This is a genomic window from Arundinibacter roseus, from assembly GCF_004348825.1.
GTDB classification, from domain to species: domain Bacteria; phylum Bacteroidota; class Bacteroidia; order Cytophagales; family Spirosomataceae; genus Arundinibacter; species Arundinibacter roseus.
On record NZ_SMJU01000005.1, the window covers coordinates 57672 to 115342 of the forward strand.

The window sequence follows — 57671 nt, forward strand, 5'->3', positions numbered from 1 at the left end:
ATTTACCTGATGATTTTAATACCGTACGTACTTACCCAAAAGCCATTCATTGGCTCACAATTGCCGAATTCTGGAACAACATTACGTGGAGCCAAAGCGTACCGCACCGCTTTCGGATTACGCTCGGCCTCGGCAAACCTACCCCACAAACGGGCGATCTACGCTTTATTCTTGATGCACAGGATTGTGAACTTTTTGCCGATAACAGCCAAAAATACACGACGATTTGGGCCGAAAGCAACCCCGAAGTAAAAGTACCAATCGGCAAATGGTTTACGATGAACTACTACTACAAGGAAGGCGACCGCAGCACCGGACGATTCTACATGAGCATTATTCCGGAGGGAGAAAAGGAAGTGGTGGTTTTTGATGTAACCAACATCACCCACAATACTCAGGACCCATCGCCCGATGGCGTTTCGGATTTTAATCCATTAAAACTTTACACGTCCAAAGATTTGATTCAGTACATGAAAAGTCAGGGGAAAACTTTACAGATTTATTGGGACGATTTTAAGCTGCAAAAGCATTGAAATTTTGGTTTCAAAAAAAGCCAACTAAACCTTCAAACGTATTTTTACGCAAAAAATAAGCCACGAAATAGGGTTAAACAAAATATGTGTTCTAATTTTAGACCGAAAATTTTTGTTCACGTTTTTACTATAATTTTATCATGAAAATAACCGTCGTAGGCGCAGGAGCCGTAGGAGCCACCACCGCCGACAACATTATTCGCCGGGAGTTGGCCGAAGAGGTAGTGCTTTTGGATATCAAAGAAGGAGTTGCCGAGGGAAAATCCCTGGATATGTACCAAACTGCCGCTTTGCTGGGCTTCAATACCCGGCCGATCGGCTCCACCAACGATTACGAAAAAACGAAAGGTTCTGACGTAGTCGTGATTACCTCCGGGCTGCCCCGCAAGCCCGGCATGACCCGCGAAGAACTGATCGGCATCAATGCTGGTATCGTGAAGTCGGTGACTGAGAATATCCTGAAATATTCGCCCAAAGCGATCATTCTGGTCGTTTCCAACCCTATGGACACGATGACCTATTTGGCATTGCGCGAGTCGGGTATTCCCAAAAAACGCATCATAGGTATGGGCGGCGCACTCGATAGCGCTCGTTTCAAAACCTACCTGGCGCTGGAAATGAACGTCTCTCCCAACGATATTCACGGCATGGTGATTGGCGGCCACGGCGATACAACAATGATTCCATTGACTCGCCTGGCAACGTATAATGGTATTCCGGTTAGCCGTTTCATAGCGGCTGACAAGCTCGAAAAAGTAGCTGCCGATACGATGGTTGGCGGTGCTACGCTTACCAAACTGATCGGTACGTCGGCCTGGTACGCACCCGGTGCAGCGAGCGCTATGATCGTGGAAAGCATTGTCCGCAACCAACGCCGCATTGTGCCTTGCAGTGTGATGCTGAATGGTGAATATGGTCAAAAAGATATTTGCATGGGCGTACCCGTGGTGATCGGTAAAGGCGGCTGGGAGAAAATCATTAACCTGCGTTTGAGCGATGCCGAGAAAGCAGCGTTCGCTAAGTCGGCAGACGCCGTGCGGTCGATGAATGCCGCGCTGGACGCTTGATTTGGACTTTGATTTTTAGTTTGATAAAAACGGGTGTAGCTACTAGTAGCTCTATACCCGTTTTTATTTTTACAGACAAAATGATTATTGAAAATATTTGGTAAAAATTTACAAAAAGTGTGAATAGCTATATTCAAACCCATTTAAACGATGACTTTTGAGAAATTGACACCTGAGGAATTAACAGATGGATTTATATTTCCTGCTGTTGCACTTTTGCCTTCTGAAAGAGCCGAAATGGCGCAGGAATTAGAAACAATCCGTCGGGAACGTAGTTCGAGGCGAACTGTTGAACAGCAACGAAATGATATACAAACCTACCTATCAAATCGAAATCTGATACTGCAAAATCCAGGCGCCCCGCCGACCGCTTGACGTAAGGTTCGTTGAGGTAGAATTTGCTTCAAAAATCGGGCGGTTTTCATAATTCAGGCTGAGCTTGGCCGTATGTCCTTTGATAAGCCAATTCAGGCCGACATTGTATAGATTCATAGTGCTGTTCAGTCGGTCGTAATTGGCAAACTGCCCCGAGGCAAACGGCTGAATTGTCCCCTGCGACCCCAGCAAATTGTCGGAAAATTTATAACCAACCTGTGCGTATATAACCAAACCGTTACCAAACATTGGATAGGCATTTCCCTGCGTTCCGCCCACGCCCGGCAGCGGCTGAGTGGTGCCCGTAGCAGGGTTCATCAGACCATTGTAGCGGAGGTATCCACGGCCATAATCCGTAGAAAAATAGCCTGCGTATGACGAAATCGCCGTTCCTTTTTCTTTATTCAAAGGCATATCCAAATAGGCCGCCACGGACCACAAATTCATGTGATTGTAAACCGTATCCTGCCCGTTTTTATGCCAGGTTGCATTTTTCTGAGAAATAATCCCTGCTTCCAGATTAAGCACTTTCCGTTTACCCAGGTACGTTCCCGTCATGTATCCGGGGGTGGTATTATCTTCTATGTCAAAGAAATTATAGATGAATAGTCCCTGAAATTGTTTTTTATGATTTCGCTGCGCAAACACCGCATTTGACCCAAGTGCGGGCGGAGTAGCCCCATTGGTTTCGATCGGAAACGGATCGCTTATGTCTATACGGTAATTGAATTTCCCTATTTGTCCGCGGCTGTATACGCTTAGTTTACGGGCAAACTGATCTGTTTGGTCAACGGTAGCCTGTGCAAAAACCGGCACATCCATCGTCAGAATTGTGCCGATGCCCGGCTGAGAAAAGCGTGAAAGTCCACCCACGATTGTAAGCCCGCCGCCCAATCGGATAAAGTTGGTTCCTTGTCGTTGCACTTCATATTCGCCGACCGCATCATGAAAAAACGCCGCAACTTTCCGGTTGCTCGGGGTTCCGGTGGTAGAATAGCCTGGAAACGCATTGTTTTTATTGAAGTTGTTCATGCCAAACTGCGTATATAAAAATACTCGGTCGGTGATTTGCCCAAACATTTGAATACGAGTTCGCCGCAGGCCGATGTCGAAGGTTTGGGCGGCGGCATCGCTCAGGACGGTAGTTCCGGGATTATTATTGTTGAGGCGGAGCCAGGTTTGGTTTAAAAAAGTTACTTTAAAGTAATGAGAACCGGACTCATTGAGCGCATAGCGGAGGTCCGTACGGGTATTGGGTTCTTCACTTTTTTTTGTTTGGGAAAAAGCCGGGAAAGTCAGAAGAATTAAGATCCAAAGGGTATGTTTCATGTTAAAATTAATGATTTATCCGTCAAATGAATGATTCAAAGGACGGACTACGGAGTTAATGAGTGATTAAATCGGTATTAAAAAGTGCTTAAAAAGGACTATAAACAGCGATTAGATTCACAAAAAAACAACTATAAAGTAGTTATAAAAAATTTAGCCCAAAACAAAAAGCCTGTCATGGATCTACCACAACAGGCTTTTTGGAACGTACCGTATTTTTATTCACCTCATCGCTGTTCCCAGGTACAGGCAGGTTCGAGCCATTCCTGACCGGGATCAATCGGCGCTCCGTCCGGAATCGCAACGGATTTTTCTCGGATTTCTGTTTCCAGTTCACCGTTCATAAAACGGTCGATTTGACGAAGTGCAAATTGGTAATGCGCCCGGTGCTGTTCATCAATACCATATTGCTTTTGATCTATCCAGTTTTTGAGTTCGGTTAGTTTAAACAGACCCATCGAACGAGCCGCTGCTGATGCTTCCGAAGCCGAAACCAACGAAAATAGCTGATGTAAAATCTGACTTTCGGTTTGTCTCCGAATAGCTGCCTGATAACTCTCACGTACCACGATTTTGTTTTTCCAGGTTTCTTCCAGCAGCGCATCAAGTACTTCCCCAAGGCCGGGCAAAGTGGAATCCAACGCTTTCTGACTTTCGAGCCGGCTTGCTCGTTGCGGATGCAAAAGCAAGCTCAACATCAGGTTTGTGGCCGCTTCGGCCGGCGCCATAGGATCGAATGTAAGACCGGTTTTTCCGGCAAACAACTCACGTGAGTTGCCGTTATACCCAAATGGACGCGGCGGCAGGAGCGCCACCACCGAACGCGGCAAAGCCAGAACATCCGGTTTTATGGAGTTCAGCAATGCACGAAGGGCACGCCGTTGTTCACCACCTTCTACGGATATCTGTGACACTTGTCCGTCGCCTCTGAGTGCATAAGTATAATCGACTCCGCCAAGCACCTTAGTTGCGGCCTCTACCTGATACCGATGAAACAAATACATAGGCACGAGCACTTCCTGCAAGGTAGCGAGAGGCATACCTGCCGGAATTTTCTTCTCAGAAAACTGGTTGAGCGCAATTTTACGCACCCGCATCACTCGTTCCAGTTCATCCACGGCATTTTCTCCTCCGTCCCACAGATGGGTTTTTGAGTGAGAACTTCCGGCGGGGCGGGCATCCTGATCGGTCAGAAACGCCTGCCCGCTTTTGAGGTACTCCTGAATAATGGCATTCAGCGAATCCGCCTCCTGACTGCCTTCCTCAAACTCCCTATAGGCATAATTGATCGCAATTTTATCCCACTCACCAATTCCGACAGCATAGGCTTCTGTCAAATCCAGAGTCGTATCGTTCTTGATTTCTACGTGCGGATGTGGGTAGTCCATCACCGACGCCCGGGTACGGGTGCTTGCAATGTAGTTGTGCGGTAGCCCAAGGGTATGCCCCACTTCATGAGCCGAGAGTTGCCTTAAACGGGCCAGAGAAAGCTCCATCATTTCGTCCGAAACGTCCTTTCCCTCTTCGTATTTAGCTACCAATCCCTGTGCAATCAGGAAGTCCTGACGCACGCGCAACGAACCCAACGTTACTTTTCCTTTCAGAATCTCTCCCGTGCGTGGATCCATGATGCTGCCTCCGTAGGACCAACCCCGCGTGGAGCGGTGCACCCACTGAATTAAATTATAGCGAATATCCATTGGATCGGCATCTGCTGGCAAAAGTTTTACCTGAAACGCATTGATAAAACCGGCAGCTTCAAACGCATCGTTCCACCAGGCAGCGCCCTCCATCAGTGCCGACCGAATGGGCTCAGGCGTACCGGGGTCCATATAATAGATAATGGGTTCTTCGGCCTCACTTCGGGCGGCTGTCGGATCCTTCTTTTTGAGTCGGTGGCGCACGGCATAGCTCTTGCTGAGCGGGTCGCCTACGGGTGATGAATAATCATAAAACTCAATGCCATTGACACCTGAACGAGGATCAAAAGCACGGGTCTTATAATTTGCATCGGGCAACTGTACAAACGAATGGTGCTGATGCATAGTTACAGCGGTAGGTGTAGGCACCACCGAACGCAGGTAACCTCCGGGATTATCGCCTGTCAAAGTAATTATGGTTTCAAACTCTGTATTTTGGGGAAAATTTTTGGTCCGATCCATGAAGAGTGCGGAGCGCGACCCATCCAGTTTGTAGCTTCCCTGCCGACTGCGACTGATGGCCTGTACAGCGCCTACGGCATCCTGCATCAGAAATGGTGTGAGTTCGACAAGCACCCGACCATCCGTTTCTGCGGCGATTTCAAATCCCCAATGCACCGAACGGGCGAAGGATTCTTCCACGGCTTTTTTTTCAAGCGGATCCTGACTCAGCGCCCGATACATGTAATTGGGCTCAACCATCAGGATTTTGGGACCGCTTCGCTGAAATTTTACAATGTGTTCGCTCCCAAGCCGCCCCCGATCCAGGCCAATATCATTGGAACCTACTCCTTGTGCAAGGGTTGGATAATACAGCAGTTCTGTGTCAAGCTGAGCAATTTCCAGCCAGATTTTGCCTTTCTTGGCATCCCAGTAAAAAGCCAAAAAACCTTCCTGCTTTTCCATTCCAGCGGTAAAGCTTTCGATGGTTGAGGACTGAGCCCAAATCCCTGGACTTAGTAACAACAAAGTAAATAAGATAAAGGAGAATTTTCGCATAGCATCATCAATTAGGCAAAGTTAAGGGGTTGAATATACTCTAATTTCACACACTTCGCCACCTATTGCTATACGTGAGGGGAGGTTTATAAAATTTATTGTAAAAAATATCGGGATTATGAAAATCAGGTTCAGAAAAACGCTCCTGTCAATGAAAGGGTAAAGAACTACGTTCACCTGATTTTTAGCACAAAACATCGATACCCTTTTATCGATACCTTCATTGAGTTGAAATTACATATGTATCTGGGTGGCATTTGCAACGCGCTTGGCTGTCAGGTAATTGTTGTTGGTGGCTACACAGATCATGTGCACATACTGTGTATGCTTTCAAAAAAGATCGCTTTGATGAAATTATTGGAGGAGGTAAAATCTCATTCTTCTAAATGGATTAAGACAAAAGGTGAGCGATTTCATGATTTTTATTGGCAGAATGGCTATGGTGCTTTTTCTGTAAGCCCTTCCGACATTGACCGGGTAATCGTGTATATCGCCAATCAACACATACACCATGGCAAAAAAACGTTTCAGGAAGAATATCGCGCCATACTCAAAAAATATAATGTGGCGTACGATGAAAGGTATGTGTGGGATTAATTATTTATCGACAACGCCGCTCACAAAACCGTCATACAACATGCCCAAAAATCATAGGGTTGCACCCTATGCTAATAGATTTCGCCCAGCCCTGAAAGGGCGATAGATGCCAGCGATGGGTGAAGCCCATCGGTAACAGCGTACGAAACCCATCGGAAACACCGAATGAAACCGTCATACATGCCCAAAAATCATAGGGTTGCACCCTATGCTAATAGATTTCGCTCAGCCCTGAAAGGGCGATAGATGCCAGCGATGGGTAAAGCCCATCGGTAACAGCGTACGAAACCCATCGGAAACACCGAATGAAACCGTCATACATGCCCAAAAATCATAGGGTTGCACCCTATGCTAATAGATTTCGCCCAGCCCTGAAAGGGCGATAGATGCCAGCGATGGGTAAAGCCCATCGGTAACAGCGTACGAAACCCATCGGAAACACCGAATGAAACCGTCATACATGCCCAAAAATCATAGGGCTGCACCCTATGCTAATAGATTTCGCCCAGCCCTGAAAGGGCGATAGATGCCAGCGATGGGTAAAGCCCATCGGTAACAGTGTATGAAACCCATCGGAAACACCGAATGTTTACCGAACCTCAATCACAATTTTCGTTGACATTCCTCATGTTTTCAATACCAACGGTCCTCTACATTTGCCATAGTTATTCACTTAATCAAACAATCAGTATGAAACGCCGCGAACCTATTTCCCATATCATGACCAACAACGTCCTAACGGTTTCTGTAACCGACGATTTACAGGAAGTTGTAGATTTGTTAAATCATAAAAAAATCAGGCATGTACCCGTAGTCGAAGGAGATTCAATTGTAGGGATGATTAGCCGGACCGACATGAATCGCCTTACGTTCAGTTCTTTATTTGAAGGACAGGAAGGTGCCGATGAAGCTATCCTGACGATGCTTTCGATATCGCAGGTAATGACCCACAAACCGCGGGTGGTAAAGGCCGATCAGATCATCCGGGATGTAGCCGAAATCTTCACTGAGGAAGAATTTCACGCCCTTCCGGTGCTAGATGAAAACGATAAACTTGTAGGAATCGTGACCACGACGGACCTAATCAAATATATGCTCGAACAATACTGAGCCATAAGTTGATAGATTGTCTGGCACCTGCTTTTTGAAACAATCCGACTTTTGTCAGGTTACGAATACTTAACCGTTTCGTAACCTTTTTTTATGTCTAAATCCCGCGTAGCTATTTTTTGGTTCCGTCGCGACCTGCGTTTACACGACAACGCTGGTTTGTATCATGCCTTGAAATCGGGCTTTCAGGTGTTGCCGCTATTTATTTTTGATCGGGCAATCCTCGATGAATTAGAAGAAAAACAGGATCGAAGGGTAGAGTTTATTGCAAACGCTTTATCCGATATGCAGCAACAGCTAAAGGGACTAAATTCTTCGCTGATGGTGAAGTACGGTTTCCCGGAAAACATCTGGCAGGAACTCAGTGAAGATTTTGATATTCAGGCTGTTTATACAAATCATGACTACGAACCTTATGCTCAGACAAGAGACAAAGCCGTAGCGAATTTATTGAAAGAAAAAGGCATACCGTTTCATTCCTTCAAGGATCAGGTTATTTTTGAAAAAGAAGAAATCCTTTCGGGACAAAACACGCCTTACACCGTTTTTACTCCGTACAGTCGAAAATGGAAAGAAAAGCTGAATCAGGCCTCAGAAACCGGATTTTACACCAAAGCCTACCCTACCGAAAAGTATTACGATTCCTTTTTTAAAAGTCCCGCTTTACCACTTCCATCTCTTGCCGAAATGGGTTTTGAAGCCGTAGGAGAAGCATTTCCTACCGCTGGCATTCGTAGGGAGTTGTTGGAAAAGTACCACGATCTTCGTGATTTCCCCGGCGTACCCGGCACCTCCCGGTTGAGTGTACATTTGCGCTTCGGCACGGTCAGTATACGGGAATTGGCCCGCAAAGGACTTGCGCACAGTCAAACCTGGCTCAACGAGCTCATTTGGCGCGATTTTTATCAGCAAATACTCTGGAACTTCCCACATGTAGGAGAAGGAAAGGCTTTTCGCCCTGAATATGACCGAATCGGCTGGCGTAAAGATGTGGCCGATTTTGACGCCTGGTGCGCGGGCAAAACGGGCTACCCGCTCGTAGATGCGGGCATGCGGGAACTCAACGCAACTGGATTCATGCACAACCGGGTTCGGATGGTCACAGCTAGTTTTTTGGTCAAACATTTGTTGATTGACTGGCGATGGGGAGAGGCTTATTTTGCCAAAAAACTCCTTGATTATGACCTTGCCTCCAACAACGGCGGCTGGCAATGGGCGGCTGGCTCCGGGACAGATGCCGCTCCCTATTTCCGGATTTTTAACCCTACGACTCAAGCTCAAAAATTTGACCCTCAGCGCCTATATCTCAAAAAGTGGATTCCTGAACTTAACAGTTTAAGCTATCCCAATCCTATGGTTGATCATGCGTTTGCACGTGAACGTTGCCTACGCGTGTACAAGCAGGGTTTAGGAAAAGAATAAATTCACTTTCTGTTACATTTCTATATTTACCTGGCTCGTCTGTGTTGATTATTACAAAGATGCATGGTAGATTAGCATTCTTTTTTCACCATTCTTTATTGAAAAATTTTTCAAAAGCAATCTGCTTTTCATTTTTTATTAACTTCTATATACTCTAAAATTCATTTTTAAGTATACATAAATCTTATTAATTAATACTTATTTAAAGAATCCCTACTCAAATCTTTATGATTCTGACCTATACATCTACTAAACTGTCTATCTTAGGCTTATTCTGATTATGAATTTACGAATGATCAGAATGTTGCTATTTTTGGTAGCTTTTTGTTTGCCCCAGTTCAGCTGGGCTAATGCCGTTTTGCGCGGAAAAGTGATTGACGAAGCCACGCAGCAACCTATTCAGGGAGTTTCGGTTATGATTCTGGAATCTAAAAAAGGAACAATTACCGATCAAAATGGCGAATATTCTATTACGCTTCCCCTCGGTGATTATACCATCCGATTCAGCGCTATTAGCCATTATAACCTGGCCAGGAATATTGAACTTACTGACAACCTGACGCTTAATATTTCCATGCGCCCACTGGTTAACAACCTGGACGAACTGCAAATCAGCGGCCGCCGCGACGATGCCAACGTCCGCAGCACTGAAATGAGCGTTGTACGGTTGAATATTGCCGCACTTAAAAAAATTCCGGTGGTTTTTGGCGAAGTCGACATCATCCGTGCCCTGATGTTACAACCGGGCATCAACAGCGTGGGCGAAGGCGCTGGCGGCTTCAACGTGCGCGGCGGGCGTGTAGATCAAAATCTGGTGCTGCTCGACGGTGCTCCGCTTTTCAATACGTCGCATTTACTGGGCTTTTTCTCAAATCTGAATCCTGATGTAACCCAGGACGCTACTTTATATAAGGGAAATATTCCGGCCCGTTACGGCGGACGGCTCTCCTCGGCACTTGTTCTGAACAGCAAAAGCGGCAACACCGACCGTTGGAATGTACAGGGCGGCGTTGGCACAATCAGCAGCCGGGTGGTGGTAGATGGCCCCCTGATCGGGCGAAAGCTGACGCTGATGGCGGGTGCGCGAGTGGCCTATCCGGGCGTCATAATCAAGCTGTTTCCAGATTTATTTGAGGGCAATAAAGCCAATTTTCATGATTTGAATGCCAAGCTGACGTTTCAACCCAACGACCGCCACCGCGTGACACTTTCGGGCTATCGCAGCTATGACCGTTTTAAATTCCCGGCGGACACCCTGTTTGGCTGGCAAAGCGGCACATTGGCCATGCATTGGAATACTTTTTTGAGCGACAAACTAACGACCTCCGTTTCGTTGCTTCAAAGTACCTACAACTTTCAGGTAGATAGTCCGAAACAATTCACTGACTTTACGCTTACCTCAACGATCCGGCAGCGGGAGGCCAACGCCGGGCTGGTTTTTTCGCCAACGGCCAACCATAAACTGGAAGTAGGAACTGGCTATATTCAGTACCGCATCAGCCCCGGCAACCTCGCTCCGCAAACTTCTGAATCGAGCATTCGTCCACTACAAATCGAAACCGAATATGGGGGCGAATTTAGCGCACATATCCAGGAAGAATGGACCATTAATTCGTCGTTGACACTCACCGCCGGGCTGCGCTACGTGCAGTTCAAAACATTGGGCCCGTACACGCAGTATGCCTACGAGGCGGGCGTACCGACAAGCCCCGAAACGGTGCAGGATTCGGTGGTTTTTGGCGATGGCCAAACGGTACAAACCTATGGTGGCTGGGAGCCACGGTTGGCCCTGAAGATTGGCCTCGGCAGTCGGCAATCGTTAAAGCTTAGCTACAACCGCTCGCGGCAATTTCTGCATCTGATTTCCAATACCACGGCGATGTCGCCGGTCGACTTCTGGAAATTAAGTGACCCATTCATTCCTCCACAACTGTCTGATCAATACGCAATTGGCATATTCAGAAACTGGGCTGACAACAGCATCGAAACCTCGGTAGAAGGCTATTACAAGGATATTTCGAATTTGGTAGAATACCGAAATGGTGCCGAACTACTCCTGAACCCCTACCTCGAAACATCGCTTTTGAGTGCTTTCGGGAAATCGTACGGAGTAGAATTTACGGTCAATAAAAACAAAGGCAGACTTACCGGATCGCTCAATTATACCTATTCGCGAGCGCTGATTTCTACCAAAACTGAATTTCCCGGCGAGGCCATCAATGAGGGGGAATGGTACCCGTCTCTTTTTGATCGTCCGCACGTGGCGAATTTAACCGGCGGCTATAACCTGGGAAAAGGCTGGACGTACTCGTTCAATTTTACGTACTCTACGGGCCGGCCCAATACGTACCCTGACGGGCAATATTTGATCAATACCTTGCCCGTGGTCAACTATTCCAGACGAAATGCGGATCGTTTGCCGGACTATCACCGGCTTGATATGTCGTTTAGCTACGACACCCGACGCAACCGCGAACAAACAAAATATAGCGTGTGGGTCTTTTCATTTTATAATTTTTACGGAAGAAAAAATCCCTACTCCATCTACTTTACCAATTATCGGTCAGCTCTACGCTCCTATCAGCTAACCGTTTTTGGCAGTATCATCCCTTCGCTAACCTGGAATTTTAAGTTTTGAATCAGCCCATGAAACCTACCATATCCCGACTTTTGCTAGTACTGAGTTTGCCTTTGGGTATTCTGATGAGCTGCATTGAGCAAATCAAGGTGCCCGTTCGTACCGAAGCACCCATTTTGGTAGTGGACGGTGGCATCACCAATTTGCCTGAGCCTTATCAGGTACGAATTACACAGACGGGTACATTTAACCTACCCAGCGAAGCCTACGAAAAACTTGCCGTACGTAATGCGCAGGTTCTGATTGAAGAAGTAGAAAGCGGGCGAATGGTGAGCCTTTTTCCGGTAGAAACCGAGCCGGGCCTTTACCGTACTGCGGACCCTGATTTTGTGGGAAAAATCGGAAATTCGTACCTGATTCATATTACAACCCAGGACAATAAAAGCTTTCAGTCTGTTCCTGAACGCATGTTGGCTGCGCCGCCCATCAAATCTCTAACGGCTCGGTTTTCTGACCAACGGGCTATCGTCAATGACACGCCGTTTGGCTATGAGATTTTTCTGGAAACGGACGACCCGGCGGAGCAGGAAAACTACTACCGTTGGACGGCTTTTGGCTATATACGCCGCGAGTCTGCTGGGGTTCTCACATTTGGGGGGAATCTTTGGTATAAATTCTGCTGGACACCCGTTTTTGACAATTCTATCACGATTAGTTCTGATGCATTTACCAATGGTGCGCCAATTCGGGAGCAGCAGGTTTATCGCTCGCCAATTTATACCGTAGGAAAACACTTTATCGAAGTCCGGCAACATGCCCTTAGCCGCGAGGCCTACCAATATTGGCGCAGATTTAACGATCAGCGCGAGCGCATAGGTACCATTTTCGATCCTTTGCCCTCTCCCATCATTGGCAATATTTTTAATGCTGAAAATCCTCAGGAACGTGCTCTTGGCTATTTTTCAGCCACCGGCATCAGCACCAAACGGCTCATCGTGCCGGGCGATACGCTGTCGACGCCCCTTTTAAACATCGAAACCAGTCGTTTCATCGCTCCGGGTGACTGCCGGCGGGCATTTTTTCAGGGTTCGGAAGAAAGGCCGGTTGGCTGGGAATAAACGTTTATTTTTTCAATGTATCCAGAATTTTCCTCATCCTTTCCGAAGGAATAATATGGTTAAAATTTGCCCAGTAAACCTCATCATATTTGGGAATGCGCTGTGGGGCAAACAGTGCGGTATCCATCAGTTGATCCGTTGGCGGAATGGCATTTCCATTACTTTTCATAAAATCATTCACGGCAAAATGCAGCTTGATGGTCCCCGAAAGCGTATCCTGTTTTTCTATAAAATCCGTTTGAATCAGCAGTTGTGAATCCTGTAAATACCATTTTCCATTCCAGGGCAGATAGTTGGTAAAACTACTCACCCGCCGGGCTTCCCGTTTATTTTTTCCCAGCATTTTGCCCAACGCATTTTTCATAGAACTTTTGAAAACCTCATCCATCCCCTCCGGAGTAAAGTCATAAGCTATCCGTACGATGGCTGAATCTGATTTATTGATACAAATCACCCCCGTACGGGCGCCTTTTACCTGCGGACCAACGGGCGAAAAATGGATTTGATACACATCCTGATTGTTGTAAAACGCAATGGAATCGTCAAGTTGAAAACGGTAGTCAGACAATGCACTTCCGGCCAGATAATCGGGCAGGCCTGTGTCTATGCTGCGGGTTACGATTGCGGCTCCATTCGGAAATTCGTATTCATCCAATAGCTTTTGGCGGCTTGTACTTTGGAACCGCCGCCCCCGCAGCAACCTGAACTTTTCGGGAATTTCAACTTTGGGTCTAGGATCCTTCTCTACTTTCAAAACTGCCTCCCGAATGTCTACGTATTCGTCATTTTGTTGTAGGGTTTCCTGATAAAAACCCGTCATGACTATCGGCGTTTCGGTGTAGTTTTTCTGTACTTTGCTCAGCGCTGCGCTCACCCAGCCCCGCGCATTGAAACTATTGATATACGCGCTATCCACTACGACGGGTTGAGCTACCTGCATTTCGAGTACTACATTTTTATCTCCCGAAACAAACTCAGCTCCTTTGCGCGCCAGGTTGCGGTAGCCCAAATGCGCCACCACGACATCTTCTGTGGAAGCAATTTTGGGAAATCGGTAGTAAAATTCTCCACGCTCATTAGCAATCGTACCCAGGCCTTTGGACATCACGCCGATGTGTGCATACGGAATCGGCTGCTGTGTAACTTTATCAATAATTTTCCCACTGATTATAACGTAGCCCTGCGCCTGCACATCAGGCAGCGACCAACCAAAAACCAGAAGCACAAACAAGGATTTAACCAGCGTTGACATAAAAAATAGAAAAAGGGTACGGACTCAAAAATAGCAGTTGGCAGCATACTATACCAACTAGCCCCAGGATTAAATCGATGAGGGGCATTCGGCAATACGCAAAATCAGGTTTGGATCGGGGCAATTGGCCAGCATGCGCTCACGGTTAGAGAGCGACGCCACACCGGGATAGTCGCTCTGATACCCGCCTAAATCCTGAATCAGTTGAAAATGCAGATGCGGCGGCCAATGACCGTTTTCGGGATAATTGCCGATGTGGGCCACGCAGCTTCCAGCCTCTATCTCCTGCCCTTCGTGCACCATCTGCAAAGAAGCCACTGACAGATGCCCGTACAGACTAAAAAATGTATGGCCGTTCAGCTCATGCTTCAAAATAAGAGTAGGCCCATAGTCGCCAAAGTTGTCGTTGTTTGCTACGCTGTGCACCACCGCCGCAAGGGGCGCATACACGGGCGTACCGGCTGCCGCCCACAGATCTACGCCCAAATGCACGAAGCGCGGCTCCTGATCGGGCGCGCCAAAATGCGGGCTGCGACGGTAAATTACCCGGGGTTCGTTGTAGCCTCCAATGCCTACAAAATGGCTGTTTTGTAGAAGATTAGAGAAAACATAGGTATCAAAAATAGCTGTATCGGTCAAATCCAGCGTATCTAAATCCGGATTCGATGCCGTAAAATCCAGAGCTCGAAAAGGTTTTTCAGTGGAAATTACCGGGGCAAAAGACGTTTGTAATTGCAGGGATTCTATAAGAGACATGCCTTTTCAGTAGGTTAAATACGTCGCTTTTTGGTCAGGAAAAGCGACGTTATCAGAAATACAAAGTAAGGCAAATGTAACAAAGGATGCATCGTTTGTTTGCATTTGTGGGCTATGTTCAGCTGATTTTTGATGAATTCTTCCGGCTTCATGAAATTTAGACAATTTTGGTATCTTGCAGCAATTACCTGATTCGTCAAACAGACTTTAACCTCTATTACCTATTCTATCGTACACTTTATGACTTCAACTACCGATACAGCCAAACACCCGCGTGGACTTTACGTGCTGTTCTTCACCGAAATGTGGGAACGATTCAGTTACTATGGCATGCGGGCCATTCTCTTTTTATTTCTTATCAAATCGGCCTCCGAAGGTGCTATGGGCCTTTCGGAGCAAACCGGCGGGGCCATTTACGGGCTTTACACCTCCTCCGTTTATTTACTGACGTTGCCCGGAGGGTGGATTGCGGACAATATTCTGGGGCAGAAAAAAGCCATTTGGTGGGGCGGAATCGTCATCATGATCGGGCACATTTTGCTCGCAATTCCGGGCAGCGAAGCAGTCTTTTTTCTCGGGCTTTCTACGGTGGCTATCGGTACGGGCCTTCTCAAACCAAACATCAGTTCTATTGTTGGCGAGCTATATCCCGAAGGAGGTGCGCGGCGTGATGCAGGTTTTTCTATTTTTTATATGGGAATCAACCTGGGTTCATTTTTAGGAATGTTCATCGTGGGGTATCTGGGCGAAAAAGTGGGTTGGCACTATGGATTTGGAGCCGCTGCCATTGCCATGTTTTTGGGGCTTGTCATGTTCCGGCTCAACGGACACCACCTCGACAGCCTGGGAGAGCCACCCGTCGAAAAAGGCAAATTTACATTTTTGTATGTAGTGGCTGCCGCTTTGGTGCTCATTGCGGTTTTGTTGGTCAGCGGTGTTTTGGATGCCATTTCCCTGGCCGAAGTCATGAAATACGTTATCAGCGGAATCACGATTCTATATTTTGCCTACATCGGTTTTTTTGACTCCTCGCTTAGTGTAGTAGAGCGCAAACGGGTAGGTGTATTGTTCATATTCTTCATTGCAGCCGCGCTTTTCTGGTCCGGTTTTGAGCAGGCCGGTTCCTCACTGACTATCTTTGCCGACCGTCATACTGACCGGGTTTTTGGAGGATGGGAAATGCCCGCCTCGTGGTTTCAAAACGCCAACTCCTTTTTTATACTCCTATTTTCGGCACCCATTGGTGCACTTTGGATTTATCTGAATCGTAAAAATCTGAACCCGACCATTCCTGTTAAGTTTGGTTTGGGGCTTGTACAAATGGGTTTTGGTTTCTTTATCATGTACTGGGCCGCTCAATATGCCGTAGAGGGCATTGCCGTAGGGGTAGGTTGGCTCACCTTTACGTACATGTTTCACACGCTCGGCGAATTATGCCTGAGTCCGGTAGGATTGAGTACGTATACCAAGTTGGCGCCAAAAAAATATTACAGCCAAATGATGGGTCTGTGGTTTGTGGCAGCCTCTTTGGGCAACCTCATTGCGGGTGTTTTTGCAGGTAATTTCAATGAAGAAAATGTAGCCGATATGCCGAGCCTTTTCCTGCAGGTATGTCTGTTTGGGGTTGGCCTTGGCCTTTTGCTGATTCTTTTTTACAAACCTCTTAAAAGCTGGATGGGAGGTATTAAATAAGCTAAATTTAGACTCTACCATTTCACTAAAAAACCCCCTTCTGCTACCAAACAGAAGGGGGTTTTCAGTGAATAACTAAACTGAAAATATCATTGTACTTTCAACTTCAACTCTTCCTTTTTAGCCTGCGTGCGTTGAATCCGTTTGTCGAGTGACATCAGAAAAGCCGGCAGTAAAATCAGGTTCGAAGCCATGCCCATCAATAAGGTGATCGAGACCAAAATCCCCAACACGATTGTACCCTGAAAGGTAGAAGCACCAAAAATTGAAAAGCCGGCGAAAAGAATCATAGCTGTATAAAACATACTGATTCCGGATGATTGAATCGTGCGTGCAACGGCATCAGCGATACTGCCCCCACTGCGAAGTTCATCCTTATATTTTGTCAGGAAATAGATGGTTCCATCCGACGAAAGTCCAAAAGCAATACTGAATATCAGAATGGTAGATGGTTTGAGGTGAATATCAAAAAAGCCCATCAGGCCAGCCGTCACAATGAGAGGTACCGTACTTGGAATGATGGCAATGGCAATCATCCGCAAATTTCCGAACAGCAGGCCCATAATGACCGAAATCAGAACAATGGCAAGGATGGTACTTTCCACGAGGTTTTTTTGCAGGTAATCATTTCCTTTGGTAAAAACCACGCTGTTCCCGGTAATGCGGGCATCTACGCGGTCCTCCGCAGGTTTCCATTGTCCCATAGAAGCATCGTAGTTGAAGATCGTATCAATCCGGGGTTGTAGTTCACTATACAGTTCTGTAATCCGTTTGGTGCCTACGTCCGCAATCTGAAAACTCACGCGTGTGTACTGCCGGGTACTATCCATAAAGTTTCCGAAGCTATTTTCTTTCCCTTTAAAAGTCGCCGCATAACCCGCCAGTTTATTCAGTTCCAGGGCCCCCGGCACATTAAAGTAGCGCGGATCGCCACCCCGGTAAGCCTGATAAAAAAACTTGATGGCTTCTACCACCGACAGTGGCCGGGTAATTTCGGAATAGCTTGCAAATTCCTTTTGCATGACCCGAATCTTGGTCAGCGTGCGAGGGTCAAGCACTCCGCCGGGCCGGCCGGTATCAATTGAAACTTCAAAGGGTAACACACCTTTGAAATGTTCTTCAAAAAATTTCAGGTCCGCATATACCGGATCTTTCTGCGGCAGGTCATCAACCACGTAGCCGATTGCTGTAATTTTAGTAATTCCATAGATAGAGATCGCCGTAACAATCGCCACAAGGCCATAAATAATGGGCCGATGCGTACGGACCATTTGCCCAATCAATGCCAGAAACGCATTGATCCGGGGAGCTTCCAGGTGTCCCATTTGCCGCGCCGTTGGGGTGGGTAGCAAACTAAAAAGCAGAGGAATCATGATGATGGAAATAGCAAACGTAATCATGACGCTCAACGACGCTACGAGCCCAAATTCTGTCAGTAACGCACTGCCCGTCAGGTAAAAAACGCCAAAGCCAATGGCAGTTGTAACGTTGGCCCAAAAGGTAGTTTCGCTGCTTTTCTCAATGGAAAGTGCCAATGCCCCCTGTTGGTCGCCACTTTGGGCAAATTCCTGCTGATAACGATTGATAAGAAAAATCGAATTCGGAATACCGATCACAATCAGCAGAGGAGGAATCAGCCCTGAAAGTAACGTTATCTGAAAACCAAACACGGAAATCAATCCCAGCGACCACACCACACCCAGCCCGACCACAAAAGCCGAAGCGAGCGCTACGACTATGGATCTGAAAAACGCCAGCAGAATAATGGCAGTAACGACAAAAGCGAGGATCATAAAAAGGCCCATTTCCCGGCTCACTTTTGACATAAACTCCGTGCGAATGTAGGGCATACCCGACAAGTGAACATCCAGTTTATTTTTTTCACCAAACGCCAGCGCCTTGTCCCGAATCTCGTGGGCCATCGTAATCCGGCTTTTACTGTTCAGTTTTTTTTGATCAAACGTAACTGCCATTAGGTGCGCCCGGCCATCTTCACTAATCACAAAACCTTCATAAAACGGGAGCCGGTCAAGATGCGCTTTGATGGAATCAACCTCTGCCTGCGAGGTTGGTAATCCTGTTACCAAAGGCTTAAAATCAAAACGGTTCAGGCTATCATTCCGAACCAGATCAAACAGATTGGCATTGGAAAGTACCTGCTTAATCCCATCAATCTGTTTGACTTCCATGCCCAACGCGTACCAGTCATTGAAGAGTTCGCGGGTAAACATCCGGTCGGTTTCGATGCCGATAACCATCACATTTCCGTCTTCGCCGTAGCGCGCCTTAAACTCTTCGTAGAGTTGATAATTGGCATCTTCAACGGGTAAAATCCTGGCCAATTCATACGAAAGCCGAATCTGTGAAGCCCGATAGCCCATGTAAGCTGTGGAAAGCAAAACCAATCCAATCAGGAGCGCTCGGTTTTTTAGAATAAGATGGGATAACTTCTGCCAGAATTTCATAAGTATTGGGTTAATAATGAGGGTTTTGCACACTATTTTTAGCGTTTCCTCAGATTTTTTCAGAATCGCAAAGGTAGCTATTTCGTTCAGGTTTTGGAAGCACTTTCCTGTGCAAATCGTGTTTGGAAGCCTACGTTGCCGACAGGCAAATCCCTCGGAAGGTTGCAGGGTAAAAAAGTTTATCCGATTTTTGACCCTTCGTGACAGCCCGGCGCTGTTGGGATTTTTTCACTATTCATGAACCTTTTTTTCATACAATCTTATGCAAATAGAACCAATCATTGGAAGTTCCTTTACTCATGCTTTCCTTTTTACACAGGCAGATGTAGAAGCTTTTGCAAAAGTTACCGGCGACAACAATCCGCTGCACCTCGATGCTGAATTTGCGGCTACGACGGCCTTCAAACGTCCGATTATTCACGGCATGCTCGGTGCCTGTGTTTTTACCAAAGTACTTGGAACTGAGTTTCCTGGCTTCGGATCGGTCTATCTCAAACAAACCGTGGATTTTTTACGGCCTATGTTTGTCGAAACAGCCTACGAAGCTCGCTTTACGATTATCAGCATCAATCCTGACAAACATACTGCCGAAATTTCCACGGAAATCATGGATGCACAAACCCGAAAAGTAACCACCAGGGGCGTTGCAACGCTCATGAATCAGGAAAAATTTTAGGGGTTAGTCGCCTGCTTTGGGTCCAAAGCAGGCGGCTTCTTTTTTAATCAAAAAGAACTTGCCGCTTACGAAGTAATTTTTAGCCGTATCAGTTTTTTCTGCACTTTCAGCCTCTAATCTGTCCTTCTCTTCGCCTGTCTTTTCTATTGCTTTTTCTTTTATTAATTGCTGATTCTCCTCGTACCTTTTAAACTTTGAGAAATAACCCTCTCCTGCGCTTTGAATTTTTATTTACCTAACTAAAATTTCAACACGTTATGAGCTCATTTTACGAGGAAATGAAAGTGCCGTTTTACCTGCTAATCGCTATTTGTGTAAGTGCAGGCACCACAAAGGCCCAAAGTACCATCCGAATTAGCAGTCCTACGACGGCTGGTTTTGGCAATGAAACCACCATTGTTGGAGCCAATGCAGGCGCTTCCAGTACGGGCAACGAAAATGCTTTTTTTGGCTACAACAGCGGAACCGTCAACACGACGGGCTGGCGAAATACTTTTTTAGGGAGCGGCACCGGACATGCCAACACCATCGGCGAATCAAATACATTTGTGGGGGCTTCTGCCGGACGTTTTAATCAGGATGGCAGCAACAATGTGTTTCTTGGCCACTATGCCGGATTCGGAAATACCGTTGGGGTTTCCAATACGTTCTCGGGCTCTACGGCCGGGCAAACCAACAGCAGCGGGTCTTACAATTCATTCTTTGGGTTTGGTGCGGGCTACAACAACAGCGGCGGAATGAGTAATTCGTTTTTTGGTACAAGTGCCGGATCCAGCAACAACAACGGCGCCAACAATACATTCCTCGGAATGTATGCGGCTTCATTCAATACTTCGGGTTCAAACAACACCGTCGTAGGTTACCTTGCCGGTCAACGCGGCGGCGTGTCGGGATCCATTGGGGCAAATAATGTATTTGTTGGTGATTTATCGGGCTATAATTCTTCCGGGAACAGCAACACGCTTCTCGGAAGCGAGGCCGGACTGGGCCTTACCTCCGGTACGCAGGCAACCCTGGTTGGCGCCAAATCTAACGTACTATCCAACAACTTATTACGCGCCACGGCCATTGGCTACGATGCGCTTGTAGGTGTTAATTACGGACTTGTGCTGGGGGATACCGTGCATACAAAAGTTGGCATCGGCACGGCTTTCCCGGACCAACGCTTTACGCTTCGGGGAAATATAAATTTTTTGGCGCACGACAATTCTATACGGTACAAAAACCAACCGTTCATTCACTGGGACGATCAGCAAAATCTTGCGTTCGGACCAGGAACAACATTAACCTCTTCGGCACGCAACTCTATAATTTTGGGAAATAGTGAAGCACACATTGGAATTGGGACCAATACTCCTTCCAACAGGCTGGAAATCAATAGCGGTGCGGAAGGTTACTCGGGCTTAACGTTTTCTCAGCTGCGCACCAATCTTCCGCCCAATAGCCAAACGGCTGCCCGGATGCTTTCGGTCAGCGAGACGGGCGAGGTGGTATTGGTTGCTCCAAGGGTACAGTTGAATTCACCGGAAGATTGGGCTGACCACGTGCTGAGTAGCGGCTACAAGCTACCGACGCTGGAAACGGTAGCCCAATTTCTGAAAAATCATCAGCATCTTCCACAGATCCCGTCTGCCAGCGAAATGACACAACAAGGTATGGACCTGGCAACACTTGCTGCCCGACTCGTTGAAAAACTGGAAGAATTAACGCTGTATGCCATTCAGGCCGATGAGAAATATCGTGTCCTCGAACACCAACAGCAGGTGTTGATGCAACGGCTAAACCGACTGGAAAAAACTCAACGGTAAATAACTAAAAAAAGCGGCTCCCTTTTGGGAAGCCGCTTTTTGCTTTGAAATTGTATGCTTTTAGGATTCGGAATTTTTCATGTCCTGAACTTCACTACGAATATCCTGCGCAAGTGTTTTCAGATCCTGCATTCCTTTACGTACACGGGTACCCGCTGCCTGATTTCCTTTTTCATAGAATTTCTCAAAGTCTCCTTCAAGTGACATCACTAAATTTTTTACTTCTTCAAATCGTGCCATGGTGAATTTTTTTAAGTTGAAAAATGCGTAATACACGCAATTAAGGCATGTTTCGCTCGAAATTTAGTAATTAAAACCGTTTTACCAATTTAATTGACAAAAAAAAACACTTCAAAAAATTCAAAAAAAAATGCTATTTTTTTAAAATATTGATTATCAAGCAGTTACACGAGAAACTGATTTATCAAATGGTCAAAAAAAAGCAGGGGGATTTTTTTAAAAAATGCCCCTGCTTCTTAATTTAGCCTATTTTAGTCCTCAAACAATCTCCTGAACTTCGTCTTGCTGATAGACCCTATTTTTTAGTTTATCGGCCAGGGTTGTAAATGCGTTCAGGGTATATTCTACGTCTTCCAGGGTATGGGCAGAAGTCGGAATAATGCGGAGCATTATCTGTCCCTTCGGTACCACAGGATACACAACAATCGAGCAGAAAACCCCCATATTCTCCCGCAGATCGCGCACCATTCGGGTCACTTCCGGAATGCCGCCTTCGCTGTGCAAAAACACGGGTGTAACCGGCGATTCGGTCTCTCCTATATTGAATCCCCGTGACCGTAATCCGTTTTGCATTGCTTCCACTACGGTCCAGAGATTTTCCCGAAGTTCGGGCATTGTCTTGATCATGTGCAAACGATGACGGCATCCTTCCACATACGGCATCGGCAGCGCTTTGGCGTAGGTTTGCGAGCGCATGTTGTATTTCAGATACATGATAATGTCCGGGTCATTGGAAGCTACAAAGCCACCAATAGCCGCCATTGATTTTGCGAACGTAGAGAAGTACAAATCGATGTCATCCTGCACACCCATTAGCTCACCAGCACCCGCGCCGGTAGCGCCCATTGTTCCAAAACCGTGGGCATCGTCTACCAGCAAACGAAAATTATATTGTTTTTTAAGGGCGGCAATTGCTTTCAGGTTCCCTACTTTACCCGACATACCAAACACCCCTTCGGTAATTACAAGAACCCCGCCGCCTTTTTCGTCAGCAAGTTTTGTCGCACGTTTGAGGTTTTTTTCGAGACTGTCCATATCGTTGTGATTGAACTTATAGTATTGTCCCATTTTGGCTTTGTGCAGGCGAATTCCGTCAATCAGGCAGGCATGCGATTCGGCATCGTACACGATCACGTCGCGATGATCGCACACGCATTCAATGACCGACATAACGCCCTGATACCCATAATTCAAAAGGAAGGCGTCCGTTTTGCCCACAAATTCGGCAAGTTCTTTTTCAAACGTTTCGTGTAGTACTGAGTTTCCGGACATCATACGGGCACCCATTGGGTAAGCAAGCCCCCAGCGAGCGGCGGCTTCTGCGTCAATTTTACGAACTTCGGGATGATTGGCCAGACCCAGATAGTTGTTCAAACTCCAATTGAGAACTTCCCGTCCCATAAACCGCATCCGCGGCCCCAAGTCTCCTTCCAGCATTGGAAATGAAAAATAGTGGTGACTGTTCAACATTTTGGCAGGTGTTCCGATCGGGCCCCAATTGTCACGTAGTTTCTCAAAAATATCCACTTTATAGATGTTTATGTGGGTTGTTAATTTGTTTTTTTAATTCCCAGGGTGCAAAATTATAAAAAATTATGATAGGCTGGCACTTGCTTAGTAATCAGAAAGTTATAATCAACTTATGGCACCTGGTCAATTTTAACGCATCTGTATTCAGAAATTCACCGCCTTGTGCAGCAGCTGTACTCATCTAAACTCAATCCTATTTAAATATAAGCAAAAACCTGATTCATAGGCTTGCATTGGTCAAATTACTACATTTGGGTAAATTTCCAATCTTAATACATCGGTTTGTTAACACCCTTTTCAGGCAGATCGTTTTAGAGTCGAACTGCGTTTTTAAAGTTATTTCTTCTAATTTTAAAAAAGCGTAGATTCACGGCGTTCCGGTCATTGCTACGACTTAAATTAAAAAGAATTTTCAGATTATCCTGCAAAATAATGCCGACCATAAAAAAAATATTGATTGCCAACCGCGGTGAAATCGCCCTGCGAATCATGCGTACAGCCCGAGAAATGGGCATTTCTACCGTTGCTGTATTCAGTGAAGCCGACCGCCACGCCCTGCACGTCCGCTATGCCGACGAAGCCGTGTGCATTGGTCCGGCGGCCTCGTCGGAGTCCTACCTGCGTGGCGACAAAATCATAGAAACCGCACAACTCGTAGGTGCCGATGCGATTCATCCCGGCTATGGATTTCTTTCCGAGAATGCCGGATTCTCCCGGCAGGTACGTGAAGCAGGCTTACTATTTATTGGCCCTTCGCCCGAATCCATCGAGGTCATGGGCAGTAAACTTGCGGCCAAACAAGCCGCTGCCAAATCCAACATTCCGATGGTGCCCGGTACTGCCGGCGCAATTACGGACCGCGAGGAAGCCAAGCGGATTTCGGCCCAAATCGGCTACCCGATTCTGATCAAAGCAAGCGCCGGCGGCGGCGGAAAAGGAATGCGGGTGGTAGAAAATCCCGAAAGTTTTGACGAGCAAATGGACCGCGCCGTCAGCGAGGCAATTTCGTCTTTTGGCGATGGCTCGGTCTTTATCGAAAAGTACATTACCTCACCCAAGCACATTGAGATACAGGTTTTGGGCGATCAGCATGGACATATTATTCATCTTTTTGAGCGCGAATGTTCCATTCAGCGGCGACATCAGAAGGTAATCGAAGAAGCACCGTCGTCGGTACTTACACCCGAAATCCGGGAAGAAATGGGGCGATGCGCCGTGGAAGTGGCCCGCGCGTGCAACTACTACGGCGCCGGAACGGTGGAGTTTATTGTAGATTCAAATCTTGATTTTTATTTTCTGGAAATGAACACAAGGTTGCAGGTTGAACATCCTGTAACCGAGCAAATTACCGGCGTAGATCTGGTCAAGCAAATGATCTACATTGCCGAAGGCAAACAGCTCGCGATTCAACAGTCGGACCTCAGCATTCAGGGACATGCGCTGGAAGTACGGGTGTATGCCGAAGACCCGGCCACTAATTTTTTACCCGATGTGGGTACACTCAAAACGTACGTAAGGCCACAAGGCAATGGTGTGCGGGTCGACGATGGTTTTGAGGAAGGAATGGAGATTCCGATTCACTATGACCCGATGATTGCCAAACTCATATCCTACGGACAAACCCGTGAGGAGGCCATTCAGAAAATGATTCGTGCCATCGATGAGTATCAAATCAGCGGCGTTCAAACCACTTTGCCTTTTTGCCGCTTTGTGCTTCATCACGAAGCCTTTCGATCGGGGCAATTTGATACCCACTTTGTAGCCAACTATTTTTCACCGGAAAAATTAACCTCACCAATCGATACTCCCACTCAACACGTGGCAGCGCTTGTGATGGCTCATTTACTGACTGCTCCCCAAAAGCCCGTGACCGCCGTTTCGGCAGTTGATGCAGCAGGCAGTCAATGGAAAAAGAGAAAGCAGTTCTAGTTAGTACCGTTTTACTCAACTGTTACTAAATGCATTGAGTAGAGACTAGACAAAGGTTACTCTTTTACAGAAGACAGGTCTGGATTTCTACATGTAAAATTTTTGGACATTTTTGCTAAATTTTTCGTATTTTTGCGCTCTTATTTTTTAAGGGCATGCTTTTTGGGTATTTACTAAAAAACAATCCTTACGCTTAATTGACAAACCTATATTGCTGATATAAAGCTATGAAGCTATCTGAATTCAAGTTTGACCTTCCTCAAAGTCTAATCGCCCTTCATCCTGCCGACCGCGGTGAGGCTCGCCTAATGGTAGTTCATCGTAAAACAGGAGAAATTGAACATAAAACTTTTGGTGACATTGTCAACTATTTTGATGACGGCGACGTCATGGTTATCAACAATACCAAGGTTTTTCCGGCCCGACTTTTTGGTCAAAAAGAAAAAACCGGCGCTAAAATTGAAGTATTTCTGCTTCGGGAGCTCAACCGCGAAATGCGCCTTTGGGATGTACTTGTAGATCCGGCTCGTAAAATCCGGGTGGGCAACAAGTTGTACTTTGGCGATAGTGACCTTGTAGCCGAAGTTATTGATAACACGACCTCTCGTGGCCGCACGATCCGGTTTTTGTACGATGGCTCGCACGATGAATTTATGAAATTGGTCGATCAGCTGGGAGAAACCCCACTGCCTACCGAAATTATCTCACGTCGTAAAGTAGAAAATGCTGACCGCGAACGCTTTCAGACCATTTTTGCGGAGCATGTAGGCGCTGTGGCAGCTCCTACGGCCGGTACGCACTTTACTAAGTCTATCATGAAGCGGCTGGAAATAAAGGGCATCGGTTTTGCACCTGTAACGCTGCACGTTGGACTCGGGACTTTTCGTAGTGTGGACGTTGAAGATTTGACCAAACACAAAACGGATTCTGAAAATTATCAGATTCTTCAGGAAAGCGTCGACATTGTCAATCAGGCACTTGACAATGGAAAGCGCGTGTGCGCTGTGGGTACCACTTCGCTGAAAGCCATTGAATCGTCGGTATCTGCCAACGGACATTTAAAATCGGTAGAGGGCTGGACGGATAAATTTATTTTTCCTCCCTACGAATTTAAAATTGGCAATGCCATGATTACCAATTTCCAACTGCCCGAGTCGATCCTGCTGATGTCAGCCTGCGCTTTTGGCGGTTATGACCTGATTACGAAAGCTTATCAAATTGCAATTAAAGAAAAATATAAATTCTTTACCTACGGTGACGTCATGCTGATTATCTAAATCGGTAGTAGCTTTCCGAAGGTCTGTTTCGTCAGTAGCTTTTTGGAGCTGCTGACGAATTTTGTTTTGTACCCCGTTCAAAAACTCTACTTTATACCATCAGGCATGATGCAGGAATTTGCCATTATTGTTGCAGGCGGCAGCGGCAGTCGCATGAAAAGCGAGCTCCCGAAGCAGTTTTTACCCATTGGCGGCCTGCCCGTATTGATGCACACACTCCGCACGTTCCGGGCCTACTCGCCTACCCTCTCGATCCGTTTGGTTTTGCCGAGCGTACAGTTTGACCTTTGGCATTCACTTTGTGAAACGTTTCATTTTGATGAAACCTACGAGCTTATTGCGGGTGGTGAAACGCGCTTTCATTCGGTACAAAATGGGTTGGCAAGCATTCAGGCGCCAACGGGAGTGGTGGCAGTACACGATGGCGTTCGGCCCTTTGTTACGCCACAAATTATTGCGAATAGCTTTCAACAAGCGGCCGCATTGGGCACTGCGGTCACCTGCGTCACGCTGAAAGATTCTATCCGGCAGATCTTGCCAAATGAAAAAAACCAGGCAGTTGAGCGCACCGCTTACCGCCTGATTCAAACGCCGCAAACCTTTCGACTCAATTGGATGCGGGAGGCTTTTCAAACGGGCTTTTTACCCCATTTTACAGATTGTGCCAGCGTGTTGGAAACAGCGGGCTTTTCTATCCAACTAATTGAGGGCGCTTACGAAAATATCAAAATCACAACGCCGGAAGATTTGATTTGGGCAGAAGCTTTTTTGAAAAAATAAGGAAATAATCAGTACTTTACCCGCTCTATTCCAGATCCATTGTAGCTCCTTACGCCATGCGCCCCCGCCTTGCTCCTGCCACGTACGTAAATGGAATCCTGGCTCAGGATCGGGTCGTGCTTAGCCGTGCCATTACTCTAATCGAAAGCCGACTACTGACCGACCGCCAACTCGCCGATGAAGTTTTGCAGCTCATTTTACCGCATACCGGTCGCTCCATTCGCGTCGGGATTACGGGCGTACCGGGTGTCGGCAAAAGTACGTTCATTGAATCGTTGGGACAGCACATTACCCAACAAGGTACTTCTTTGGCCGTCCTGACGGTAGATCCGAGCAGTCAGCGCTCGGGAGGAAGTATTCTGGGCGATAAAACCCGCATGGAAACACTTGCCAACAATCCGCGGGCCTACATTCGTCCTTCTGCAGCGGGCACGTCGCTGGGCGGAGTGGCGCACCGTACCCGCGAAGCCATGCTGCTTTGCGAAGCGGCAGGGTTTGAGGTAATCCTTGTAGAAACGGTTGGCGTTGGGCAATCGGAAACGATGGTTCGGGGAATGACCGATTTTTTTCTGTTGCTCATGCTCGCTGGCGCTGGCGACGAATTGCAGGGCATGAAACGGGGGATTATTGAAATGGCCGATGCGCTGGCAATTACCAAAGCCGACGGCCACAACCACATATATGCAGCCCGGGCTGTAACTGAATATCAGCGGGCTTTACATCTTTATCCGGCTACCGAGTCAGGATGGGTGCCGAAGGTGGTCACGTGTTCGGCACTGGAAAATACCGGCATTGGTGAGATTTGGGACCTGATTCGGGAGTTTGAACAGGTTAGTAAAGGCTCTCATTTTTTTAAAAAAAATCGTCAGAATCAAACTCTTGACTGGATGCGTAGCTATATCAAACAGGAACTGGAAACACGCTTCCTGACTCATCCTGAGGTTCAGTTGCAGTTACCATTGATAGAAAGTGCTGTAAAAAATGGCGAGCAATTGCCTATTCAGGCTGCAAAGGATTTATTGTATTTTTTCTTTAAGTAAATTGAAAAACATTTTACCATTTACACAAAAATTCTTCCATAGACTAAGTGATTCTCGCTTTATGAATTTAGTCTTGCTAAATTTCACTTTACATTCTTTTAATAAAATTACATATACTCACAATTAATCGCTTCGAACTTCACTTTTTCTCTTTTTACTTATGAAAATCTATCCAAAATCATTTCGCGTTCCAGCCTTCTCAACGATGCTTGTTTTGGCTGCCCTCCTGGCAACTTCTGTGGCCTGTAAAAAGGACTCTGATCCTGAACCACTTTCAATTGAAGGCGAGTGGCAAATGACATCCTTAAAGATTTCACCAGCCCAAAGTGGCGTTAGCGATCTAATTCCGTTTATAAATTTTTTGGCAGGAAACGATTGTTTTACAAGACTTACGCTCTCCTTCCTGGCAAACAATAGAGTAAATGTAACTGCTCCTACTGATTGCCAAAGTGCAGAAGGAACCCTTTTTGAATTGACTGGACTGGATGATTCGAACACCTGGGAACTAACCGGCAATAAGCTGACATTGTCATCAGCATCATCTGGCACCGCAGAATATGATGTAACGATCAATCAGACAACGATGGAAGCCTCATTTAGTGAGGTAGACCCTGACGATGGCATTAATTATACCTACACGCTTGTTTTTAAGCGTGTTTAGCAAAAATTTTGACTAGAAAAAAACGAGAGAGACCTTTTTCGCTGGAAAAGGTCTCTCTCGTTTTAAAGGCTTTTTGCTAAAATTATTTTTCAATTAATTCCGGCGAAGGAAGCGATTTATCTACCCGAACAAGCCAAAGCAAACCCACCACCCCAGAAAGTAATGTTCCGACCATAATGGCTAGTTTGGAAGTGTTTTGAAACAGGACATCATCAAAGGAAAGGCTGGCGATAAAGATGGACATTGTAAAGCCAATCCCGGCCGTGAAGCCCAACCCAAAAATATGTCGCCAACGCAATCCGAACGGCAGCTCCGCAAACCCCAGCTTGACCAAAAGCCAGGCCATGAGTACGATTCCGAGCGGTTTTCCTAAAAATAAACCCAGGATGATTCCGAAACTAAGTGGTGAAACCAGCAGAGCCAGCAGGTCCGAAGGCAATACGATGGCCGTATTGGCAAGCGCAAAAATGGGCATAATGAAATAGTTTACCGGTTTGTGCAGGGCATGTTCCAGGTCGTCTACCTCAATCAGGGGAATCATTGCGGCCAGAATTACCCCCGCAATAGTCGCATGAATACCGGATTTCAGAACGAAAAACCACAGGAGTAATCCAGGGCCCAGATAAAAAATAAATTTCCTGATTTTCAGATAGTTGAGCAACATTAATGGCAAGAGCGTCAGGCCTGCATACAGCAACATATCAAGATGGATTTCGTGGGTATAAAACAACGCAATTACAATAACGGCTATAAAATCGTCGATAACGGCAATGGCCGTCAGCAGTACCTTCAGGGCAAAAGGAACGCGGTCGCCGAGCAGGGAAAGCATCCCCAATGAAAAGGCAATGTCGGTAGCCGTAGGAATAGCCCAACCGTCGACGGCGGTAGTGTTAGCATTAAATAACAAAAATATTGCCGCCGGAAATATGGCCCCGCCAACGGCCGCTCCGCCCGGCAGCAATGCCTGCCGCCATTTGGACAACTCTCCTTCCAGTAGTTCACGCTTAATTTCCAGACCTACAAAAAAGAAGAAAACAGCCATTAATCCATCGTTGATCCAGTGGCTGATTGTTTTTTCGAGGGGTGATATGCCAATTTTCTTTTCCCAAAAAGCCAGGAACTCGGCACCTCCGGGTCCATTGGCCCAGGTCAGGGCAATGACCGTGGCGAGCAGCAAAAGAATTCCAGACAAACGGCCACTTTCGGCCAGGTCTTTAATCGGGTTAATGATAGGTTCTGTCAGTGGTCTGACGGCTCTTCTAAATAGTATAATTCTCCGTTTTCTTTTCATAACTTGTTAACTTGTGTGGTCACAAACGATGACCCATTTTCCTTTAATTTTTCGCCACAATAGCGTGTAATGCCCGCCCACATCTCCGGCCTGCGGACGGGTGAGGTGCCATTTTCCAACCAGAAATGCCACGTCTTTGCCGGGAAAGGAAAGATTCAAAATTGTAAATTTCAGCGTTCCCATCGTGGCGCGGTCCGGGTAGCGTTTCAGATAGTTTTGATAGGTATTCTGATAGCCATAGGTCACGCCATTTTTTCCTACAAACATCAGAGAATCTGATTCAAGATAGCCATTCATGAAAGAATCAATATTTCCGGCATTCCAGTCGGCCGTCTGACGGTCCAAAATGCTCAAAATTGCCGCACGGTCATTTTTAGATTGGGCCATCAGGCCAGTTGTAAGCAGCAGAACCAGGAATGTCAGGATGGGCTTTCTCATAAATTTTATAGATTTTTGTAGGATTGAAAACGACCAAAGATAGTCAGGCAAGCAACAAAAAGTACCAGAAGTAGCACCAAAAAATGCTTCTACGAACTCAAATTGTTGCTCTCTCTGACCTGTTCCCGGCCCGATTTTCGTATACCTCGTCTGTAAATGCTCTACCTGATGCTCAAAGACCTCTTTAAAAAATTAGACCGACAGCGGTATCCGTTTGTGGATGGGCTGTATTATCTGTTTATTATTTTATTTATCGTGTTGCTTTTCGTCTTTTTTGCCTGAACCGTGGCTAAACTGTCCTACCTTTTTCTGATCAATCCCAGAGCAGGCACCCGGCTCGGCCAGGAAGCTCAACAGCTGGCAGCTACTCTGCAAACAAAAACGGTAGAAGCGGGTCATCTTGCCGAATGTATCCTGACTCAGGCAAAAGGCCATGCTACCGAACTTGCCGCTGCCGCTGTAGACTCCCGTAAGTGGGATTGTGTGGTAGCCGTAGGTGGAGACGGAACGGTCAACGAGGTTGCCAGCGCGCTGGTACATAGTCAGGTTCCGTTGGGTATTTTGCCTTTGGGGTCCGGCAATGGATTGGCCCGGCACCTGGGCATTCCCCTGGGATTTACCGACGCCCTGACGCACTTATTTTCAGGACAGCCTCATTTAATCGACAGCGCAACGCTTAATCAACAACCTTTTTTCTGCGTGGCTGGTTTAGGATTTGATGCCTACGTAGGACATCTTTTTGGGCAACAGCTGCATAGAGGCATACAAACTTACGTGAAGGTAGCCATGCAGGCTTACTGGGACTATGCCCCGAAACGGGTTCGGATTAATGAACAAACGTTGGAAATTTTTTCGTTGAGTTTTGCTAATGCCGGGCAGTTTGGAAACAATGCATGGGTAGCGCCTCAGGCAGATTTGTCGGATGGCAAGCTGGAAATTTGCACCGTTCGGCCATTCCCGAAATGGTACGGTACCGCACTGACTTATTGGCTATTTACTAAACAAATGAAACCCTCAACTTACATTTCATACGAGGCGTTGCCGGGCTTGACTGTACAGACCGAACAACCTGCTTTGGTGCATTTTGATGGGGAGCCCTGGCAATTAGACACAACTACGGTAGAGGTTTGTGTGATTCCGAAAAGTCTTTGGGTGATACATTAGCAGCATTTTTTTGTTTGTACTAATTTTATAAATCTTTCTCAGGAAAGAATTTTTTTATCAATAAAACCAAAATCAGCTATGTCAAAGAAAAATCGTTCGGGAATAGTTTACTCCACAGATCCCGGGTTTGACTATCAATCTGAGGAAACAGACGAGCCCGATACGTTGCCTGCTGCTCAGCAGGATTTGCGCGTATGGCTGGAACGAAAAGGAGGCGGAAAAGTAGTTACAGTCGTGAAAGGTTTTATTGGAAAAACCTCTGATCTTGAAACACTTGCCAAACTATTGAAAGGTGTATGCGGCAGCGGCGGCGCTGCCAAAGAAGGAGAAGTACTGATTCAGGGCGATCACCGCGATAAAATCCTGACGTGGTTGCTGACGAAGGGATATAAGGCAAAAAAAGCGGGTAGCTAAATTCTCACTACACCCGGTTGACCCGGAAATGAGAAATTAGCTACCCTAAAAAAACTACTTTTGATCAGAGAACCGTTCCGGCGGTAGTATCAGCCGGCACGGGCGATGGAGCAGGCTGTTGATACGATGGCTCACGGTAGGGCGACATGGGGGCTTCCAGGAGTTCCACCCTGGTTACGAAATACTTGGTGTCTCCATTCCAGGGAAGGATAAAAAACTTTTCCTCGTACGTCAGCGATACGCGGCGTCCGGTTTTGATGGCTTCTTCGAGGTTGAGAATTGCTTCCTCGTTATCACCCCCCACCGAAAAATCCCACTGCGTAGCATTGAGCGTTCCACCGCCTTCGTACAGACCTCCCACGTTGAGCACGCCTTCGTGCGTTTTGAAAAGATAGCCTTTATTGCTCAGTTTCACGACAAATCCTCCACGCTTTCCTTCACTGTAATAACCGAATGTGATGTAGTATAAAAAGCCAAACACAAGGGCCAGAAATATGAAAAGTATAATCCATTTACGCATAGTTGTTGCGATTAATTGTTGATTAGAAGGGCGAACTTCGGAAATAGGCCGGATTTTTCCAATTACTTATTTTGCTCGAATGGCAATTACGGGGTCGAGCCGGGCAGCCAACATAGCCGGTACAATGCCAGACAACACACCAATGACGCTCGATACACCCAGGCCCAGCAAAATATTTTCGGGGAGCATAACTACTTTCAGGCTTCCGAAAGGCATAAAGGACAACAAAAAGACCAGGAGAATCCCGACTCCTCCGCCTACCAAACTGAGCATAATGGCTTCAAAGAGGAACTGAAAAAGGATAAAATAATTTTTAGCTCCCAGCGATTTTTGAATCCCAATGAGGTTTGTACGCTCTTTGACCGACACAAACATGATGTTGGCAATACCAAAACCTCCTACCAAAATCGAAAAACTACCGATCACCCAACCGGCCAAAGTCAGTACGGCAAAGAGTCCTGAAATAGCCTGAGCAGCGGCCTCGGGCCGGTTAATTGAAAAATTGGATTCATTCCGGGGTTTTAGGCCACGTTTTGTCCGCAGCAGTCCGGTTACCTCAGCTTCCAGTTCGAGCAACCCTTCATCAGCTTCATAGCCTTTGGCCACAATGTCCGGACTAGGCCGCCCCGATTGAAAGAGTTTGGCAAAAGCACCGTAGGGAATGAAACACTTCGTGTCAGGATTGCCGCCAAATTCGACCAGACTTTCGCCTTTTTTTTCCTGCACACCTACAACCACAAATCGATTTCCGGCAAGTTTAAACTCTTTTCCAACAGGACTTTGATTGGGAAATAAGGCTTCGGCAACGTCAGCGCCGATAATTGCTACCTGCCGTCCGGCTTCGGTTTCGACGGGTGAAAAATAACGGCCATCGACCACAGGCACATCCGAAATCTCATTGTACTCATACGAAATCCCCTGAATTAGCGCATTCAGGCTGTTAGAACCATTTTTAACGGTAGTATTACCTTTAAAATCTATGATTGCCACAGCACTTGCAGAATTCAGATTATCGTACAAAAATTTGTATTCATTGTAGGAAGGTTCGGGCCATTGAAAATACCTCCACCAGGCATATTCGCCATTCCCGAAGCCCCAGGGCCATTTTTGAATGTAGACGACCTTATCGCCGATAAAGCTCATGCTTTCTTTGATGTTTCGTTCCAATGAATCAACGATGGTAAACACAGCCACGATGGCAAAAATACCAACGGTTACACCCAGTAGAGAAAGGGTAGTCCGGGTGATATTGGAACGAAGGGCCTGCCAGGCAAAACGGAAACTTTCAAGAACCTGCCGTAAAAACTTCATGGGTACGTTTTTTATAATCTTGTGAGGTACGCGCTTTTTTGTAATAGATCAACAAAAGTTAAAAACCTTCTGCATAGCCACAAATTAAAAGGGATAAGTGGTAAGATATCCATTTGTATGTGAGAATTTATCTTTTATTTTGCTGATTAAATCCATTCTAATTTATCCGGAATTTTATGTCAAACGAAGTTATATTTTTTGCTGGCTTCATCGTTTTCGTCATTTTTGTAATGATGCTTGACCTTGGGGCTTTCAGTCGTCAGCGCAGTCACATTGTTCAGTTCAAAGAAGCCGCAGCATGGAGTGCCGTGTGGGTAACGTTGGCCATCGGTTTTTACTTTTTCCTCCGCAACTTTGGCTATTGGGTACACGACATCAGTGATCCGTCGCATTTAGCTGCCGTACAGGGTCTTTACTACCAAAACCTGACGCTACCGGCTGATTTTGACGCTGCGCTCACAAAGTTTCAAAACAACATGGCCCTCGAATACCTGACGGGTTATTTGGTAGAATATTCGCTTTCGGTTGATAATATTTTTGTATTTATCCTCATTTTCTCCTCCTTCGGCGTTCGTGAAATTTACTACAAAAAAGTATTGGTGTGGGGAATTTTAGGCTCGATTGTGCTGCGGTTCATCTTTATATTTTTGGGTTCTGCCCTGATTCAGCAATTTAGCTGGATACTCTACATTTTTGGTGCATTCCTGGTTTATACCGGTCTCAAAATCCTGTTTACCAAAGACGAAGAGGAAAATATTGACGTTCAGAAGCACCCCGCAGTAAAGCTCACCTCCCGTTATTTCAACGTTTTTGAACGCTACGTTGTCGACCATTTCTTTATTCGCAGCAAGCGGACGGGCAAGCTCTACGTAACTCCCCTTTTTGTAGTCATGATCGTGATTGCCTTTACGGACGTAATTTTTGCGGTTGACTCCATTCCGGCCATTTTCTCTATCACCAAAGATCCCTACATCGTATTTTTTTCTAACGTATTTGCCATCATGGGTTTGCGTTCGATGTTTTTCTTCCTGGTCAATGTCATTGATATGTTCGCCTACCTCAAATATGGTTTAGGTGTTTTGCTGACGTTCATTGGATTAAAAATGCTATTCGAGCATCAGCTGCACGAATGGGGCTTCAACAACATGTACTCGCTGATCGTGATTGTGGGTATTCTGGCCGTGAGCATCATCGTTTCTCTGCTGTTTCCTCCCAAAGAAAAAAAATTGGCTGAGGTAAAGGAATAGCCCGTTAATTCATTTATTACCTCTTTTTTTTAAAACGTGATGGAAATTTATTTCTGTCACGTTTTTTTTATTTTTTAGGATAAATAAAAGAGTCAACTTCCTGAACCTGAATTCCTCATCATTCTCTCAACAAACTTTTTTAACTTGGGAAAAGGTTCATCCCAAATCATCTTAACCCCAATCGAATTATACATGAAGAAAAAGTATCTTCTCGGCCTGCTATTAGCGGGGTCTCCCCTATTGATTCAGGCTCAACAGCCCGTAAAAGAGAGCAAAGGCTTTTACCAGTTTTTGACCGATGACCCTACCCAAAAACCTTTCTACAACGACCGTGAAGGCGTTTTTGCCCGTAACGGCATGGTGGCTTCGGCACATCCTGAGGCCTCGCGCGTGGGGATGGAAATTCTTAAAAAAGGGGGGAATGCCGTAGATGCTGCCGTGGCCGTGCAGTTTGCATTAGCAGTTGTACACCCGTCGGCAGGAAATATTGGCGGTGGTGGTTTTATGGTTTTCAGAGCCAATGACGGACAAAATTACACGCTGGATTTCCGCGAAAAAGCCCCACTCAAAGGTGGGAAAGACATGTACCTCGACGAGCAGGGCAACGTAATTCCAGGTCTTAGCACGTTGGGGCACCTGGCAAGTGGCGTGCCGGGCTCGGTAGATGGAATGGCTACGGCACATGCACGTTTTGGTAAATTATCCTGGAAGGAGGTTATTCAACCCTCGGTAGATCTGGCCGAAAAAGGCGTTGTTCAAACTGCCCGCGAAGCCCGCGGTCTGAACGCCATTCGGGAGGTCGTTCAAAAGGTAAATCCCGGAACGACTTATTTTCTAAAACCGGATAAATCGGACTGGCAGGAAGGCGATACGCTGGTACAAAAAGACCTGGCAAAGGTGTTAACGGCTATTCAGAAGAAAGGCCGTGAGGGTTTTTACAAAGGAAAAGTAGCCCGGATTCTTGCCAAAGACATGAAGAAAAATACGGGCATTATTTCACGAAAAGATCTAAAAGAGTACCATTCTACCTGGCGGGAAGCAGTTGTCGGCAATTACAAAAACTACAAGGTCATTACCATGCCGCCCACGTCGAGCGGCGGCGTGGCGCTCATGCAGCTGCTCCGGCTTGTAGAGCCCTATCCGCTCAAAACCTGGGGCTGGAACACCGACTCGACCGTACAGGTGATGGTAGAAGCCGAGCGCCGGGTCTATGCCGACCGCGCCAAGTTTCTGGGCGATCCTGATTTTGTCGATGTTCCGGTCGAAAAACTGATTAGCTATGAGTACCTGAAAGAGCGCTGGAAAGATTTTGATTTTGCCCACGCTACCGACAGCAAGGCCGTGAGCGGTGGAGCAATTGCGGGCTACGAAAGTCTGGAAACCACGCACTTTTCGATTGTCGACAAAGACGGCAACGCCGTGTCGATTACTACCACGCTAAACGGTGGCTACGGAAGTAAGGTGATTGTGAAAGGCGGAGGTTTTTTTATGAACAACGAAATGGATGATTTTAGTGTAAAAGCCGGAGTGCCGAATATGTTTGGGCTGATTGGCAACAAAGCCAACGAAATTGCTCCCTCCAAACGCATGCTCTCGTCGATGACACCCACGATTATTGAAAAAGATGGGAAGCTGCTCATGGTAGTAGGTACTCCCGGTGGTTCCACGATCATTACCTCTGTGTATCAAACCATCCTGAACGTTCTTGAACATGGCATGACGATGCAGCAGGCGGTAAATGCTCTGAAATTTCACCACCAATGGCTGCCCGACAAAACGATGTTTGAAGCGGGAGCTTTTACCCCAAATACTATTCAAAAACTTCAAAACAAAGGGTATATTCTGGAACAACAACGGGGCACAATTGGCCGCATGGACTGTATTTTGGTGCTGCCTGACGGCACGCTCGAAGGTGGCTCCGACCCTCGCGGCGATGATACGAGCGTTGGGTATTGAACCTGACTGCAATTTCTTTTTCGGGAAAAAGATAAAGGTTTGTTTTGGATGAGTGAAGAAGACTTTCACTCATCCAAAAACCTCATAGATATCAACCTGTGTGTCAAATACATCAATGTACGTAATGGAAGCAACGGGACCACCCATACGGGTAATATACGGCACCCGACTATGACCCACTACCTGATGAAAAATAAAATAATCACGCTGCGTTTCTGATTTATCTGCCCAAATCGGCCCGCTGCATCGGTCGCTGCCGCCCCGAACGGCACCTGCCTCAAACAGAACATCCCGATGCTCGCTTTGATACACGCTATTCAGCGTGTCAGCGAAGGTGTTTGCCGGAAATAAGGGCCAAATGTCCCGGTGATGCGAATACCATTTTCCCGAAACGCCCGCATGTGTAAAAAGTGTTTTTTTGTACTGAAAAGCGATCTGAAACAAATCGTGATTGTCCTGAAAAATTTTCCCATAAACCGATTGAAGATCCGGACGGTAGCCACTGCATGAATAGTTGGGAAAGTGCAGATACTGAGCATCGTGATTGCCAAGTAGCAGTACCACGCGGTCGGGCTCCTGCCTGCGAAACTCGATGATTTCTTCCAGGTTCCGAATCACCCTATCATCTGGAATTGGTCGGTGCGGATCGACATAATCACCAACAAAAATCAGCTTGTCCGATGGTTTTTCTTTGACTTCTTTCCAGACATCGCGTCCGTGAATATCTCCAATGGCGATCAGGTGCATGGGGCAAGGGATTAATTTAAAAAAGCAAGGCCAAAGCGACCTTGCTTACTACTAATGGACACGAATGTTCGGGTCAGGCGATTTAAGGAGTTGGCTCCGAATCAGAAGGAGTCGGAGGTGTTTTTCCGGAAAATTTATCCATCAGGTCGCGGAGCATTTGCTCAGCGTCCGGAAAGTTTTCTTTCAGGGCATCAGCTCCTTTATTTTTAAGTTGTTCAAAATATTCGGGAGCTCTGTCAACTGCACCTTCGGCTTCATCGCGCAGGCTGCCGGCTTTGGTTTTCAGATCTTCCAGCATTTTTTCACCTTCATCCGTTTGCAGGAATTTATACAGCGAAGCCCCCGCAGCGGCACCGAGGATAAAAGTGGCTAAGTGTTTGGCATTTACGCTCATAGTGATCAAAAGGTTAGACGTGTGATGAATAAATCAAATGTACAAAATCAACCTGAGGGTACGTATGACGTTCCTCATTTTTCGTGCTGTTACTTTATTTCAAAAACAGCCTGCATGCGGTAGCTTAGCTTTATTTTCTGGTAGTCCAGATTACTGTCCGGCGCTGATTCCATGACCATGTCGGCGCTTGCCATGCGCATAGTCTTGTACATGGGTACGGGGTAAGAGGCGTTGTCTTCAAGTTCATGAATGAGCAATACGGGGCCAATTTTCTCATTGATTGCTTCCAGCAGATAGGTTGCTTTTTCGCGTGCATCTTTCAGCGCATTGATTTTCACCTGCTTTTTAAACTCCTCTTTTTTGGAATGATCCATCCGGTTCATGGAAGCATATTCAATGCCCCGGCTATCTACTTTGGACAAAATCCCGTCAAGTTTATCGGCTCGTTCTACTTTCAGTTCATACTGCTTGGATTCCAGAAAAGTAGCCGGATTTTTCTTTTTCTCCCACTGCTGCTGATACCCTCCTACTCCGCTGACACGCAGCGCTTCTTTGGGCAAACCAGCTTCCGAAATCGCCTGCATGAGCTGCTTTTCGAGCGTACTGATGATCACTTTGTCCTTCTGATTTTTCTCATCTTTAAAATACTCCCGAAGGGAAATCGTAAAATAAAGCTCGTCGGGTGTAATTTCAATCTCTGAAAACCCGGTTACTTCAATGCGTCTTGGTTCTGTTTTGGTCAAGGTGCTTGTCTGGGCAAAAGTGGAAAATGAGGTACTGAGGGCGAGAAAAGCTGATAGAATTAAATGAATTGATTTCATGGCTATACGTAAATTTTGTTTGCCAAAAAACGCAGACCCGGGCCGCTTATTGCCCGGGTCTTTCGGTAAAAGTACTGGCTATTTCTGGTCTCAGGTGAGCTTAATCAGGTAAAATCCTGACCATGACATCCTTGTAATAAATCACGCTTTTGGGGTCGTGGCCCTGCAAAGCTACCGTACCGCGGCTCAGCCGTTTTTTTGGATCCGGGTTTTCGGGTTCGGTATATTCATTAATGACTTTATCATTGACCAAAACCGTCACTTTTTTGCCTTGAACGATGATGTGCTCGGTATACCACTCCCCATCTTTCACAAATACCTCTTTGACATCCTGCACACCATAAACGCTGCCCGTCTTGCGCCAGTCGCTATGGGTTTGATTCACCTGAATCTCGTAGCCTTTGGAGGGCCATCCTCCCTCCTGAAACTCGGTATGAATAAACATGCCGGAGTTAGCATTCGGCATTGTTTTAATTGACGCCTTGAACTCAAAATTTTTGAAATCATGATTCCCTACCGGGCCTTCATAAAAAAGATGCGCGCGCGGACCGGCTACCTTTATGGTGCCATCTTCGATAGAGAAAGTTTCGGGATTTTCGCTGATTTTCCAGCCGTCAAAGTTTTTGCCATTGAAAATGGTTTTCCAGCCTTTTTGTTTTTTCTTTTGGGCAAACGTTGGGTTAATTGTTAAACCCAAAAGTAGGCAGGCACCTATAAAAAGTCCAAAACGCTTCATGATAATATAGAGATAAGGTGATGTAATTGAGCAAACCGCAGGCTCTGAATTCTAAAAAAAGGAATTTCAGAAATGGATTTACTTGTACAGATTTTCTTTCAAAGACTATATCTACCTGCTTTCCTGTAAAAGCGTGAGCAGTGCCTCTACGACCTGATCTTTTTGTAGCAGTTGCCGGGCGTGATTATGAAGCAGATCGGGCCAATACTGACAACCCATTTGGGCTTCCTGTCGGAGATCCTGAATTGCGGGATTTGTGCCATAGGCGCTAATAACTGCTTCTTCGGGCCAGATTTTCAGGCTACCCAATCGTCCGAGATCATTACCCGTCAAAATACGTGACTGCCGGACGGATTCGGGCAGGGCGTCTACACCAATGCCATGCTGCGGTCGGGGTATTTCAAAAATCGCTTCTCCACTCGCCCTTGCGTACCAGTCGCCGCCCATGCGAGCTACCCAATCGGTCTTGCTTTGATCAATAAATCCTTTTTCGTTCAGGATAGATTCGTCAAAATGCGCCCGCACTACTTCGGCAATCACCAGCACCATAGACCCAATCTCCTTGATTTCTACTACTTTGCATTCAAACTGCGCAGGCGACTCAGCCACGCGGGGAGGTTTCACCAGCTCAGAGGGCAGCATCGTAAGCCCAGCCTTTTCAAATTCATTTACGCCCCGCTCAAACTCCGCACTAGTGAGCGACATTTGCTGAATTATAGCGTAGGTAACCATGTTTATGACCACTTCCGGCACCTCGAACAGATTCAAAGCCGTGTCTTTGTAAGACTGATCCCGGCTGCGTTTTCCGGGGGCAAAAACTACGAGCGGCGGCTCGATTCCCACATAATTGAAAAAACTAAACGGGCTCAGATTAACCTGTCCCTGAGCATCTACCGTGCTGGCAAACGCAATGGGCCGAGGCGCCACGGCGGTAGTCATGTAACTATAAAAGCTTCGCGGCCCTATATCGCTGGGATTAATGGTTTTCATTGGATGTTAATTTTATGGATTTTCGTTAGCAGGAAGTATCTGCGCCCGCACTTCGCCAAAGCCAACCCGCCCCTGCGGCTGTACACCGTAGCCACGCATGATGACTTCGTCATAGTCATGCAGGTAGATGCGTTGGTTTCCATCTTGCAGATTTACCGGAATTTTACCCGCCTGCGTTTGTTCCAGCAGGCAGCCGTGGCCGTTGGGTTCCGGGCCGCTGATGGTGCCGGAAGCCAGCAAATCGCCCACGCGGAGGTTACAGCCCGAGCTCGTATGATGTGCTATTTGCTGACGAACATTCCAGTACAAATGCCGGGCGTTGGTTTGGCAAAAGATTGAAGGTTCTGCGTCTGCGGGATTAATAGCTACCTCCAGCTGAATCGAAAAATTGTGTGCGCCTTCGTCCGCCAAATGCGGAAGTGGCCGGGGAGTTTGCTCAGGACCAAACACCCGCAAGGGCAGCAGGGCGTCGTAGGTTACTACCCAGGAAGAAATAGATGTTGCAAAATTTTTACTCAAAAAAGGCCCCAAAGGCTGATACTCCCAGCGCTGAATATCGCGGGCAGACCAATCGTTGACCAGTACAAATCCAAAGATATAGTCCTCTGCTTCCTCCAACCGGATGGGCCGACCGGATATAGAATTTTTCCCAATCAAAAAGCCCAGTTCCAGCTCGTAGTCAAGTGCTTGTGTGGGGATAAACACGGGAGCATCGGCACCTGCCGGCAACACTTGTCCAAACGGCCGCCGCACGGGCACCCCCGACACCTGCACCGACGAGGCCCGACCGTGGTAGGCTACGGGCAGGTGTTTCCAGTTGGGCATGAGGGGTTGTTCGGGGCGAAAAAGTTTACCGACGTTGGTGGCGTGTTCGAGAGATGAGTAAAAATCTGTATAATCGCCGATGGCAACAGGCAGGTGCATGTGTGCATCTTTTTGCCTGACAAGCACCCGGTCCGCTGCCTGATGCAGGGTAGAATTCGGAGTTGTTAATTCGTGTTGCAGGATCGTTCTCAGCCGTGATGCCTGCGCTCGTCCCCCATTCATGAGAGCATTAAGAGTGGACTGTTCAAAAACAGAAACCGCTACTTCGGCCTGGTCAAAAACCCCAAGCTGAGCAGCGGCAGTCATGTCAATGATGTATTCTCCAACGGCAACGCCCACCCGTGGCGGTTGACTAGCATGGCTAAATATACCAAACGGCAAATTGGCCAACGAGAAGTCAGAACTTTCTGAAATAGGTAGCCATGAAGCCGGGAAATTCATTCACTTTCGCTAAAATTATTATAAATCGAATCCATTATTCTTACAAACTGCTGATAATCAGACTCATTTAATTCACCCCATCCCTTGCGACGAATTTCGGCCACTACCGGAAACGCCTCGTTGCGAACCTGCGTTCCACGCTCGGTCATGAAGATATTAAACTTTCGGCGATCCCCTGCGGCCATCCTGCGTTCTACTAGTCCCTTCTTTTCGAGCAAGTCGATGATACGCGTCACCGTGGGCGGATCTTTGTACGTTACTTCCGCAAGCGCATTTTGACTAATACCTTCCTCTCTGGAAATGTGATCGATTAACACCCACTGATCCACGGTCAGGTCAATGCCATTTTCATTGAGTTTCTTTTGTAAAGCACTCCGTATTTTTTTGATTGTTGTATCAATCTTAAAAAAGTAAGCGCGCTGATCGGAATGATGCGTCATAGTACTATCCGCAGATGTTTAAAAGCCATTTTACACCCTACAAATATACTAGACACAAACTGTTGCTTTACTAATAAAATACTATTTTTTTTGCTATTTTTTTAGTAAACTGACTCTTTTTCCTCTATATTTTCTAATAATTTTTCAATTTCTGGCACGGAAGCATAAAGTTGTTCGTAACTGTCAATCACAAAGTAGTGTTCCTGAAAACGATCAATCTGATAGGGAGTATTCAGGATAACCTCTACATCAAAAGGCCGCTTTGGTACGTCGGGCCGCACGGAATAGGCACTTTCGCCCGGCGAGGACAAAATACCACCGCCATAGATTTTCTGCGCGCCATTTTCATGAATTAATCCAAACTCCACGGTGTACCAGTACAGCCTCGACAAGCGCTCAATCAGATGACTCTGCTCAATAAATCGTAGAGCTACCCGGCTCAAATCAGCCATAAAATCACAAAATGCCTGCTGACAGAGCAAAGGTACATGCCCGAAGGTATCATGAAACATATCGGGCTCTTCGAGGTAGTCGAGCTGCTCGGGACTTCGCAGCCATGTGGAGGCTGGAAATTGCCGGTTGGCCAAATGCTGATAAAATTCCTGATGCGGAATAAGTCCCGGCACCACGTACACTTCCCAGCCTGTCAAGGCCCGTAGCCGGGGGTTGGTTTCGGCAGTTAAATTGGGGATATGATCGGCCACGAAACCTACTTGTTCGATACCCGTCAGATAAGCCTCGCTTGCCAGGCGGGGCAAAATTTCCATTTGTCGTTCAAATAACCGTTTCCACATCAGGTGGTCAGTTTTTGTATATTTTTCATACGGCTGTTTCATAACTTTCATCGGTTAACGTGTGAATACCTACTCTAAAAAATAATCCAGGAACTAATTTTTACAGGGTTCCGCGCCGCGATTGTTCCCGTTCAATTGCTTCAAAGAGGGCTTTAAAATTTCCTTTACCAAAGGATTTTGCCCCTTTACGCTGAATAATTTCAAAGAAAAGCGTAGGACGCGGCATGATGGGCCGGGTAAAAATCTGTAAAAGATACCCTTCCTCATCGCGATCCACCAGAATACCGAGTTGCCGGAGTTCGGCTAACTCTTCGTCAATGTTCCCCACCCGACTCAGCAAATTGTGGTAGTACGTATCAGGAACCTCTAAAAATTCTACGCCACGGGCTTTCAGCTGCTGCACCGTTTCGATAATATCATCCGTCGCCACGGCAATATGCTGAATGCCGGGGCCATCATAAAAATCCAGGTACTCTTCTACCTGCGACTTTTTCCTCCCTTCGGCAGGTTCATTGATCGGGAACTTGATACGACCATTTCCATTGCTCATCACTTTGCTCATCAGGGCTGTGTAATCCGTCGAAATGTCCTGATCGTCAAACGAAACGAGTTGTTTGAACCCCATGATATCTGCATAAAATTCCACCCATGTATTCATTTCCTGCCAGCCGACATTTCCCACCATGTGGTCCACATAGCGCAAGCCTACATCCGCCGGTCGATAGTCAGGTTGCCACGCCCGGTAACCCGGCAAAAACACGCCGTCGTAGCTTTGTCTTTCTACAAAAACATGAACCGTATCGCCATAGGTATGTATTCCTGAAAGCACCACGTGGCCGGCTTCGTCCTGCCTAGCCATTGGTTTTAAGTACGGTTTTGCACCACGCCGGGTTGTTTCTTCAAAAGAATACCGGGCATCGTCTACCCAAAGGGCCACAACGCGCACCCCATCGCCGTGTCGGTCAAGATGTTTGCCCAGCTCTGTTCCTTTTTTTAGAGGTGAGGTAAGCACAAGCCGGATTTTATCCTGCACTACCACGTAGGATTCGCGGTCGGTCAGACCAGTTTCAAGGCCGGCATAAGCCAGCGGTTGAAAGCCAAAGGCCGTTTGAAAATAGTGAGCTGCCTGCCGGGCATTTCCTACATATAGTTCAATATAATCAGTACCATTAATGGGCAAAAAATCTACATCTGCCGATTGATTTTCTACCATTTCCAGTGTTTCAAACTTTTCCATACGTCTATTTTTTTACTACTTTACTTTAAGTAAAAGTCTTATTTCCAACTAAATAGCAAACTAACAGCCTGCGTAAATTTTACTTTTCCAGCCAGCTTGAAACATAAGCTCCGTCGTCCAGAGCAAGTGCCGCTTCGGTAAGCTGCAAGGGGTGAAATGTATCAATCATGACGGCTAGCTCGTGTGTTTCCTTTTTACCAATGCTGCGTTCATACGCTCCCGGATGCGGGCCGTGGGGAATACCGCCCGGATGCAGCGTAAGATCTCCGGAAGCAATCGAATTCCGGCTCATAAAATCTCCATCTACGTAGTACAGAACTTCGTCAGAATCAATATTGCTGTGGTTGTAAGGTGCCGGAATTGCCTTTGGATGGTAATCGTACAGCCGGGGACAAAACGAGCACACTACGCAGGCGTCGGTCTGAAACATTTGATGTACCGGCGGAGGTTGATGAATGCGTCCGGTTATTGGTTCAAAATCATGAATAGAAATTCCCCAGGGATAATTGTAGCCGTCCCAACCTACAACATCGAACGGATGTGCAGCGTAGACAACCGGATGTAACGCGTGGTTTTTCTTTATCTTAATTAAAAAATCACCCGTTTCGTCCTGCGTATACAATTCGGTTGGAAGCTTATAATCCCGTTCGCAGTAAGGGGCGTGTTCCTGCAATTGCCCAAAATGATTTCGGTATTTTTTGGGTGTAGTAATCGCCGAGCGCGACTCCATATAGAACAAACGATTATCTGCCGTAGCAAACTCAATTTGATAAATTACGCCTCGGGGAATCACGAGGTAGTCGCCATACTGAAAATCAATTGTTCCAAATAATGTGCGCAACCTGCCTTTTCCCCGATGAACAAAAAGGAGTTCATCCGCATCAGCATTTTTATAGAAATAGGTCGTAAGAGATTCAATCGGTGCCGCCACGCCAATCGTAAGCGCGGCATTTACGAGCAGTGGGATGCGACTTTCCAGAAAATCAGCAGCGGGCTTTGCCTTAAATCCTTCCAGCCGACGCATCGTCAGATTGTTGCTTACGGCAATTTTGGGCGCTACGTCAAGGGCTTCGCCAACGTGTTTTACCTGCGTTGGGCGGTGAATGTGGTACAGCGTAGACGCCATTCCGTCAAAACCAACCGTGCCGAATACCTGCTCGTGATACAGCCCGCCGGTTGACTTTTCAAACTGCGTATGTCGTTTGGGAGGTAGGTTTCCAAGTCGGTGGTAGATTGGCATAATTTGCTGGAATTTAAAGATGCTTTATCAATCATTGTTTAAGCAACAATTATAACAACAATTTACTATTCTAACAAATTTTAGGATTATTTTGTTTTTGCTTAAAAGCTTTACAGGAAAAGAATTACCCCCAAACGATCCTAAACGGCACAAAAAAAAGAGGTGTAACCTGTTCTAAAACAAGCTGCACCTCTATAAAAATGAATTTTCTTAAATCAATGAGTTGAAATGATCAGGCGGAATTCCGAGCGGCGTTGATGATTCCAAACATAGCGCGCATGATCAATTTATTGAGTACCTCCACGTCCATCGTCCGGTTTTCGGGAGTTTCGGATAGCATTTGCAAGGCATATTGCTGAATCGTGATAAGCGGAAGTACGATCCGCTCCCGAATTTTGATCGATTCTTTTGTCACAATATTACTATCAAGCAGCTCTTTCTGACCTGAAATTTCAAGTAATAATTTTCCGGTTCGGATAAACTCATCGTACATTTTATCCCACAATTCCCGGTAATCCTCTTCCTCTCGAAGGTACTCCGTAGCCGGGAAAAACGCTTTGGAAAGCGACTGCATGGAATTTTCGATGAGCGTGCGGAAAAAGAGCGATTTTTTGTAAAGCTTTTTCAATTCTTCCTGCTTGCCTTCGGCGCTGAGCTGCTCAATTGCCGATCCAAAGCCATAAAACCCAGGAACGTTCTGCTTCATTTGTGCCCATGATCCGACGAATGGAATGGCCCGCAAGTCTTCAAATTTAAGTCCTTCTCCATCGGCACCCCTCTTGGTGGGGCGGCTGCCAATGTTGGTTTGGCCATAAAACCGAAGCGGTGTTTTTAGATCCAGATATTTTACAAATGATGGATGATTTTTCAGATCCAGGTACGAGCGGTAAGCCGATTCTGCCAGCTCTTCGAGCAGTTCTCCATCCGCTTCGGTCAGTTGCTCGTCTTTACGGCTCGACCTGAACAGGCTATTTTCAAGACCCGCTGTGAACAGACGTTCAAGGTTAAACATTGCCGTTGGAACCGTACCATAGTTCGAGCTGATGGTCTGTCCCTGTACCGTTAGCTGTACCTCTTTATCCTCAATATTTTTACCAAGTGAGGCGTAGAAATTCTGATTATTTCCACCACCCCGACCGGGAGGACCTCCCCGACCGTCAAAAAACGTCACCTTAATTCCGAATTGGCGCGAGATTTTGGTCAGTTCTTCTTTGGCCTGATAGATCGACCAATTGGCACGCAGATAGCCCCCGTCTTTGGTCCCATCCGAAAAGCCAACCATAATCGTCTGATGATTTTCTCGGCGGGTCAGGTGGCTGCGATAGGCTTCATTTTCGTACAAGGTACGCATCACTTCTGCCGAATTGGCCAAATCGTCCACGGTTTCAAAAAGTGGAACTACATCAAGCGCAAGATGCCCCTTTTCGTCACCAATCAGGTTTTTCGCCAGTGCCCAAACGCCCATCACGTCCAGCGCGGTGGTTGAGTTACTAATCACATAGCGGTGTGCGCCCGGTTCGCCGTTGCGCGCCTGAATAGTTTTAATGGACTTCATAGACGCCAGAATATCCTTCGTCGTGGCGTCTTCATAGTCTTCTTCACGTAGTGGAATATTGAGCGAGAGCAAAAGGTCAATCTTGCGGGCTTCGTCCCAGCTCTGATATTCACTGTATTTTAGCAGCGGAATTTTTGTTTCCAGCCGTTTCAAAATATCCTCCCAGGCCTTGGTATGCTTCCGGCTGTCCTGACGAACATCCAGACTGGCAAAGAAAAATCCGAACAATTTTACTTTGATAATGAACAGATCCAGCGTTTCCAGAAAAAGCCCCTGATGCCTATCTACAAGGAATTGGCGAGCCTGCTGCAATTCGGCCATCAGCTCTTCTGCATTGGTATAGCCTTCTTCCTGCGGACCAAAAATGGTGCTGTTCATCTTCCGCTCCATTTCCGAAATCGTACCTTCAACACCTTTAAATGTCAGACGACGTTTAAGCACCCGAATATCGCGATAATAACCTCTCAGAAGCGAATCACGCAACTTTTCGGCTACTTTAAGCGTAATGTCCGCATTAACAAACGGGTTGCCGTCGCGGTCACCGCCAGGCCAGAAACCAAGCCGGAAGACCTGCGGGTAGGGCCAATCGTGGGCTGACATGCCTAATTCGTCAATCAGCTTTTTCAGGATTGCCGGTATCGCATCATAGAATACATTTTCCAAAAACCAGCACAGGCTTAGTGCTTCGTCATAGGGCGTGGGTTTGGCGTGATTGATGAAAGCCGTTTTGCCCAATTGCAAAATCAACTGATTAACCGTCGCAAAATCGTTTACCCGGATAGACTCTTCCAGATCGTTGATAATCCCCAGCACTTTTCCGGGATAAAACTGGGTGGGGTGCGCAGTGAGTACAATCCGAACGCTAAAATCCTGAAGCTTGTCCAGCATTTTTTTGCGCATAGATTCGGTATCCAGCCGATCTACAAGGTACTTAACCGATCCTTTGCCATTCATTTCGTGGGTTTGGTCAAAGGCTGCGTCCTCTACCGAATCAAACAAAACAACCTGTCGCTCAATATATTGAATAAACGCAAAGAGCAAATCCATGCGTTCTTTGGGCGTTGCCTCTTCGAGCAGCTCTTCAAAGAAATGTTCAATAATCTGCCGGGGCGATTTTCCTGCCGCAAAACCTTCTTCACTTTTTTGAGTAAGCAAAGGCAATAAAGAGCCCGTCTGATAGACTCCCCGATAGGGCAAACTCAGGAAAAGGCTATTGAAAATATTGTACTTCGTTACGACTGCGTCCTGAAAAATATGGCTCATGGAAAATGGACGAAATTAAATTTTGGATCTATTTAACTAGGCAAATATAGCCCTAAAAATTGGTTTCAGGCTTTGGGATGCGCCTGTTGATGGGTTTTTTTGAGTTTCTCGATGGAGTTGTGCGTGTAGATTTGGGTAGCCGCAAAGTTGGCATGTCCCAGCAATTCCTTGATGGCGTTCAGGTCAGCGCCCCGGTTCAAAAGGTGTGTAGCATAGGTATGCCGCAGCACGTGGGGGCTTTTTTGGGCAAGGGTCGTAACTGCTGACAGGTAATTTTTGACCGTTCGCTGCACAAACACAGCGTAGGCCGGTTTAAATTTATCCGTCAAAATAAGAATATCTGACGATTCAAGCGCGCCCCGCTGTGCGAGGTACTCCGTGAGAGCCTGCACCAACAAACCCGTAATCGGGATCAGCCGTTCTTTGGAGCCTTTTCCCGTCACCCGAATCAACCGCTGTTCCAGGTCAATATCCTTTATCCGTAGAGTAATCAGTTCGGTCAGACGCATCCCGGTTCCGTAAAGCAGTTCCAGAATGATGCGGTCGCGGAGCCCCGAAAAATCATCAGAAAACACCCCTTCCTCAAAAAGTACTTCCATGGCTTTCTCTTCCACATAAGCAGGCAGCTTTTTCTTCTCTTTCAGGGCGTGGAGAGTTTTGGTCGGATCGCTGGGAATGAGATTTCGTCGGCGTAAAAATCCGTAGAATGAGCGAAGCGTGGCCATTTTACGGTTCAGAGAAGTTGGCTTTATATTTTCTTCAACCATACTTACCACCCACGAACGAAGCTGCTGAGAGGAGGCAGTATGCGGTTCGGCGCACTCATATTGCAGCAGCAGGTAGGTTGTCAACTGCTGCAAATCAGAGCTATAAGCGGTGAGCGTGTGCTCACTGAGGCGCTTTTCGTGGCGCAAATGATCCAGAAATAGTGTTATCATTGGCACAACATACGAAAAGCGGCTATCCTGAACAAGACAGCCGCTTACAATTTTCTGTATAAACAGGATATATCTCTCCCGTCAACTAGCTCAGAAAAGCCAAATTATTGACTAATCTTCGAGGTGACCGTAGGTTTTTTGCTTGTAAATAGCATTCAAAACCTCGTGACGACGTTTGATGGAAGGCTTCACAAAAGCCGTCCGTGCACGAAGCTGACGCATTGTACCAGTTCTTTCAAATTTCTTTTTGTAACGCTTCAAAGCGCGATCAATGGACTCGTTGTCTTTAACGTTAATGATAAGCATAGGAGCTATATACTGTTTTTATGATTGTTCTCAAATTTCGGACTGCAAAGAAAACGCAGATTTACCAGAAAATCAAGAGTTAACTATTCTAAAATTCAACTATTTTTGGTTTTTTAATCAAAACATCTTTGAATGGCTCTTTTACCCCTGTTTCTATGACTGACCGGCTGGGAATAATTGACTTAGGCACCAATACGTTTCATCTGCTGATCGTGGAGAAACGCGCTGACGGGGGCAGCACTACCCTTTTTCATGAGAGCCGCGCCGCCAAAATCGGGGAAGGGGGCATCAATCGCCAAACGATCACCGAAGCAGCTACCGAACGCGCGTTGACCGTTTTGCGCTTTTTTCGTCAAAAACTGGAAGAATTTGACGTAGAGCTTACCCGTACGTTTGCGTTTGGTACAAGTGCGATTCGCAACGCGGACAATGGAGAACAATTTTGTCAACTCGTGGAAAAAGAAACAGGCATTCATATTCAGCAAATTGACGGCAATCAGGAGGCATTACTCATTTATGAAGGCGTGCGCAATGCGCTGGATCTGGGCACTGAGCCTTCGCTGATTATGGACATCGGCGGCGGGAGTGTGGAGTTTATTCTAGGCAATCAGCAGCAGATTTTCTGGAAGCAGAGTTTTGAAATCGGTGGACAGCGCCTGATGGAAAAATTTATGCGTACCGATCCACTTACAAATTCTGACCGACAGCGGCTTTACAATTATTTTGACGAACAGTTAATTCCCCTCGCCAATGCCATTCATCAGTATGCCCCTACGGCATTGGTAGGTTCTTCCGGAACCTTTGATACGCTTGTAGCAATGGATTATCAGCATCGGTTGGGTGAGTGGCCTGCGGCCACCGAGACAGGTTTTGACTTATCGCTCGAAGAGTTTTATCGTAGCTTTGAACTACTGTTGACCCGCAATGCAGCGGAGCGGCTTACCATTCCGGGGATGATTCCCCTGCGGGTCAATATGATTGTGGTAGCCGTGTGTTTGATTGATTATGTGTTGAAAAAATATAAAATTCCGCACCTTCGTGTTTCAAGTTATGCCTTGAAAGAAGGTGCATTAGCTCACGTTCTGAAAGACTTTTGATCACACAAATTATTTACATGACAGCAAAAACGCATACAATCTCCGTCAGTCGAACGGCCCGCTATTTTACCCTCGGCGAACTCAATGAAACTACCGAACGGGTATGGTTTGTACTGCATGGATATGGACAACTTGCGGAATATTTTATCCGAAAGTTCGAGAAGCTGAACGATGGCAGAACACTCGTAGTGGCGCCCGAAGCTCTTTCCCGTTTTTATACCGACGCAGAATATAAGCGGGTCGGGGCATCGTGGATGACCCGGCAATCGTCTAAGACAGAAATAGATGACTATGTCGCTTACCTCGAAAGTATTTACAAAACAATTTTTGAAAAAGGCCTTCCAAAAGCCATTCAGCTAACCGTATTTGGGTTTTCGCAAGGTGCCACCACGGCCTGCCGTTGGCTCAATCAGGGTACGATCAGCTGTGATCGGCTGGTAATTTGGGCGGGATATTTTGCCAATGGCATTCAGGATGTGATTGATCCCGCCCGTATTCCGTCACAAACGTATTACATTTTCGGCGATCAGGATCAGTTTCTCAACCAAATCGACTTCCCGGAATATCTGGTGCAGCTACGCAAACAGATTCCCGGCCTGAATATCCTGGATTACGCAGGAACTCACACCGTCGATCCCGAGATTTTGGGTCTGTATTTTGGCAATCAGAAATAAAATAGCGCTCCTCTTTACATTCTATTTACTTACGATAAACCGTCGTGGCCGCTGCCTGCGCTGAGGCCAAAATGGTCATGTCCGAAATCGTCACGTGGGCGGGTGCCAATACTGCATAGGCGATACAATCGGCAATATCCTCGGCGCGCAGGGGCACAAACCCTTCATACACCTTTCCGGCACGAGCTTCATCACCCTTAAAACGAATGAGCGAAAACTCCGTTTCTACCGCACCCGGTGCAATGTTTGTTACCTTGATTCCGTGCTTGGTCAGGTCCAGACGCATACCTTCACTGAGAGCTTCTACGGCGGCTTTGGAAGCACAGTACACCGTTCCGTTGGCGTAGGTTTCTTTACCCGCAATCGAGCTGATATTTACAATATGACCTTTTCCCCGCAACACCATGCCAGGAGTCACTGCTTTGGTGACGTAAAGCAATCCTTTTACGTTGCTGTCGAGCATGGCGTCCCAATCGGCAGGATCGCCCACCTCAATGGAGTCAAAGCCATGAGCATTTCCAGCATTATTTACCAGGATATCAATTGCCTGCCATTCCGCCGGCAGCGAGTCAATGGCGTGTGTAACGGCCTTGCGGTCGCTGACGTCAAAGGTAAGAATGGTTGTGCGGGTATAGGGAGCAAGTGTCTCGCTCAGTTCGCGCAGGCGGTCCTCGCGGCGCCCGCAAAGAATGAGGTCAATCCCGCTTTTTGACAACGCCATGGCGGTGGCTTTTCCAATGCCGGACGAAGCGCCCGTTATAAGTGCAATTCTGGACATACGATCTAAGTTAATTGATTTTACAAAGCACAAATTAGACTTAATTTGTTAAAAAAATCTGTACCATTGAATTTTTACTGGGCTACTCTACTGTTTTTATAGGAGAAGTTTCCTGTAAATACGATTTACTATCAAACCAGAAAACTTCCTTACGGTCTGGCATGTTTCTAAATTTTACCTACCAATCAACCGCTCCAAATAAATAGTATGTCTGCTTCCGCACGTCCGATTTATCTCGACTACAACGCCACTACTCCGCTTGATCAGCGCGTGCTCGACAGCATGATGCCGTGGCTGACCGGGAACTTTGGCAATGCCGCGAGCCGAACACACCTCTACGGCTGGGAAGCAGCCGAAGCCGTCGCCACAGCCCGACAACAGGTAGCAAGGATTTTGGGGGCTACTGAAAAAGAAATTGTGTTTACGAGCGGTGCCACCGAATCCAACAATCTGGCACTTAAAGGTGCTTTTGAAGCGCTCGGAGCCTCCCGAAAACATATTATTACGGTAGCCACCGAGCACAAGGCAGTGCTTGACACCTGTCAGCACCTGGAAGCATTTGGCGCAGAAGTAACCTACCTGCTGCCGGATTCAGACGGGCTCATTTGTCCGGAACAGGTTCAGGACGCCCTTCGGCCCGATACCCTGCTGGTGTCGGTGATGTACGCCAACAACGAAATCGGCGTGATTCAACCCATTATCGAAATCGGCAGTCTGTGCCGAAAAGCCGGTGTACTCTTCCATACCGATGCCACGCAGGCCGTGGGCAAAGTGCCGATTGACGTCCAACACGCTGCCATTGATCTGCTGAGTTTGTCGGCCCACAAACTGTACGGCCCCAAAGGCGTGGGTGCATTGTATGTCCGCAAGGGCATTTCGCTTACGGCTCAGCTTGACGGCGGACGCCACGAGCGCGGCCTGCGCTCCGGTACGCTCAACGTGCCCGGCATTGTGGGGCTCGGTGTGGCCTGTGCGCTGGCTCAAAAAGAACTCGCTAAGGAATCAACCAGGCTAACAGAATTACGAAATACGCTGGAAAACAACCTCATAAACTCTCTCCTCAACACGCAAATCAACGGCCACCGCACGCAGCGATTGCCGCAAACCACCAACATTTCGTTTGGCGGGCTCGACGGCGAAGAACTGCTCATGTCGCTGCACCGACTGGCAGTTTCCAACGGATCGGCTTGTACGTCGGCCTCGGTGGAGCCTTCGTTTGTACTCAAAGCCCTCGGCCTGCCCGACGACCTGGCTCATGCCTCTATTCGTTTTAGCCTCGGTCGTTTCACAACTTCCGAAGATATTGATCTGGCAATCGGCCATATACTGGAAGTGGTGTCGAGGATTCGGAATGGGGCGTAGTATGTACGGGGAAAAAGTGAAGACAATAAAGTGTAGTTTTCACTTCGGCTAATACCTTACAGCGCACTTTTACTCCTCATAGTACTATTTCATCTTTAAATTATATATATTTGATACCCCAACCCCAGGAAATGACGGATTGCGTTGTGGCAGGTTGGGCGGCATAGACCGAAGAAATAGAAAATCCTATCTACTGTCAGGCATGAAAACTAAACCTTCTCTGGATATTTCCAAACACCTTACAGGCCGAAAGCTTGACGATATGGTCGAAAATCGCACCGCCTACGCGCTGCACATGGCCGAGCTCAATATCTACGAAACCCACGCCCGGGCCGAAGATATTCAGCTGTCGTTCAATTATCCGGTGCTGGCAAGTATGATTCAGGGAAAAAAAGTGATGCATTTGGACGGTGTTGCGGCGTTTGATTTTTTTCCGGGTCAGTCCGTTTTGGTTCCCGGCGATGGGGTCATGCGTATCGACTTCCCGGAAGCGACCCTGCAAAGTCCTACGCAGTGCCTTGCATTGGCCCTTTCGGAAGAAAAAATACACAAACTTACGGATGATCTCAACGAGCGTGCGCCGCTCATTGATAGTGCCGATGGCTGGCAGTTTACGCCTGACAATCTATATTTTACCAATGATGAAACCATCAATCAGCTCCTCAACCGTCTGATTTTTGTGTGTACCGAAGGCAATTCCGCCCGCGATTACTTTGCTGAATTGATCTTGCAGGAACTCACCATCCGCCTGATGCAAACCAAGGCGCGCAACGTGCTCATGGCCAATTCGCAGGCACATGCTCACCGCAATCGCCTGGCGTATGCCATTCAGTATCTGCGGCAACATTTGCACGAGAGTATCTCTGTGGCCACGCTTGCGGAGCAGGCCTGCATGAGCGAGCCTACGTTTTACCGCAGTTTTAAGCAGCAATTTGGATTTTCGCCCATAGAGTTTATCAACCGCGAGCGCATTCGGCTGGCGTCGGAACTACTGCTTCAGCCCGATCGTACGATTACGGACGTGGCCTTTGCCTGCGGGTTCAACCACGTCAATTATTTCCTGAAAGTTTTTCGGAAAAATACCGGCCTTACGCCAACACAATACAAAGAACGACACCTCGCACGGCTACAAACACAAAACGCCCTTTGGGTTACGTCCGAATCCTGGCAAAACGGCGCATTCTGATTTTTCATATACCCTTATTTATTTCTTTCCCCTACTTTGTTTACCTGTTCGATCTGATAGAATCGTGTAGCAAGTTGATGCAATCGTCCTTATTTATTGAATAATTCTATTATAAATTTGAACTCTTTCACTTTTATGACTAGAAATAACTATGGACTTAACTGGCTCACACATCCTGAATGCTGATACCAACCGCATTTGGGCTATGCTGATGGATACGGACACACTCGCCCGCATTGTACCGGGCATTACACGACTGGAAAAAACCGCCGAAAATGAATACAAGGCGGTTGCTGAAATAAAAATGGGGCCCGTGAGCGGCTCTTTTTCGGGGGGATTGACGCTTCAGGATATTCGGGAAGGCGAAGGCTATACCCTGCACGTGAAGCAAAGCAGCAAAATCGGCAATGCTGACGCTACCATTCGCATTGACCTGAAACCCACTGACGAAGGCCACACCGAGCTCGTTTTTGACGGCGGTGCCAAGCTGTCGGGGCTGTTGGCCCGCACCGGAAACCGCGTCATGAGTGGCGTAGCTCATACGCTGACAAAACAGTTTTTCAACAATTTCGAGCAGGAAATAGAAACAGTATGACGAGGCACATTTCTCCCTGAATCACATCAAATTACGTTTTCCAAAACCTTATAAATACCCTTAAACCTATGGCAAAAATTACGGTAAAAGTTAATGGCAAAGTATACTCGCACGAAGTAGAGCCACGCCTGTTGCTGGCGCATTATCTGCGGGAAGTACTGAGCCTCACCGGCACACACATTGGCTGCGATACCAGTAGCTGCGGCTCCTGCACCATTCACCTGGATGGCCAATCCGTCAAGTCTTGCTCTATGTTGGCCGTACAGGCCGACGGCTGTGAAATTACGACAATTGAAGGCTTGGCGCCTTCGGGCAGCGAACTGCACCCCTTGCAGGAAGGCTTCAAAGAGTGCCACGGGCTGCAATGCGGTTTTTGTACGACGGGCATGATTATGTCTGCGGCAGATTTTCTTCAATCGAACCCGGACCCTAGCGAAGAACAAATTCGGCACGCATTGGAAGGTAATTTCTGCCGCTGCACCGGCTACCACAACATTGTTAAATCAGTACAATGGGCTGCGCAGAAAATGAAGGAAGATAAAGCCGTAACCGCCTGATCGAACGAAGCGATTCACCTCGTTCATTTGCGCAGGTATTTCTCCCAGCATTTAAAGTTTATACATATAAAAACTTTCTTATGTTTTTGAGAAACTTAATTTATCTCCCTCAAAATTAAATATTTATAAAACCTAATTGCTAACAGCTTAACAGCTAACAGCTCCTTATTCAATCACTCATTCAACCCAAAGCATTTATGAGTAATAAATATATTGGTCAATCGGTGAGGCGTACCGAAGACAAGCGCTACATCACCGGAAAAGGCCGCTATACCGACGATATAAAACTAGTGGGCATGACCCACGCTTCTTTTGTAAGGAGTCCATATGCTCACGCCAGGGTAATCAGCATTGATCTATCTGCTGCCCAAAACATGCCGGGCGTGGTCGCCATTTTTACCGGCGACGACATCAAGGCCACGGGCATTGTGGGTGTGCCGACAGGATGGCAGGTTAATTTCAAAAATGGCGATACTATGAAGGAACCGCCTCATCCCCTGCTGATTGCAACCGGCAGCACGTCCAAGCATATCGGCGACCCGGTGGCGGTTGTCATTGCGGAAACCTATGCAGCCGCAGTAGATGCCTCCGAGGCCGTAGAAGTGGAATGGGAAGAACTTGACGCTGTAACGGATCCGTTCAAAGCAGCTCAGGAAGGCGCAGCACTCGTGCACGCTGACGCTCCCGGCAACCTGGCTTTTGACTGGGAGCTGGGCAATCCGCTCAGCGAAGTTGACGAGGCTATCGCGCAGTCGGCGCATGTTACATCGCTCGAATTTGTGAATCAGCGCATGATTCCAAACGCCATTGAGCCGCGCGCCTATATTGGTCATTATGAAGAACATATTGATAAATACACGCTGTATACCTCCACGCAAAATCCGCATTTGATACGTCTGTTGATGTGTGCTTTTGTGCTTGGCCTGCCCGAACATAAAGTACGTGTGCTGGGGCCGGACGTAGGCGGTGGTTTTGGGTCAAAAATTTTCCACTATACGGAAGAAGCGCTCGTGACCTGGGCTTCCAAACAAATTAACCGGCCCATTAAATGGACCGAAACCCGCTCGGAGGCATTCATGCTCGACGCTCACGGCCGCGACCACGTGACAAAAGCCGAAATGGGATTTGACGCCGACGGAAACGTGCAGGCACTGCGCATAAAAACCTATGCAAACCTTGGTGCCTACCTGTCGACTTTTGCCCCGGCAGTGCCTACGTATCTGCACGGAACACTTTTGCAGGGGTTATACACTACTCCCAAAATCCACATTGATCTGTGCGGGATGTTTACGCATACCGTGGCCGTGGATGCCTACCGAGGAGCCGGACGCCCCGAAGCTACCTACCTGTTGGAACGCCTCATGGATTTGGCCGCGCTGGAAATGGGGAAAGATCCGGTGCAGCTGCGCAAGCAGAATTT

52 protein-coding genes (2 of these 52 cut by a window edge) are annotated in these 57671 nt (G+C 47.0%); 27 read left to right on the plus strand and 25 right to left on the minus strand.

The window, feature by feature from the left end:
• Together EZE20_RS08600 and mdh are read left to right on the plus strand one after the other, a co-directional pair.
• Positions 1-533, plus strand: the 3' portion of a protein-coding gene (locus EZE20_RS08600; protein WP_132116570.1) for a hypothetical protein. It extends 430 nt beyond the left edge of the window; only the last 533 of its 963 coding nucleotides appear in the window; its start codon lies off the left edge, out of view; it ends in the stop codon at positions 531-533.
• Positions 534-673: 140 nt separating this feature from the next.
• Complete coding sequence (mdh, locus tag EZE20_RS08605) at positions 674-1600, plus strand: malate dehydrogenase (protein WP_132116572.1); 927 nt, start codon at positions 674-676, stop codon at positions 1598-1600.
• 324 nt (positions 1601-1924) lie between these two features.
• Here mdh and EZE20_RS08610 read toward each other — a convergent pair whose 3' ends face one another.
• Both EZE20_RS08610 and EZE20_RS08615 read right to left on the minus strand, forming a co-directional pair.
• Positions 1925-3304: a hypothetical protein gene (locus EZE20_RS08610; protein WP_132116574.1), complete on the minus strand. Its 1380-nt coding sequence runs from the start codon at positions 3302-3304 to the stop codon at positions 1925-1927.
• 227 nt (positions 3305-3531) lie between these two features.
• The gene (locus EZE20_RS08615) at positions 3532-6003 is read right to left on the minus strand and encodes a zinc-dependent metalloprotease (RefSeq protein ID WP_132116576.1); all 2472 of its coding nucleotides are present in this window, start codon (positions 6001-6003) and stop codon (positions 3532-3534) included.
• Positions 6004-6096: 93 nt separating this feature from the next.
• Between EZE20_RS08615 and tnpA the strand changes: the two genes are divergently transcribed.
• The 5 genes from tnpA (at position 6097) to EZE20_RS08640 (ending at position 12828) form a co-directional block, all read left to right on the plus strand.
• Entirely contained in the window at positions 6097-6600 is a 504-nt protein-coding gene (tnpA, locus tag EZE20_RS08620; RefSeq protein ID WP_262709648.1) for an IS200/IS605 family transposase, read from the plus strand.
• A gap of 690 nt (positions 6601-7290) precedes the next feature.
• Complete coding sequence (locus EZE20_RS08625) at positions 7291-7710, plus strand: CBS domain-containing protein (RefSeq protein WP_132116580.1); 420 nt, start codon at positions 7291-7293, stop codon at positions 7708-7710.
• Positions 7711-7803: 93 nt separating this feature from the next.
• Positions 7804-9132 (plus strand): cryptochrome/photolyase family protein, encoded by a 1329-nt coding sequence (locus tag EZE20_RS08630; RefSeq protein ID WP_132116582.1) that lies wholly within the window; start codon positions 7804-7806, stop codon positions 9130-9132.
• Between the two features lie 280 nt (positions 9133-9412).
• Complete coding sequence (locus EZE20_RS08635; protein ID WP_132116584.1) at positions 9413-11770, plus strand: TonB-dependent receptor; 2358 nt, start codon at positions 9413-9415, stop codon at positions 11768-11770.
• An 8-nt stretch (positions 11771-11778) separates the two neighbouring features.
• The gene (locus tag EZE20_RS08640; RefSeq protein WP_132116586.1) at positions 11779-12828 is read left to right on the plus strand and encodes a DUF4249 domain-containing protein; all 1050 of its coding nucleotides are present in this window, start codon (positions 11779-11781) and stop codon (positions 12826-12828) included.
• A gap of 4 nt (positions 12829-12832) precedes the next feature.
• Here the strand turns inward: EZE20_RS08640 and EZE20_RS08645 are convergent, their stop codons facing one another.
• Together EZE20_RS08645 and EZE20_RS08650 are read right to left on the minus strand one after the other, a co-directional pair.
• A complete protein-coding gene (locus EZE20_RS08645; protein WP_132116588.1) occupies positions 12833-14080 on the minus strand; it encodes a carboxypeptidase-like regulatory domain-containing protein in 1248 nt (415 codons plus the stop codon).
• Between the two features lie 69 nt (positions 14081-14149).
• Positions 14150-14836: a peptidoglycan DD-metalloendopeptidase family protein gene (locus EZE20_RS08650; RefSeq protein WP_132116590.1), complete on the minus strand. Its 687-nt coding sequence runs from the start codon at positions 14834-14836 to the stop codon at positions 14150-14152.
• Positions 14837-15076: 240 nt separating this feature from the next.
• Here EZE20_RS08650 and EZE20_RS08655 point away from each other — a divergent pair, with 240 nt between their 5' ends.
• Positions 15077-16528: a peptide MFS transporter gene (locus tag EZE20_RS08655; protein ID WP_132116592.1), complete on the plus strand. Its 1452-nt coding sequence runs from the start codon at positions 15077-15079 to the stop codon at positions 16526-16528.
• 89 nt (positions 16529-16617) lie between these two features.
• On the opposite strand, the gene EZE20_RS08660 is transcribed toward EZE20_RS08655, so the two are convergent.
• The gene (locus EZE20_RS08660) at positions 16618-18993 is read right to left on the minus strand and encodes an efflux RND transporter permease subunit (protein WP_132116594.1); all 2376 of its coding nucleotides are present in this window, start codon (positions 18991-18993) and stop codon (positions 16618-16620) included.
• Between the two features lie 262 nt (positions 18994-19255).
• Between EZE20_RS08660 and EZE20_RS08665 the strand changes: the two genes are divergently transcribed.
• A complete protein-coding gene (locus tag EZE20_RS08665) occupies positions 19256-19669 on the plus strand; it encodes a MaoC family dehydratase (RefSeq protein WP_132116596.1) in 414 nt (137 codons plus the stop codon).
• Between the two features lie 257 nt (positions 19670-19926).
• Positions 19927-21477 carry a hypothetical protein gene (locus EZE20_RS08670; RefSeq protein WP_132116598.1) on the plus strand — a complete coding sequence of 517 codons (1551 nt, stop codon included), beginning with the start codon at positions 19927-19929 and terminating at the stop codon, positions 21475-21477.
• Between the two features lie 60 nt (positions 21478-21537).
• Here the strand turns inward: EZE20_RS08670 and EZE20_RS08675 are convergent, their stop codons facing one another.
• Together EZE20_RS08675 and EZE20_RS08680 are read right to left on the minus strand one after the other, a co-directional pair.
• Entirely contained in the window at positions 21538-21717 is a 180-nt protein-coding gene (locus tag EZE20_RS08675) for a histone H1 (RefSeq protein ID WP_132116600.1), read from the minus strand.
• Between the two features lie 258 nt (positions 21718-21975).
• A complete protein-coding gene (locus EZE20_RS08680) occupies positions 21976-23244 on the minus strand; it encodes an aminotransferase class I/II-fold pyridoxal phosphate-dependent enzyme (protein WP_132116602.1) in 1269 nt (422 codons plus the stop codon).
• A 435-nt stretch (positions 23245-23679) separates the two neighbouring features.
• Between EZE20_RS08680 and accC the strand changes: the two genes are divergently transcribed.
• From accC to EZE20_RS08705, 5 genes are all read left to right on the plus strand, one after another.
• Positions 23680-25176, plus strand: a complete 1497-nt coding sequence (accC, locus tag EZE20_RS08685) for an acetyl-CoA carboxylase biotin carboxylase subunit (protein WP_132116604.1) — start codon at positions 23680-23682, stop codon at positions 25174-25176.
• Positions 25177-25403: 227 nt separating this feature from the next.
• Positions 25404-26453, plus strand: a complete 1050-nt coding sequence (gene queA / locus EZE20_RS08690; protein WP_132116606.1) for a tRNA preQ1(34) S-adenosylmethionine ribosyltransferase-isomerase QueA — start codon at positions 25404-25406, stop codon at positions 26451-26453.
• Between the two features lie 108 nt (positions 26454-26561).
• Entirely contained in the window at positions 26562-27233 is a 672-nt protein-coding gene (locus tag EZE20_RS08695; RefSeq protein WP_132117103.1) for a 2-C-methyl-D-erythritol 4-phosphate cytidylyltransferase, read from the plus strand.
• 56 nt (positions 27234-27289) lie between these two features.
• A complete protein-coding gene (gene meaB, locus EZE20_RS08700) occupies positions 27290-28273 on the plus strand; it encodes a methylmalonyl Co-A mutase-associated GTPase MeaB (protein ID WP_132116608.1) in 984 nt (327 codons plus the stop codon).
• A 160-nt stretch (positions 28274-28433) separates the two neighbouring features.
• Positions 28434-28934 carry a lipocalin-like domain-containing protein gene (locus tag EZE20_RS08705; RefSeq protein WP_132116610.1) on the plus strand — a complete coding sequence of 167 codons (501 nt, stop codon included), beginning with the start codon at positions 28434-28436 and terminating at the stop codon, positions 28932-28934.
• A gap of 82 nt (positions 28935-29016) precedes the next feature.
• On the opposite strand, the gene nhaA is transcribed toward EZE20_RS08705, so the two are convergent.
• Positions 29017-30225: a Na+/H+ antiporter NhaA gene (gene nhaA / locus EZE20_RS08710; protein ID WP_132116612.1), complete on the minus strand. Its 1209-nt coding sequence runs from the start codon at positions 30223-30225 to the stop codon at positions 29017-29019.
• A 6-nt stretch (positions 30226-30231) separates the two neighbouring features.
• Entirely contained in the window at positions 30232-30663 is a 432-nt protein-coding gene (locus EZE20_RS08715) for a YybH family protein (RefSeq protein WP_132116614.1), read from the minus strand.
• Positions 30664-30819: 156 nt separating this feature from the next.
• On the opposite strand from EZE20_RS08715, the gene EZE20_RS24535 reads away from it, so the two are divergent.
• The 3 genes from EZE20_RS24535 to EZE20_RS08725 all read left to right on the plus strand — a co-directional run bounded on the left by EZE20_RS24535 (position 30820) and on the right by EZE20_RS08725 (position 32241).
• Positions 30820-30945, plus strand: a complete 126-nt coding sequence (locus EZE20_RS24535) for a hypothetical protein (RefSeq protein ID WP_262709646.1) — start codon at positions 30820-30822, stop codon at positions 30943-30945.
• Positions 30946-30948: 3 nt separating this feature from the next.
• The gene (locus tag EZE20_RS08720) at positions 30949-31827 is read left to right on the plus strand and encodes a diacylglycerol/lipid kinase family protein (RefSeq protein WP_228713647.1); all 879 of its coding nucleotides are present in this window, start codon (positions 30949-30951) and stop codon (positions 31825-31827) included.
• Between the two features lie 78 nt (positions 31828-31905).
• Positions 31906-32241: a translation initiation factor gene (locus tag EZE20_RS08725; RefSeq protein WP_132116616.1), complete on the plus strand. Its 336-nt coding sequence runs from the start codon at positions 31906-31908 to the stop codon at positions 32239-32241.
• 64 nt (positions 32242-32305) lie between these two features.
• Here EZE20_RS08725 and EZE20_RS08730 read toward each other — a convergent pair whose 3' ends face one another.
• Positions 32306-32761, minus strand: coding sequence for a carbon-nitrogen hydrolase family protein (locus tag EZE20_RS08730; protein WP_132116618.1), 456 nt, complete (start codon positions 32759-32761; stop codon positions 32306-32308).
• 66 nt (positions 32762-32827) lie between these two features.
• Positions 32828-34072: an ABC transporter permease gene (locus EZE20_RS08735; protein ID WP_132116620.1), complete on the minus strand. Its 1245-nt coding sequence runs from the start codon at positions 34070-34072 to the stop codon at positions 32828-32830.
• A gap of 176 nt (positions 34073-34248) precedes the next feature.
• Between EZE20_RS08735 and EZE20_RS08740 the strand changes: the two genes are divergently transcribed.
• A complete protein-coding gene (locus EZE20_RS08740; RefSeq protein ID WP_132116622.1) occupies positions 34249-35319 on the plus strand; it encodes a TerC/Alx family metal homeostasis membrane protein in 1071 nt (356 codons plus the stop codon).
• 192 nt (positions 35320-35511) lie between these two features.
• Positions 35512-37275, plus strand: coding sequence for a gamma-glutamyltransferase (gene ggt, locus EZE20_RS08745; RefSeq protein WP_132116624.1), 1764 nt, complete (start codon positions 35512-35514; stop codon positions 37273-37275).
• A gap of 69 nt (positions 37276-37344) precedes the next feature.
• Here the strand turns inward: ggt and EZE20_RS08750 are convergent, their stop codons facing one another.
• The 13 genes from EZE20_RS08750 to rpsU all read right to left on the minus strand — a co-directional run bounded on the left by EZE20_RS08750 (position 37345) and on the right by rpsU (position 50002).
• Positions 37345-38022: a metallophosphoesterase gene (locus EZE20_RS08750; RefSeq protein WP_132116626.1), complete on the minus strand. Its 678-nt coding sequence runs from the start codon at positions 38020-38022 to the stop codon at positions 37345-37347.
• 82 nt (positions 38023-38104) lie between these two features.
• On the minus strand, positions 38105-38416 hold the full coding sequence (locus EZE20_RS08755) for a YtxH domain-containing protein (protein WP_132116628.1): 312 nt from the start codon (positions 38414-38416) through the stop codon (positions 38105-38107).
• An 89-nt stretch (positions 38417-38505) separates the two neighbouring features.
• Positions 38506-39237, minus strand: a complete 732-nt coding sequence (locus EZE20_RS08760) for an SIMPL domain-containing protein (protein ID WP_132116630.1) — start codon at positions 39235-39237, stop codon at positions 38506-38508.
• A 100-nt stretch (positions 39238-39337) separates the two neighbouring features.
• A complete protein-coding gene (locus EZE20_RS08765) occupies positions 39338-39973 on the minus strand; it encodes a 3-keto-disaccharide hydrolase (RefSeq protein WP_132116632.1) in 636 nt (211 codons plus the stop codon).
• Between the two features lie 111 nt (positions 39974-40084).
• Positions 40085-40963, minus strand: coding sequence for a flavin reductase family protein (locus tag EZE20_RS08770; protein WP_132116634.1), 879 nt, complete (start codon positions 40961-40963; stop codon positions 40085-40087).
• A gap of 12 nt (positions 40964-40975) precedes the next feature.
• The gene (gene fahA / locus EZE20_RS08775) at positions 40976-42229 is read right to left on the minus strand and encodes a fumarylacetoacetase (RefSeq protein ID WP_132116636.1); all 1254 of its coding nucleotides are present in this window, start codon (positions 42227-42229) and stop codon (positions 40976-40978) included.
• Positions 42226-42669: a MarR family winged helix-turn-helix transcriptional regulator gene (locus EZE20_RS08780; protein WP_132116638.1), complete on the minus strand. Its 444-nt coding sequence runs from the start codon at positions 42667-42669 to the stop codon at positions 42226-42228. Before EZE20_RS08780 ends, fahA begins: the two co-directional genes overlap by 4 nt.
• 101 nt (positions 42670-42770) lie before the next feature.
• Positions 42771-43505 carry a phenylalanine 4-monooxygenase gene (locus EZE20_RS08785; protein ID WP_132116640.1) on the minus strand — a complete coding sequence of 245 codons (735 nt, stop codon included), beginning with the start codon at positions 43503-43505 and terminating at the stop codon, positions 42771-42773.
• Between the two features lie 58 nt (positions 43506-43563).
• Positions 43564-44700 carry a 4-hydroxyphenylpyruvate dioxygenase gene (hppD, locus tag EZE20_RS08790; RefSeq protein WP_132116642.1) on the minus strand — a complete coding sequence of 379 codons (1137 nt, stop codon included), beginning with the start codon at positions 44698-44700 and terminating at the stop codon, positions 43564-43566.
• Positions 44701-44779: 79 nt separating this feature from the next.
• Positions 44780-45940, minus strand: a complete 1161-nt coding sequence (locus EZE20_RS08795; protein ID WP_132116644.1) for a homogentisate 1,2-dioxygenase — start codon at positions 45938-45940, stop codon at positions 44780-44782.
• Between the two features lie 232 nt (positions 45941-46172).
• Positions 46173-48758, minus strand: coding sequence for a phosphoenolpyruvate carboxylase (locus EZE20_RS08800; RefSeq protein WP_132116646.1), 2586 nt, complete (start codon positions 48756-48758; stop codon positions 46173-46175).
• Between the two features lie 65 nt (positions 48759-48823).
• On the minus strand, positions 48824-49696 hold the full coding sequence (locus tag EZE20_RS08805) for a tyrosine-type recombinase/integrase (protein WP_132116648.1): 873 nt from the start codon (positions 49694-49696) through the stop codon (positions 48824-48826).
• A gap of 111 nt (positions 49697-49807) precedes the next feature.
• Entirely contained in the window at positions 49808-50002 is a 195-nt protein-coding gene (gene rpsU, locus EZE20_RS08810) for a 30S ribosomal protein S21 (protein WP_132116650.1), read from the minus strand.
• Between the two features lie 155 nt (positions 50003-50157).
• On the opposite strand from rpsU, the gene EZE20_RS08815 reads away from it, so the two are divergent.
• Positions 50158-51099 (plus strand): Ppx/GppA phosphatase family protein, encoded by a 942-nt coding sequence (locus EZE20_RS08815; RefSeq protein ID WP_132116652.1) that lies wholly within the window; start codon positions 50158-50160, stop codon positions 51097-51099.
• A gap of 17 nt (positions 51100-51116) precedes the next feature.
• Positions 51117-51773 (plus strand): alpha/beta hydrolase, encoded by a 657-nt coding sequence (locus tag EZE20_RS08820; protein ID WP_132116654.1) that lies wholly within the window; start codon positions 51117-51119, stop codon positions 51771-51773.
• Positions 51774-51798: 25 nt separating this feature from the next.
• Here EZE20_RS08820 and EZE20_RS08825 read toward each other — a convergent pair whose 3' ends face one another.
• A complete protein-coding gene (locus EZE20_RS08825) occupies positions 51799-52551 on the minus strand; it encodes an SDR family NAD(P)-dependent oxidoreductase (RefSeq protein ID WP_132116656.1) in 753 nt (250 codons plus the stop codon).
• A 207-nt stretch (positions 52552-52758) separates the two neighbouring features.
• Here EZE20_RS08825 and EZE20_RS08830 point away from each other — a divergent pair, with 207 nt between their 5' ends.
• From EZE20_RS08830 to EZE20_RS08850, 5 genes are all read left to right on the plus strand, one after another.
• Positions 52759-53913, plus strand: a complete 1155-nt coding sequence (locus tag EZE20_RS08830) for a cysteine desulfurase family protein (RefSeq protein ID WP_132116658.1) — start codon at positions 52759-52761, stop codon at positions 53911-53913.
• Positions 53914-54115: 202 nt separating this feature from the next.
• A complete protein-coding gene (locus EZE20_RS08835; protein WP_132116660.1) occupies positions 54116-55099 on the plus strand; it encodes an AraC family transcriptional regulator in 984 nt (327 codons plus the stop codon).
• Positions 55100-55250: 151 nt separating this feature from the next.
• Complete coding sequence (locus EZE20_RS08840; protein ID WP_132116662.1) at positions 55251-55694, plus strand: CoxG family protein; 444 nt, start codon at positions 55251-55253, stop codon at positions 55692-55694.
• Positions 55695-55762: 68 nt separating this feature from the next.
• Positions 55763-56251 carry a (2Fe-2S)-binding protein gene (locus tag EZE20_RS08845; RefSeq protein WP_132116664.1) on the plus strand — a complete coding sequence of 163 codons (489 nt, stop codon included), beginning with the start codon at positions 55763-55765 and terminating at the stop codon, positions 56249-56251.
• 197 nt (positions 56252-56448) lie between these two features.
• Positions 56449-57671 carry the 5' portion of a xanthine dehydrogenase family protein molybdopterin-binding subunit gene (locus EZE20_RS08850; RefSeq protein ID WP_132116666.1) on the plus strand. 1159 nt of this gene lie beyond the right edge of the window, so only the first 1223 of its 2382 coding nucleotides appear in the window; its start codon is at positions 56449-56451; the stop codon falls past the right edge of the window.

Coding starts and splice junctions, on each gene's coding strand:
- meaB (WP_132116608.1), top strand. CDS start 27,290: ATGCGCCCCCGCCTTGCTCCTGCCACGTACGTAAATGGAATCCTGGCT.
- hppD (WP_132116642.1), bottom strand. CDS start 44,700: ATGGAAAAGTTTGAAACACTGGAAATGGTAGAAAATCAATCGGCAGAT.
- EZE20_RS08815 (WP_132116652.1), top strand. CDS start 50,158: ATGACTGACCGGCTGGGAATAATTGACTTAGGCACCAATACGTTTCAT.
- EZE20_RS08735 (WP_132116620.1), bottom strand. CDS start 34,072: ATGAAGTTTTTACGGCAGGTTCTTGAAAGTTTCCGTTTTGCCTGGCAG.
- EZE20_RS08650 (WP_132116590.1), bottom strand. CDS start 14,836: ATGTCTCTTATAGAATCCCTGCAATTACAAACGTCTTTTGCCCCGGTA.
- EZE20_RS08625 (WP_132116580.1), top strand. CDS start 7,291: ATGAAACGCCGCGAACCTATTTCCCATATCATGACCAACAACGTCCTA.
- EZE20_RS08800 (WP_132116646.1), bottom strand. CDS start 48,758: ATGAGCCATATTTTTCAGGACGCAGTCGTAACGAAGTACAATATTTTC.
- EZE20_RS08740 (WP_132116622.1), top strand. CDS start 34,249: ATGTCAAACGAAGTTATATTTTTTGCTGGCTTCATCGTTTTCGTCATT.
- EZE20_RS24535 (WP_262709646.1), top strand. CDS start 30,820: ATGCTCTACCTGATGCTCAAAGACCTCTTTAAAAAATTAGACCGACAG.
- EZE20_RS08630 (WP_132116582.1), top strand. CDS start 7,804: ATGTCTAAATCCCGCGTAGCTATTTTTTGGTTCCGTCGCGACCTGCGT.
- queA (WP_132116606.1), top strand. CDS start 25,404: ATGAAGCTATCTGAATTCAAGTTTGACCTTCCTCAAAGTCTAATCGCC.
- EZE20_RS08665 (WP_132116596.1), top strand. CDS start 19,256: ATGCAAATAGAACCAATCATTGGAAGTTCCTTTACTCATGCTTTCCTT.
- EZE20_RS08645 (WP_132116588.1), bottom strand. CDS start 14,080: ATGTCAACGCTGGTTAAATCCTTGTTTGTGCTTCTGGTTTTTGGTTGG.
- EZE20_RS08845 (WP_132116664.1), top strand. CDS start 55,763: ATGGCAAAAATTACGGTAAAAGTTAATGGCAAAGTATACTCGCACGAA.
- nhaA (WP_132116612.1), bottom strand. CDS start 30,225: ATGAAAAGAAAACGGAGAATTATACTATTTAGAAGAGCCGTCAGACCA.
- EZE20_RS08640 (WP_132116586.1), top strand. CDS start 11,779: ATGAAACCTACCATATCCCGACTTTTGCTAGTACTGAGTTTGCCTTTG.
- mdh (WP_132116572.1), top strand. CDS start 674: ATGAAAATAACCGTCGTAGGCGCAGGAGCCGTAGGAGCCACCACCGCC.
- EZE20_RS08835 (WP_132116660.1), top strand. CDS start 54,116: ATGAAAACTAAACCTTCTCTGGATATTTCCAAACACCTTACAGGCCGA.
- EZE20_RS08795 (WP_132116644.1), bottom strand. CDS start 45,940: ATGCCAATCTACCACCGACTTGGAAACCTACCTCCCAAACGACATACG.
- EZE20_RS08765 (WP_132116632.1), bottom strand. CDS start 39,973: ATGAAGCGTTTTGGACTTTTTATAGGTGCCTGCCTACTTTTGGGTTTA.
- EZE20_RS08675 (WP_132116600.1), bottom strand. CDS start 21,717: ATGGCACGATTTGAAGAAGTAAAAAATTTAGTGATGTCACTTGAAGGA.
- EZE20_RS08825 (WP_132116656.1), bottom strand. CDS start 52,551: ATGTCCAGAATTGCACTTATAACGGGCGCTTCGTCCGGCATTGGAAAA.
- EZE20_RS08820 (WP_132116654.1), top strand. CDS start 51,117: ATGACAGCAAAAACGCATACAATCTCCGTCAGTCGAACGGCCCGCTAT.
- EZE20_RS08615 (WP_132116576.1), bottom strand. CDS start 6,003: ATGCGAAAATTCTCCTTTATCTTATTTACTTTGTTGTTACTAAGTCCA.
- EZE20_RS08660 (WP_132116594.1), bottom strand. CDS start 18,993: ATGAAATTCTGGCAGAAGTTATCCCATCTTATTCTAAAAAACCGAGCG.
- EZE20_RS08725 (WP_132116616.1), top strand. CDS start 31,906: ATGTCAAAGAAAAATCGTTCGGGAATAGTTTACTCCACAGATCCCGGG.
- fahA (WP_132116636.1), bottom strand. CDS start 42,229: ATGAATTTCCCGGCTTCATGGCTACCTATTTCAGAAAGTTCTGACTTC.
- accC (WP_132116604.1), top strand. CDS start 23,680: ATGCCGACCATAAAAAAAATATTGATTGCCAACCGCGGTGAAATCGCC.
- EZE20_RS08785 (WP_132116640.1), bottom strand. CDS start 43,505: ATGAAACAGCCGTATGAAAAATATACAAAAACTGACCACCTGATGTGG.
- EZE20_RS08695 (WP_132117103.1), top strand. CDS start 26,562: ATGCAGGAATTTGCCATTATTGTTGCAGGCGGCAGCGGCAGTCGCATG.
- EZE20_RS08705 (WP_132116610.1), top strand. CDS start 28,434: ATGAAAATCTATCCAAAATCATTTCGCGTTCCAGCCTTCTCAACGATG.
- EZE20_RS08730 (WP_132116618.1), bottom strand. CDS start 32,761: ATGCGTAAATGGATTATACTTTTCATATTTCTGGCCCTTGTGTTTGGC.
- EZE20_RS08635 (WP_132116584.1), top strand. CDS start 9,413: ATGAATTTACGAATGATCAGAATGTTGCTATTTTTGGTAGCTTTTTGT.
- EZE20_RS08655 (WP_132116592.1), top strand. CDS start 15,077: ATGACTTCAACTACCGATACAGCCAAACACCCGCGTGGACTTTACGTG.
- EZE20_RS08770 (WP_132116634.1), bottom strand. CDS start 40,963: ATGAAAACCATTAATCCCAGCGATATAGGGCCGCGAAGCTTTTATAGT.
- EZE20_RS08805 (WP_132116648.1), bottom strand. CDS start 49,696: ATGATAACACTATTTCTGGATCATTTGCGCCACGAAAAGCGCCTCAGT.
- EZE20_RS08750 (WP_132116626.1), bottom strand. CDS start 38,022: ATGCACCTGATCGCCATTGGAGATATTCACGGACGCGATGTCTGGAAA.
- ggt (WP_132116624.1), top strand. CDS start 35,512: ATGAAGAAAAAGTATCTTCTCGGCCTGCTATTAGCGGGGTCTCCCCTA.
- EZE20_RS08610 (WP_132116574.1), bottom strand. CDS start 3,304: ATGAAACATACCCTTTGGATCTTAATTCTTCTGACTTTCCCGGCTTTT.
- EZE20_RS08715 (WP_132116614.1), bottom strand. CDS start 30,663: ATGAGAAAGCCCATCCTGACATTCCTGGTTCTGCTGCTTACAACTGGC.
- EZE20_RS08670 (WP_132116598.1), top strand. CDS start 19,927: ATGAGCTCATTTTACGAGGAAATGAAAGTGCCGTTTTACCTGCTAATC.
- EZE20_RS08780 (WP_132116638.1), bottom strand. CDS start 42,669: ATGACGCATCATTCCGATCAGCGCGCTTACTTTTTTAAGATTGATACA.
- EZE20_RS08840 (WP_132116662.1), top strand. CDS start 55,251: ATGGACTTAACTGGCTCACACATCCTGAATGCTGATACCAACCGCATT.
- rpsU (WP_132116650.1), bottom strand. CDS start 50,002: ATGCTTATCATTAACGTTAAAGACAACGAGTCCATTGATCGCGCTTTG.
- EZE20_RS08830 (WP_132116658.1), top strand. CDS start 52,759: ATGTCTGCTTCCGCACGTCCGATTTATCTCGACTACAACGCCACTACT.
- EZE20_RS08760 (WP_132116630.1), bottom strand. CDS start 39,237: ATGAAATCAATTCATTTAATTCTATCAGCTTTTCTCGCCCTCAGTACC.
- EZE20_RS08755 (WP_132116628.1), bottom strand. CDS start 38,416: ATGAGCGTAAATGCCAAACACTTAGCCACTTTTATCCTCGGTGCCGCT.